Below are 56895 nucleotides of genomic sequence, written 5' to 3'. Positions count from 1 at the left end.
CAGCATCGGTTGGACCCTGCTGCACTTCCTGTGGGAAGGCTTGCTGCTCGGCTGCGCCACCGCCATCGCGCTTGCCTGCATGCGCCGCGCCAATCCCGAACACCGCTACACCGTGGCGTGCGCAGGTTTGCTGATGTGCTTCGCCTGGCCCGCGCTCGGGCTGTACGCCCGCTTGAGCGGCGGCAACCTCGGGCTGATCGACGCCCAATTCGCCGACGCGATGCTGGTCGCCGGCGACGGCGGCGCGCGCGGCGTGCAAAACTACCTGCAAAACAAGCTCGTGTGGATCGTCGGCTTCTGGGCCTGCTGCGCTTTGGCGCTGGCCGCGCGCATGGCGCTGGGGCTGCTGTGGGTGAGCCATGCCTCGCGCCAACAGCGCAGCGATCCGCATTGGCAGGCGCACCTGTCGGGCCTGGCACAACAATTCGGCGTCACCCGCACTGTGCGCCTGCGCATCGTCGACAATCTCGACAGCCCGGTCACCGCCGGTTGGTGGCGCCCTGTGGTGCTGGTGCCGGCCTCGCTGTTCTCGAGCATGCCGCCCGATCTGCTCGAAGCCCTGCTCGCCCACGAGATGGCGCATATCAAGCGGCTCGACTACCTGGTCAACCTGGGGCAGAACGTGGTCGAGATCTTGCTGTTCTTCCACCCGGCCGTCTGGTGGATCTCTGGACAAATCCGACTTGAACGTGAACACATTGCAGATGCAATCGCTGCAAGAGAACTAGGCGAACCGCGGCGTCTGGCTCTTGCTCTTTCCGAACTGGAGCGTTTCCAGTTCTCAACCCACCATCTGGCCCAAGCGGCCAACGGAGGAAACCTTATGTCCCGCATCAAACGATTGACCCGTCCCGACACCCAAGCGAGCAACTGGAAAGCCGCGATTCCCGTGCTCGTGCTCGGCTTTGCCGCCGCCGTCACGGCCGTCACCAGCGTCGCCGCGCCTTCGGCGGAGCACGCCACTGCCGGTGTCGTCAAGCCGCTGATAAATTTCGCCAGCTGCGACAAGCCTGTCTATCCTCCCGAGGCGCTCAAGGCCGGGCACGTCGGTAAAGTCGCCCTCGAGTTTCTGATATCGGCCGAGGGCAAGGTAGTCAGCGCCGAGGTTCTCCAGTCGAGCGGTCATAGCAATCTCGACAACGCGGCGCGGGACGGCATCATGAAGTGCACCTTCAAGGCCGGCACCCGTAACGGCGTGGCCGAAGAAATGTCTGCCAAGGTGCAGTACGTCTGGACCCAGAAGTAAGTCCAAAAAAAGAGCGCGGGGAGTGATTCCACACGCTCTTTTTCACGAAAAATTTTCTGTTTTTTTCACATTGGAACACCCAACGCAATGATCTCGGTGCCGGCCAGGTCTGGCCGCAAACGCCCTAACCGCCTCCATTAACCGCCCCGGATTGGTGAGGTTCTCGATGCCGATCAAAGCGCCTTCCCTTAGTGGTCCCTTAGTGGTCCCTGCTGCAAGGATGAACATCTTGCTGCGGCCCCGGCGGGCCGCAAATTGTTTATTTCAGCATCAGCGGCTTGCGGTAAGGCGCGACCGGAGGCTTCGGAAATTGGGCCGATGCATACGCTTTGCGGAAGCATGCCGCCTTGGCGTTTTCGACATCGGTGGTGCTGCTGATGACGCGGCCGGTGGCGTCGAGCAGCAAGATGATGGTGACCGGGTAGATCGACTTGCCGTGGCAATTGCCCTTCTCGTCGTATTTGTTCGCGTTATTGTGGCGCAGCGTTTCTTCTTCGTATTTGGTCGCCTTGGCGTTCGGGAACTGGGCGTTGAATTTCGCCATCTCCGTCACAAAGCCCGGATTCTTGGGCGATGGCGCTTCATAGGCAGCTTGGTCGGATGAACCCGGCGCGGTTTGGCAACCGGCGGCGAGCATGACGGCGCACAGGGCGCCAAGTTTGTAGAATGGAATTCGCAATTTAATCTCCGGTAGTCAAATCAGGCCTTTTCGCATCGGCGGAAGGGCGGTGCGATGTCAGTGTACCAATTAGTCCGCTCGGCAATATTTACATTGGTGCGCGGAAACCTTTATGTACATTTCAACACGCCTTCGCGCTTTGTCAAACATCGCTGCGACCATCCGTCGCGCGCAAACCGGCGGGCGCCAAGCGCATGTCGATTTCGTTCGGGCATAAAAAAAGCGCAGGGATCACTCCCCGCGCCCCTTCCGGCCGTCGCTGTCGCTCAGACGGCGGACACGTCCAATTCGGCGCCGGTGGCCTTGATGACCTCTTCCTTCGTCACGCCGGGCGCGAGCTCGACCAGTTGCAGGCCGGTCGGGGTGATGTCGATCACCCCCAGGTCGGTGATGATGCGGTCGACCACGCCCACGCCGGTCAGCGGCAGATCGCACTTTTTGAGGATCTTGTGCGAGGTGCTGCCGTCTTTGGCCGTGGCGACATGCTCCATGACCACGACCACGCGCTTGACGCCGGCCACGAGGTCCATCGCGCCGCCCATGCCCTTGACCATTTTGCCAGGGATCATCCAGTTGGCGAGGTCGCCGCGCTCGGACACCTGCATCGCGCCGAGGATCGCGAGGTTGATCTTGCCGCCGCGGATCATGCCGAACGAATCGGCCGAGCTGAAGTAGGCCGCGCCCGGCAGCGCCGTGACGGTCTGCTTGCCCGCGTTGATCAGGTCGGCGTCGACGGCGTCGTCGGTCGGGAACGGGCCGATGCCGAGCAGGCCGTTCTCGGACTGCAAAAACACTTCGATTTCGGTGGGGACGTAGTTGGCCACCAGCGTCGGCAGGCCGATGCCGAGGTTGACGTAGTACCCGTCTTGCAGTTCTTTCGCCGCGCGCGCGGCCATTTCATCACGATTCCATGCCATGTTATTTCTCCGGTGCTTAGTTGGAACGCACGGTGCGCTGTTCGATGCGCTTTTCCGGCGTTGGATTGACGACGATGCGGTGCACGAAAATGCTCGGGGTGTGCACGGCATCCGGATCGATCTCGCCCACTTCGACCAGTTTTTCGACTTCGACGATGGTGATTTTGCCGGCCATCGCCACGTTCGGATTGAAATTGCGGGCCGTCTTGCGGTACACCAGGTTGCCGGCGCGGTCGGCCATATAGGCCTTGACCAGCGAGACGTCGGCCGTCAGGCTACGTTCCATCACGTACTGCTCGCCGTCGAATTCGCGCAGCTCCTTGCCCTCGGCGACGATGGTGCCGACCCCGGTCCTGGTGAAAAACGCCGGAATGCCGGCGCCGCCGGCGCGCAGCTTTTCGGCCAGCGTGCCCTGCGGCGTGAATTCAAGTTCGAGTTCGCCGGCCAGGTATTGGCGCGCGAACTCCTTGTTTTCGCCGACGTACGACGAAATCATTTTTTTGATCTGGTGGGTCGTGAGCAGCTGGCCGAGTCCGAAATCGTCGACCCCGGCGTTGTTGGAGATGGCCGTCAGATTGGTCACGCCGCTGTCGCGCAGCGCCAGGATGAGCGCCTCGGGAATGCCGCACAGGCCGAAGCCGCCGACCGCGATGGTCTGGCCGTCTTTGACGATGCCGGCCAAGGCCGACGCCGCATCAGGATAAACTTTGTTCATACCGTCCCTTTTATAGTATTGAGCTACACGCTTGCGCTGTATGCCAGAGTGGGCGTTAAGCATAGAATACGAAGGCCCAAAGCACAATACCGTAGAAATACGCCCAGCCACCCCAACGCGAAGAGTTTAATGTGCATCAGACAGACCCGGCCTGCGCCATCGACTACGAGATGATTTTCCAGCACGCACCGGTCGGCATGTGCATTTCGGTCAACCGCGTCATCCAGGCCAGCAACGAGGCGCTGGCCTCGATTTTCGGCTATGCGCGCAGCGAGTTGACCGGCAAATCGTTCCAGGTGCTTTACCCGACCATGGACGAATTCCTGCGCACGGGCGACCGCATCATCCCGATCATGAATGCGCGCGGGCGCTATTCGGACGAGCGCATCATGCTGCGCGCCAGCGGCGAGCTGTTTTGGTGCCACGTGAGCGGGCGCGCGCTCGACCCCAAAGAGCCGCTCGGCGCCGGCGTTTGGACGTTCGAGGACGTGAGCGAAAAACGCCCCGTGACGGCGGAGCTGACCCCGCGCGAGCGCGAAATCGCCGCCTTTCTGGTCGAAGGCAAAACCAGCAAGATCATCGCGCGCGAAACCGGCCTGAGCCCGCGCACGGTCGAAATGCACCGCGCCAAACTGATGCGAAAATTCTCCGCGTCGACCTCGTCGGAGCTGGTGCACAAGCTCGTCGGTGTCGCCCGCTAGCGGCCTGCCGGGCTTAGGGAGTCGCTAGCAGCCTGTCGGACTTAAAGAATCGCAACAATGGCCAGAGATAACGCACCATGCAAATAAAAAACGACATCATCCGCATCATCGACGTCATCACCCTGTCCGACAATTGGTACGTGCTGAAAAAATACGTGTTCAACTTGCGACGCAAAAATGGCAGCGCCAAAACCGCGAGGCCTACGACCGCGGCAACGGCGCGACGATCCTGCTGTACAACGAGCAACAGCGCACCGTCGTGTTGGTCCGCCAGTTCCGTCTGCCCGCCTACGTCAACGGTTGCGAGGGCGGCTTGCTGATCGAAGCGGCGGCCGGCCTGCTCGACAACGCCTCGCCCGCCGAACGCATCCGCGAGGAGGTCGCCGAGGAAACCGGCTACCGCGTCGAGCACGTGACGAAGGTGTTCGAGTCGTATATGAGCCCCGGCTCGGTCACCGAGCGCCTGTATTTTTTCGTCGCGCAATACGAGCCCGGCAGCAAGGTGGGAAACGGCGGCGGCATCGAGGCCGAGGGCGAGCACATCGAGGTGCTCGAATTGCCCTTCGATCAGGCCTACGCGATGATCGCCAGCGGCGAGATCGTCGACGGCAAGACCATCATGCTGCTCCAGTATGCGGCGCTGAACATTTTCAAGGCGCGCTGAGAGGCTATGCAATTTTGACTAGCGAACCATCTTGCTAAACGAAATTGCATAGCTGGCCCGGGGCAGCAAGTATACTGCGTGCGTTTTACCGCCTTTTGAAAGCCACGACCATGAGCGCCCTGCCACCCTGCCCGACCTGCAATTCCGAATTCACCTACGAGGACGGCAGCAACTATGTGTGCCCGGAGTGCGCCCATGAATGGCCGATGGTGGCCGCGGCGGCCGCCGACGAGGGCGCGCGCATCTACCGCGATTCGGCCGGCAACGTGCTGCAGGACGGCGACACCGTCAGCGTGATCAAGGACCTGAAACTGAAGGGCAGCGGCGGCGTCGTCAAGATGGGCACCAAGGTCAAAAACATCCGCCTGGTCGACAGCGACCACGATATCGACTGCAAGATCGACGGCTTCGGCGCCATGAGCCTCAAGACCGAATTCGTAAAGAAGGTGTAAGCCGCGCCCGGCTAGAACGGCACCAGCGCCAACGACGGCACCCGCGCAAGCGGCTGCGCGCTGCACAGCGAGACCGACAATTCGGCGTGTTCAAGCGAGATGCACTGCGCGCTCGGCGCGTGCAGCTTGTACTGCGCCTCCTTGGCGCTCCATAACCGGTAAAAATCGTGCACGCGGTCCGCTTGCGGGCGCGCCGCGAGCCACGCGTTTTCGTGCGCGTCGAACGCCTGCGCGGCAAGCGCCGCCAAGTCGCGCGCCCCGTCGCGCATTTCGATGTCAAGCCCGAGCGCGGTGCCCGCGCTGACCGCGCAAGCGACCCACGGCCCGCTGTGCGAGAGGCTGAAACCGACCGCCTCGCAGTCCGCCATTGCAAGCTGCGGCGCCTGGCCGTGCCGTTCAAGCAGCGGCACCAAACTGGCTTCCATTCCCAACACGCGCCCCAGCATCCGGCGCAGCAGCACGCGGCCGATGAGGAACTGGCGCCGCCGCTCGCGCCGCACGAACCGCCCAAGCCGCGCCTGTTCGGAGTCGCTCAGCCACGACAGAAACGGGCCGAACGCGTCGTCCGGCACGTCCTTGCCATCGACCAGGCAGAGCGCGGCCTCATGCGGGGCGTTCATCTGCCGGCCAAAATCAACGGTGCTTTCTAAAGATCAGCGAGGTGTTGATGCCGCCGAAGGCGAAATTATTCGACATCACGTACTCGCATTCGATCTGCCGCCCCTCGCCCTTGATGAAATCGAGTTCGGCGCAGCGCGCGTCGACCCCGTCCAGGTTGACGGTCGGCGCGAACCAGCCCTCGCGCATCATCTCGATGCTGAACCACGCCTCGAGCGCGCCGCAGGCGCCCAGCGTGTGGCCCATGTAGCTTTTGCTCGAACTGATCGGCGTGGCGCCGCCGAACACCTGCGCGGTCGCGTGCGACTCGGCGATGTCGCCCTGCTCGGTCGCGGTGCCATGGCCGTTGATGTAGCCGATCTCGCCCGCTTTGACGCCGGCATCGGCCAGCGCCAGTTCCATCGCCACCTTCATGGTCGCCGGATTGGGCTGGGTCACGTGCAAGCCGTCGCTGTTGGTGCCAAAGCCGACCAACTCGGCGTAGATGGTGGCCCCGCGCGCGAGCGCGTGTTCGCGCTCCTCGAGGATCAACGCGCAAGCGCCCTCGCCGATCACCAGGCCGTCGCGCGTGGCGTCGTAAGGGCGCGGCGTGGTGCCCGGCGCGTCGTTGCGGGTGCTGGTGGCGAACAGGGTGTCGAACACGGCGGCCTCGGTCGGGCACAGCTCCTCGGCGCCGCCGGCCACCATCGCCAGCTGCCTGCCGTCCTTGATCGCCTCGTAGGCGTAGCCGATGCCCTGGCTGCCCGAGGTGCAGGCCGACGAGGTCGTGATCACGCGCCCGGTCAGGCCGAAGAACACGCCGATGTTGACGGGCGCCGTGTGCGCCATCATCTTGATGTAGGTGGCGGCGTTGATGCCGCGCGTGTTGAACTGCTCGAGCATGTGGCCAAAGCCGCAGATCGCGCTGGTGGTGCCGACCGAGGAGCCGAACGCCACGCCCATCTGCCCGCTCCTGATGAAAGGGTCGTCAAGAAGGCCGGCGTCGGCCAGCGCCGATTCGGTCGCGCGCGTGGCCATCAGGGCCACCCGGCCCATGCTGCGGGTCGACTTGCGGTTGTAGCGCTCGCCCAACTCGAACGGCGCCGCCGGCGCGGCCAGTTGGGTGTTGAGGCCCTCGTATGCGGCCCACGACTCCATGCGCACCACCGCGTTGCGGTATTCGCCCAGGCGCGCGCGGATCGCCGGCCAGTCGTTGCCGAGCGGGCTGATGCCGCCCATGCCGGTCACCACCACGCGCCGCGTCATGCCATGCCCCCGTTGACCGAAATGACCTGGCGCGTGATATAGGCGGCGTCGTCGCCGAGCAAAAAGCTCACCAGCGCGGCCACCTCGTCGGGCTTGCCGACGCGGCGCGCGGGAATCAGCTTGAGCGCCTCGTCGAGCGGCACGGCGCTCGTCATGTCGGTTTCGATCAGGCCCGGCGCGACGCAATTGACGGTGATCGCGCGCTTGGCCAGTTCGAGCGCGAGCGCCTTGGTCGCGCCGATGATGCCGGCCTTGGCCGCGCTGTAATTGACCTGGCCGCGGTTGCCGACCAGGCCCGACACCGAGGCCAGCGTGACGATGCGGCCGGCCTTGCGGCGCTGGACCATCGGCATCACGAGCGGGTTGAGCACGTTGAAGAAACCATCCATGTTGGTGTCCATGACGACGTCCCAGTCCTCGCCCGTCATCGCCGGAAAGGCGTTGTCGCGCGCCACGCCGGCATTGCACACCACGCCGTAATAGCAGCCGTGGGCGCCGATATCGGCCAGCAGCGCGGCGGCGGCGGCGGCACGCTCGCCGATGTCGAACTGCAGCACGCGCGCGGCGCGCCCCATGGCCTCGACCTCGCGCGCTACCGCCTCGGCCTCGGCGCGCCGGCTGCGGCAATGGACCACCACGTCGTAGCCGTCGCGCGCCAGCCGCAGCGCGATCGCCTTGCCGATGCCGCGCGACGCACCCGTCACCAGCACGCTCTTGTTCACTGCGTTCATTGCGCACCCCGTTGCAAATATTCGTTCAAATTCTTCGGCAGATACACCGTCACCGTGGCCGTCGCCACGACCTCGCCGTTGGCGGCGTCCTCGATCCGGCACTCGAACGCGCTCAGTCCGTTGTCTCCCTGCAGCGCGCGGTGCACAAACACGTGCAGCACGCTGCCCAGCGCGAAGGTGCCGCGGCCGCACACATAGCGGCGCGCGCCGAGCAAAAAGCCGACTTCGACCTCGGAGCCGAGCAGGTGGGCCTGGAAGCCCGAGTGCGCGGCGATCGCCTGCGCCATGTATTCGATCCCGATCCAGGAGCCGACCCCGGCGCCGTCGCAAAACAGGGTGTCGGCGCGGATCCCGACCTCGGCGCAAAGATCGTCGGCGCCGGCAGAGAGCACGCGGTCGAGCAGGATCATGGGGCCGTCGTGCGGCAGCAGTTCGGCGATGGTCGGCAGGTTCATCGTACCCTCCCGAGCACCAGCGCAGCGTTCGAGCCACCGAACGCGAACGAATTGCTCAGCGCGTAGCGCAGCGGCCGGCCCAAAGCGCGCCCGGGCGCCACGATGTCGAGCGCCGGCAGCGCCGGGTCGGCCACGCCGTCCCACAACTGCGGCGGCAGCGCGCCGTGCGGGTTATCGTCCTGCATCGCCAGCCAGCACAGGGCCGCCTCGAGCGCGGCCGCCGCGCCCAGCGCGTGGCCGGTGAACGGCTTGGTCGAACTGACCGCCACCTTCGGGCCGAACATGTCGGCCACCACGCGCGACTCCATCGCGTCGTTCTGCAGCGTGGCGGTGCCGTGCAGGTTGATGTAGTCGATCTCGCCGGCCCCGATGCCGGCCCGCGCCAGCGCCTGCGCGATCGCGATGCGCGCGCCGCCGCCGGCCGGATCGGGCGCCGACATGTGGTGGCCGTCGGACGACTCGCCCCAGCCGCACAGGGCCACGGCGGCCGGTTCGGCGCTCATCAAAAACAGCGCCGCGCCCTCGCCGATATTGATGCCGTTGCGGTTCGCGCTAAGCGGGTTGCAGCGGTCCGCGCTGACCGATTCGAGCGCGCCGAAGCCGGCCACGGTGAATGCGCACAGGGTGTCGACGCCGCCGGTGAGCACCGCGTCGCACAGGCCCATGCGGATCAGGCGGGCGGCGCTGGCCATCGCCTTGGCGCTCGACGAGCACGCGCTCGAATGCACGTAGGCCGGCCCGGCCACGCCCAGTTCGCGCGCCAGCATCGCCGCCGGCGAGCCCATCTCCTGCTGCGCGTAGTGGAAGTCGTCGGGCAAGGCGCCCTTGGCGCCGAGGGCGCGCAGCGCGTTCTCGGTGACGCTGATGCCCGAGGTGCTGGTGCCCACCACGACCCCGACCCGCGCCGCGCCGTAGCGCGCCACGGCCGCCTCGAGCGCCGGGCGGATCTGGTTGAGCGCGGCCAGCGCCAGCTGGTTGTTGCGGCTGCGCTGGCCGAGCGGCAGCGCTTCGCTGTCGGGCAGCGCGGTCTCGACCCGCCCGAGCGGCAACACGCGCCCGGGCGACCAGGCGTCGGTTGGCGCGACGCCGCTGTCGGCGTCGCGCAGCAGGCGGCGCTTGATCTCGGGGTGGGTCTCGCCCAGCGCGCAGACGATACCGCATTCGTTCAAAAACAATTTCATGGTCGTACTCACGGTGCCGACTCGATCGTCAGGCGGTATTTGTGGCGCAGGTTGTTGAGCACCACGGTCCCGTCCCAGCGCACCGGGCCGCTGTAGTCGATCGTGGCGACGACGGCATCGCCCAGGTATAGGGTGCGGCGCAGGCCAAGGTCCTCGACGCGCCAGCCGGGCGGCAGCGCCCGCGCGATCGCCATGGCCGGCCACAGCGTCAGTTGCACGTCCTCGAGCACGTCCTCGGCGCGCACCTGCGCCGGCAGCATCATGTGGCGCCACGTGGTCAACTTCTTGCCATCGTAGCCGAGGCGCAGCACGCGCTGGCCGAACGCGAGGCCGACCAGTTCGAGCCTTTCCGGATCGACCTCGAGCGCGGCGTCGAGTTCGTCGGTGCGCCCGCCCCGCTCGACCTTGAGGTGCTGCTGCACGCTGATCGTCGCGCCCAGCGCGGCCGGGGCCAGCCGCAGCCCGAGGCGCGCCGGCGGCGCCGGATCGAGGCCGGCGCAGCCGGCCAGCACGGCCGCCGCCAGCGCGCATGCGAGGCCGCGCATCAGCTGCATAACTGCTCCAGCGCGGCCAGGCGGCGCCCGGTCTCCTTGACGTAGGGGTTGCTCTCGTCCCAGGCGTAGCCGGCCAGGATGGCGGCGATCATGCCGTGGATCTCGGGCTGCTTGGCCTCGTGGAAGATGATCTTCTGGAAGCCGCCCGCGTACCACGACTCGACGAACGCGCGGAAGGTGTCGACCCCCTTGCGCAGCGGCGCGCCGTACTCGGCCTGCCAGTCGACCGCCTCGCCGGCGAACACGCGCCCGAGGCAGGCGCAAGCCATGCTGGCCGACTTGACGGCGATCGTCACGCCCGACGAGAACACCGGGTCGAGGAACTCGCCGGCGTTGCCGAGCAAGGCGTAGTTCTTGCCCCACAGCGAGGCCACGTTGGCCGAATAACCCACGATCTGGCGCGCCGGGGTGTCCCAAGCCGCGTTCCCGAGCAGCTTTTTGAGGCCGGCGTCCTCGCCCACGATCGCGGCCAGGCGCTCGGTCGGGGTGCCGGTGTATTGGTCGAGGAAGGCGGTCTCGGCGACCACCCCGAGCGAGCAGCGCCCGGCCGCGAACGGGATGGTCCAGAACCAGACGTCGCAATGGGCCGGATGGACCGTGATGCGGATCTTGTTGCGGTCGAAGCCCGGGTCCGTGATGCCGTCCTGGACGTGCGTGAAGATGGCGCCGCGCACCGGGAACTTGGACGGCGTCTCGAGATCGAGCAGGCGTGGCAGCACGCGCCCGAAGCCGCTCGCGTCGAGTATGAACTTGGCGTGCACCTGGTAGGCGCCGCCGTCGGGCGCCTTGACCGACACGCACGGCCGCTCGGGCGCGAGGTCGACGTGGGTGACCTCGTGGCGGTAGCGGATCTCGGCGCCGAAGCGCTCCGCCTCGTTGGCCAGCAGCTGGTCGAAATCGGCGCGCTGGACCTGGTAGGTGGTGCCCCAGCCCTTGCTGTGCTTTTTGCGGAAGTCGAAATCGGTGTACCGGCCGGCGCGCATGAAGGCGGCGCCGTTCTTGAACTGGAAGCCCGCCTCCACCACCGCCTGCAGCATGCCGGCCTCCTCCAGGTAGGCCATGCTTTGCGGCAGCAGGCTCTCGCCGATCGAAAAGCGCGGGAACTGCTCGCGCTCGATCACCAGCACCTGGCGCCCCTGCTGGCGCAACAGGGCGGCGGCGACGGCGCCGGACGGACCGGCGCCGATGATCAGCACCTCGACGTGTTCAGACTTGATTGCGGCTTGCATGGGCGCTTTCTTTGGAGGTTGCGAAACAAGGGACGAGGAGCCAGACCAGCGTCGTCCCGATTAACATGGTCATGCCGAACGCCCGCAGCGCGGGCGTGGCGCTTAGGCCGAGCAGGCCGAAGGCAAGGATGGTGTTGAAGGCCGACAGCCCGACCGCGAGCCACGCGGTGCCGTCGCGCCGGTCGGGCTGCTCCTGCATGAAGATCCCGTAGTCGACCCCGACCCCGAGCAGCAGCATCAGCCCCAGCACGTGGAACAGCTGCAGCGGCTGGCCGGCCAGGCCGAACGCGGCCAGCGTGGCGAGGCTGGCGAGCGCGGTCGGCGCCAGCACGCGCCAGGCGCGCCGCCGGTAGCGCGGATACAGCAGCAAAAACACCACCGCGTAGGCGGCCAGCGCGACCCAGCCCATTTGCGCGCGGTAGCGCCCCAGCACCGACGAAATCTCGCCCACCTTGTCGACCCACAGCACGCCGTCCTGTCCCTCGGCGGCGCCGCGCAGCGCGGGCAAGGCGGCGCGGGTGGTGCCGCGCAGCGCCACGATGCTGGCATTGACGCCCTCGACCCTGCCGAGCCACAGGTGGCGCCAGGGCGCGCCCTGCGCTGATGCGAGAAAGGCGTCGACCGCGGGCCGCTCCGAGCGCGCCAGCAGGTGCGCGCGGGTGCTGGCGACCCATTGCGGGTCCTCGTCGATCGCGCGCGCGAGCATGGCCAGCGGGCCGCCATCGGATAGCAGCTTGGCTTCGACCAGCGCGCGCCGCTCGGCCTGCGCCCTGGCCGACGGCACCCAGTTCGAGACCGACTGGTAGCCGCTGATCCCGCCCGCGGCGACCAGCGGGTCGAGCCGGCGCTTGAGCGCCTCCTCGCGCTGGAGAACCGTTTCGGCGTCCGCGCCGCGCACCAGGAAATACTGGACCGGCCCGGCCGCGTCGAGCAGCCTGGTGACCAGCATCTGGTCGCGCACGAGGTGCGGCGGCGGCGTTTGCAGCAGGCGGATGTCGTCGTTCACGCCCAGCCGCGCGATGCCGTAGACGGCCAGCAGCGCGAACACGCCCAGCGCGGCCAGCGTGACGCGGTTGGCGCGCAGCTGCGGCCAGCGCGCCAGCGTGCCGCCATAAGCTTGCGCGAACCTGCCGCCGCGCAGCGTGGCGCCGCCGACCAGCAGCGGGAACCAGCACACCACGGTCATCCACGCGAACACCAGCCCGACCGCCGAGAACACCGCCATGTGGCGCAGCCCCGCGAACGGGGTCAGCGCGAGCCCCATGTAGCCGATCACGGCAGCGGCCAGCGTCAGCGCCAGGCTTGGCAGGAGGCGCTTGATCAGCGCGCTGGACGACAGCGCGGGATCGGCGCCGAGGCGCTTGCACAGGAAGTAGATGCCATAGTCCTGCGCGACGCCGATCAAGCTGGCGCCGAACACCAGCGTGAGCAGGTGCACGCTGCCGAACAGCAGCCAGCACACAGACAGCGAGCCGAGGAAGCCGATCCCGATCGACAGCAGCACCAGCGCGATCGGGCGCACCGTGCCGAACGTGAGCCAGGTCAGCAGCACAATGCCGAGCACCGAGCCCACGCCGATGGTCGACATCTCGCGTTCGGCCTGGGCCGAGGCGGCAGCCGCGTGCAGCACCACGCCGGCGCTGGCGATCCGCACCCCGGGCACTGCCGCGCGCGCGGCGGCTTCGGCTTGGTCGAGCAGCGGCAGCACGGCGCGCTGCGCCGACATCGACAGCGCCGGCAGCCGGAGCGTGAGCGGCGCGAGCACGTACTGGCGCTCGGCGTCGGCCACGAACAGGTGGCCGTCGCGCGGGCGCACCGGGGTCTCCTTGGCGCGCTCGAGCACCCAGCCGCCGAACAGGCCGAACGGGTCGTCCTGGAACGCGCCCAGTTTCGGCCCGCCGAATGCGCTGTACAGTTTGGCCAGCGCGGTGTCGGTCCAGTATTGCGCCGGCTGCCCGCGCAGCAGCGCCTCCTGCTGCGCCGTCAGCAGCACCAACGCGTGCCGCTGGAACGGCACGAGCCAGTCGCTTTCGACGTTCGCGCCCAGCGCCACCGGCTCGACCAGGTCGGCGCGCGTGGCCAGCACCGCGTTGTAGGCGGCGGCGGCGCGCTTGGCGTCGTCCCAGTCGGGCGCGCCGAGCAGCACGATCACGCGCTGCTGCGCGGCGTCGACCATGTGGCCGAACGAGCGCTGCAGCACCGGGTCGCGCTCCTGCATCGGCAGCAGCGCCATGATGTCGGTGTCGGGGGCGATGCGTTTGCCCAGCCAAAGGTAGGCGTTGTGCCCGAGCACCAAGCACACGATCAGCGCCCACGCGAGCGCGAGCCCTTTGTGGCGTGTCAAAATAGCGCCGCCTCGTCGGCCGTGATGGCCGTGTCGCCGGTTTTGATCGCGGAGAACACGATGTCGGTGCTGTCGCCGCCGGCCTCCTTGATGTGGATGTTGTTGACGTGGGCTGCGCCGTCGAGCGAGATCGCGCCGACCGCCTTGGCCAGCGCCGGACTGCGCGCCTTGAGCGCGACCTTCCAGCCCTTGTCGATGCTGGCGTCGACCTCGAACAGGGCGTCGAGCTTGCCCAGGTCGCCCGACAGCAGCGAGAACAGCACGCTGTTGATCATGCGTACCGTCGGCTCCTGCCTGGCGTCGAGCCGCATCGCCACGCGCTGGCCCTGGAAGTGGACGATCTCGTCGCGCGTCAGGCGCAGCGTGTTGGGGAACGGCTTGACGGTGCGCCACATCACGCCCTTGCCGGCGACCACGCAGAAGCGCCCGTGCGAGAGCAACGGGCGCTTCATGCCGGCCAGCCGCTTGGTCTGGTCGAAGCGCCCGCACAGGGTGTCCGGCTCGGCCAGCATGGCTTCGATCCTGGCGACCGTCGACTGGGCCGGCGCCGGCGCTTGGGGATGGGCTTGAACCTGGGCGCAGGCGGCGGCCAGGATGATTGCGGTCAGTGGGCGTCTCATGCTGGTTCGATTCCTAACTTTTCAAACAGTACGGGGGGCGAGACGAAGCACATCTCGCCGCTTTTGATGTCGACCGCGACCTGCACCGAGGTGGCGCGGGTGAGGCGTTTGCCGGTGTCCGCATCCGAGATCAGGTAGGCGATCTTGAGGCGGTTCTCCCACTCGACGATCTCGGCGCGCAGCGTGAGGCGCTGGCCGAACACGGCCGAGCCGATGTAGCGCAGGCTGATGTCGATCACCGGCCACATGTAGCCCGAGTCCTTCATCTGCATGTAGTTGTAGCCGATCGAGTCGAGCAGCGCGCAGCGCGCCACCTCGAGGTACTTGACGTAGTTGCCGTGCCAGACGATCTGCATCGGGTCGAGGTCGTAGAACTCGACCCGCAGCTCGACCTCGCGGCTCCAGCGGCTGGCGCCCGCCTTAAGCCGCATACAGGCTCCAGGCCTGGCCACGGGTGCGTTCGAGCAGCAGCCGCAGTTCCGGTTCGAGCCGGCGGTCCTCGGTGACCGGCGCGACGTCCTCGCCGAGCGCCTCAAGCATGCGAAGCAGCGGCGCCGGCGGCGCCACGCCCGGAGTGGCGCGGCAGCGCAGCCACACGCCCTGGCGCACCGTGATCAAGAGCGCCGCGACCACCTGCTCGGTCAGTTCGAGCACGCGCAGGCAGTCGCGCGCGGCGATCGTGCCCATGCTCACCTTGTCCTGGTTGTGGCATTCGGTCGAGCGCGAGAACACCGAGGCCGGCATAGTCAGCTTGAGCGCCTCGGCGGTCCAGGCCGAGGCGCTGATCTGGAGCGCCTTGAGGCCGTGGTTGATCGCCGCGCGCGGGCCCTCGGCGCCCGACAGGTTGGCCGGCAGGCCGTGGTTGTAGCGGCTGTCGACCAGCAGCGCCATCTGGCGGTCGAGCAGGTCGGCCAGGTTGGCGACCGCGTTCTTCATCGAGTCCATCGCGAAGGCGATGTGGCCGCCGTAGAAATGGCCGCCGTGCAGCACGCGCTCGGCCTCGGCGTCGATGATCGGGTTGTCGTTGGCGCTGTTAAGTTCGTTCTCGATCGACTGCCGGAAGAACGGCAGCGCGTCGGCCAGCACCCCGATCACATGCGGCGCGCAGCGGATCGAATAGCGGTCCTGCAGCCGTTTACCATTGCGCTCGGCGGCGCCGGCCTCGAGGTCGGCGCGCAGCCAGCCGGCCACGCCCTGCATGCCCGCGTGCGGCTTGACCGCGAACAGGGTCTCGTCGAAATGGTGGGCGTTGCCGTCGAGCGCGAACGAGGCCATCGCGGTGATCCGCGTGCACAGCTTGGTCAGGTAGGCGGCGCGGTCGTAGGCCAGGCAGGCCAGCGCCGTCATGACGGCGGTGCCGTTCATGATCGCCAGCCCCTCCTTCGGGCGCAGCCGCAGGGGCGTGATGCCGGCATCAAGCAGCGCCTGCGCGGCCGGCACCTGCGCGCCGTCGCGCCAGACCTCGCGCTCGCCGCACAGCACCGCCGCCAGGTACGACAGCGGGGTCAGGTCGCCGCTGGCGCCGACCGAGCCCTCGCTCGGGATCAGCGGCAGCAGGCCGGCATCGAGCAGGCGCGCGATCTGCGCGAGCAATTCGACCGAGACCCCCGAAAACCCCTTCGACAGCGAGGCCAGGCGGGTGGCCATGACGGCGCGCGTCTGGGCCGGGCTCAGGTACTCGCCCAGGCCGCAGCCGTGGTAGGTGTACAGGTGGTGCGGCAGCTCGGCCACCAGTTCGGGCGGCACCGTCACGGTGCACGAGTCGCCGTAGCCGGTGGTGACGCCGTAGATGATGCCGTCCTCGCGCAGCAGGCGGTCGAGGAAGTCGGCGCCGCGCGCGATCGCGGCGCGGAACTGCGGGTCCTCCGACAGCACCGCGCGGGCGTCGCCGCGCGCGATGTCGACGATGTCCTCGATGGTGAGGCGGTTGCGGTCGAACAGGACCACGCGTTGGGTCGCTTGCGGTGGGGCGGAATTCATCGGGTCTTGTCCAGGTCGGATTGATGCCAGAAATCGAAAAAATTGAACCACTCGAGCGGCGCGCGCGCGCAGTGGTGTTCCAGCCGCGCGGCGTAGCGCGCGGCGAGCGCGCCGAGCGCCGCGGCGCGGCCCTTGCGCGGCAGCTCGACCGCCTCGCTAAGCAGCTCGAAATGGATCTCGTGGCCTCCTGCGCGGCGCATCGAGAACATCATGAACGCCGGGCACTGCAGCACGCCGGCGAGAATGTACGGGCCGACCGGGAACGGCGCCTCGCTGCCCAGAAAGGACGCGCCCGAGACCCGCGGGTTGGGTCCGGGCGGGACACGGTCGCCCGCGATGACGACGAATTCGCCGCGCCCGATGCGCTCGGCGAGCATCATCGCGGTGGCCGGCGTGACCTCGGTCACCTGCAGCAAATTGAGCTGGCTGCGCGGGTCGATCTGGCCCATCATCCGGTTGAAGGCGCGCGCGTGCTTGGTGTGCACCAGCACCGTCAGTTTCAGGCCCGGGCGCCGGCCCGAGAGCGCGCGGCACAGGTCCATATTCCCGTGGTGCGAGCACAACAGTACTGCGCCCTGCCCGGCGTCGATCATGCGCACCAGCGGTTCGACCCCGAAAAACGCGACCTCGTCGGCGCCCAGCAGCCCGCCCCAGGCCCGCATCTTGTCGAGGATGCTCTCGGCGAAGGCGCCGAAGTGGCGCAGCACGCCGAGCGCGCCCGACGGGGCCGGCGCCAGCTTGCCGACCCGCGCCAGGTAGTCGAGCGAGGCCGCGCGCGCGGCCGGCTTGGTCGCCACGTACCAGGCCAGCACCGGATACAGCACCAGCCGGAACGGCCAGCGCCCGAATATCCGGCAGATCCAGAACAGCGCGCGCATGCCCGACACGAAGCCGACCTCGTTGATCGCGCTCCAATGGGTGGCGGCGGCCGGCTTCAACGGCGCCGCCATTTGCGCGCCAGCAGCACTGGCAGGCGCAGCAGCATGCCGCACAACAGGGTCGCGTGCATGCGCGTGATGAGCACATTGTCGCGCCACATCCTGAAGTGCGACACGCCGTCGCTCGGGTAGCCGACCCGGGTCGGCACGTTGACCACCCGCAGCCCGTCCCAGTACAGGCGCACCAGCACGTCGGTGTCGAAATTCATGCGCAGCCCGAGTTTGCGGCGCGCCGCCAGCGCCATCACGGGCGCGATCGGATAGACCCGGAAGCCGCACATTGAGTCGCGGATGTCGAACGAGAGCGTGTTGATCCAGACCCAGACGTGGGTCAGGTAGCGCGCGTACAGGCGCAGCTTGGGCACCGACTCGTCGTACACCGGGCAGCCTACGATCAGCGCATGTGGTTGGGCGCGCGCCAGCGCCACGAAGGCCGGGATATCGTCGGTGCGGTGCTGGCCGTCGGCGTCGATCTGCAGCATGTGGGTGAAGCCGGCGCCGGCGGCGTGGCGCAAGCCGCTCAGCACCGCCCCGCCCTTGCCCTGGTTGCGCGCGAGGCGCACCAGCGTCACCCGCTCCGGCGCGGCCGCCGCCAGTTGGTCGAGCGCGTGCGCGCACGCCGCGTCGCTGCCGTCGTCGACCAGGATCAGCGGCAGGCCGTGGGCCAGCACCCGCGCCGCCACGGTCTTGATCGCGTGCTCGTGGTCGTACACGGGGATCACGATGCACGGGTTGAAGAGCGGCGCCGGCGCCGCGGGAGTGGTCACGGCGAGGCCTCCATCTGGCCGAACAGGATGCGCCCGCCCGAATGCTGGCCGGCATCCGAGAAATAGCGGAAATTGAGGCTGTCCCTGGCCGCGTCGTGGTTCAGTTCGAGCCAGACCGTGGTTTCGGGCCTGATCAAATGCTGGAATTTGAGCGCGTGCACCGCCCGGAACTGCGGCCCGAGCGCGAAATGCCGGCGCCCGTAAAAAATCGCCCAGTCGAGCTGCACCACGCCCGGCAGCACGGGCGCGGCCTCGAAGTGGCCTTCGAAATACACGAGTTGCGCCGGCGCGCTCAGTTCGAGCAGCACGCGCGCGTCCGCGCGCTCGAGCAGGCGCACCTGCGGCAGCCGCGGGCGCGCGTCGGACACGCCGCCCAGCAGCGCGAGCAGTTGCGCGTGGGTGGTCTTGCCCTGCGCGTTGAGCGGCAGCTGGTCGAGGTAGCGCCAACGGCGCGGCAGCGCGACCGCCTCGAGCGCGCCGGCCAGCAGCTGGCGCAGGCGCTGGTTCAGGGCCGCCTTGCCGCCGCCGGCGAGCAGCGCCGCGCCGGCCGCCGTCGGCACCACGAAGGCGGCCAGCGACTGGCGCGCGCCGGCCGCGGCGGGCGCCACGATCACGCGCGCCTCGCGCGCCAGGCCGGTGCCGGCGATGGCCGCCTCGACGGCGTCGAGCGAAACGCGTTTTTCTTCGATCTTGACGATGCGGTCGCTGCGCCCCCGCAGCAAGAAGCCCCCACCGCTCGCCTGCACCCGGTCGGCCAGCTGCAGCCAAGCGTCGCCGCCGGCGTGCGCGGAGCGCACCTCGAGTTCGCCCGAGGCGCCCACGCGCCAGGCCACGCCGGGCAGCGGCTCCCAGTTGTCGACCAGGCCCGGGCGGCGCTGGCACCAGGCCACGCCACCCGACTCGGAGCTGCCGTAGACCTCGAACGGCACCTGGCCGAGCAGCGCGCCGGCGCCGAACGCGGCCTCGGGCGCGAGCATGCCGCCCGACGAGAACACCGCGCGCAGACAGGCGGCCGCCGGCGCCCAGTCGAGATGGCCGGGCAGGCGCTTGAGGTGGGCCGGGCTGGCCACCAGCACGCACGGCGCGCGCCCCAGCGCGAGCGCCATCTGCTCCGGAAAATTGAGGCTGGCCGCGTGGATCGGGCGCGCGCAGGCGAGCGGCCACAAGACCTTGAACAGCAGGCCGTAGATGTGCTGGTGCGAGACCGTGGCCACGATCTCGGCCGCGCCCAGGCGCGCGCCGAAACACGCCTCGAGGGTTTCGATTTCGGATGTCAGCTGCGAGAAGCGCTTGGGTATCGCCTGCGCCTGGCCGCTGCTGCCCGAGGTGTGCACCACCAGCGCGGAAAAATCCGGCGCCGGCTCGCGCCACGGGCGCTCGCAAACGTCGGTGGCGGCCGGCGACCGCGGGGCCTGGGCCGGCGGGAACTGGCCGAAAAAGGCCTGCACCGACGCGCCCAGCGCGGCGCAACTGGCCGGCAGCGTGTCGGCGCCCAGCCAGACCGTCCTGCCGGCCTGCCAGCAGCCCAGCAGCGCGGCCGCGAATTCGACGCTGTCGTCGTGGAACAGCGCGATGTCGGCGGCGCCGCAGCGCTCGGCCAGCGCGCGCCAGGCGCCCACGCGGGCGCAAAATTGGACCATGCGGACCTCGCCGCCGGCGCGCCGCCCGACCAGCGCCGCGGGCGCGCGCGCTGCCAGCGCTGGAAAAAAATCACTCATGGTGGAGCCGCTTGAAACGCATCCGGAACAAATACTCGCTCCCGAACAAAAGAGCCATCAGCGCATACGCGATGACGCCCGTGTACAGCGACCAGGCCGCGTGCGAGGCCCACAGGGCCAGGCCCAGCGCGATGGCGCCGTTGACGGCGAAAAAACCGCACCAGAGCTGGGTGACGCGGCGCGTGTAGCCGAGCGCCGCCGGCGGCAGGTCCGGCTCGCGCAGGCGCGCGAGACGCTCGATCATCGACGGCGGCGCCACCAGGCTGTAGCCGAAGGCTGCCAGCAGGGCCGCGTTGACCAGCACCGGATAGAGCTTGAGCGGCAGCATGGCGTTGGCCCAGACCGCCCCGCCCGCCAGCGCCAGCGCGCCCAGCGCCGACCAGCGCGCCACGGCGCTGATACCAAGCGATGGCAGGCGCGAGGCCGCCGCCAGCAGCAGCAGCAAGGCCAGCGAGCGCGGCTCGACCCGTCCCTGTCCGAACCAGATGACGAGCGGGTAGAGCACGGTGAGGACGACCGCGAGCGCGGTCCACAGGGGGCTTTTTATGTCGATCGCTCCGGTCCCAGCGCGGCGACCACGTCGCCGATGGTGCGGATGGTCTTGAACACCTCGGGCTGCAAGCCCTTGCCGGTCATCTGCTTGAGCCGCACGGCCAGGTCGACCGCGTCGATGCTGTCGATGTCGAGATCGGCGTACAGGTTCGACTCGAGGCGCAGCGCGCCGCGCTCGAGCTCGAACATCTCGGCCAGCAGGTCGGCCACCAGCGTGAACCGTTGTTCGGCGTCCATCGTACTTGTTGCTAGCATGGCGGCTCCGTTACTTCTTGCGGGTGGCTTCGATCAGCGCCGACAGCGCGCGCACCGATGCGAAGTGGCGGCGCGTGTCGTCCGACTCGGCCGACAAGGTGATGCCATAGCGCTTTTGCAGCGCCACGCCGATTTCGAGGGCGTCGATCGAGTCGAGCCCGAGGCCGTCGACGAACAACGGCGCCTCGCTGTCGATGTCGGCGGCGCCGATGTCTTCGAGCTGCAGCACGTCGATGATGAGTTCTTTGACTTCTTGTTCAAGCATAGCGTTGGCTCTCTTTTGTGAAATACTCTTGGAGCTGCTGCGTCAAATGACGCGCAGCCATGACGTCCGACTGGCCCGCGCCGCGGAACTGGTGCGCGGCGATATCCTCGTGCACGTCGATGGTGAACATGACGCGCCGCGGCGGCACCCTCCACCAGCGCCCCTCCTTGCCCAGCGCGGGCGGCTCGCAGCGGATCACGGCCGGCGTGATCGGGCGCGCGCCGCGCACGGCGATGTTGGCCGCCCCGCGCAAAAACGCGAGCGCGCCGCCGGCCGGGGTGCGCGTGCCCTCCGGGAAAATGATCAGGTTGTTCCCGGCGCGCAGCGAGGCGATGCATGCCTCGACCAGTTGCGGACCCTGGTCGTTGTTGATGTAGCCGGCCGCGCGCAGCACCCGCCCCATGAAAAAATTCTGCCACAACGCGCCCTTGATGATGCAATCGGCGCGCTTGACGAAGGCCATCAGGAACACCGTGTCGATCAGCGTCGGGTGGTTGGCCAGGATCAGCATGCCCTCGCGCTCGAGCCGCTCGAAGCCGCTCAGGCGGTAGCGCAGCACGCCCAGCGCGCGCATGGTCGCGACAAACAAGCGGAACGTGTGCCGGATCACGGTGCGCGTGGTGGCGCTGCGGCGCTCGCGCCCGCGCACGCCGAGCGACAGCAGCGGCAGCACGACCAGGCCGAGCAGCATTCCGGCGAGCCCGAACAAGGCGAAGCTCAAACCGGTGGCGAACACGCGCCAGCCGCGCCCGGCCAGCTCAATCATCGCGCGTCCAGCGCCACGCCAGACGGCCGTCGCGCCGCTCGAGCCGGGGCGCGCCGCCCATGTAGAAGCGCAGCACCTCGAGCCCGCCCGGCATCGACGTCGGGTCCGGCGCGAAGCCGGGCGCGTCGTCGGCGCTCCAGTGCAGCGCCAGCGCGCCGGCGCCGGCCGGCACCATCAGCCAGGCCCACGCGTGGGGCTGCTCGGCGCAGTCCTCGAACGCGCTCAGCACCTCCGGCAGCGGACAGTCGTAGGCCACCAGCAGCACCATCGGGACGCCGTCGGCGAGCATGCCGCAGGCCTCGATCACGGCGTGTTCGACCGTGCAGGCGCCGGCCGCGAGGGCGACGTGGTTGGCCTGGTCGGCACGCGCGATCGAGAACAGGCCGGCGCTCGCATTGTGGACGGCGAGGCCGAAACCGGTCGGCGACAGGGGCATCTCGTCGGTCAGTTCGGTGAGCAGTTCGATGGCGCGCGCGGCCTCGCCGTGGCGCGAGCAAAACACGGTCGGCACGCCGCTGCGGCCGTCGAGGCAGTCGTAGGCGACTTCAAGGGCCATTTTTCCGAGGAAGCCGGCGCGCCTGCGCAGCATGGCGGGCATTTTGGCCAGCGCCGGCTGGGCAGTGCCCTCGATCTTGAACGGCGCCTGCGCCCACGCGCGCCAGGCCTCGGGCGTGCTCACGCCGGGCGACCAGGCCGCATGCCTTGCAACTGAAAACCTCACCCCATCCACACGCATTCCCTTGTTTCGATCGCCAAACGGCCCGCGCACCAATGCACGACTGCATTATAAGTGAAGGGAGCTGGCGTTCTGTAAAGGAATGCTTTTTACTTAGGATCGGTTTTGGTCCGGCACAACAGTTGTGGGAACGGCGGCTGGGGCGCCGCCATCCGGGGCCAGCAGGGCGCGCAGCGCCTCGGGCAGCGGGACCGATTTTTCGGCCGGAAAATTAACCCAGACCACCTTGGCGCCGCCGTGGGCGTGCAGCTGGCCGGGCGCGCCGGCGGCGTCGACGAGCCGGATTTCGTGGCTCATCTCGAAGCTCGAACGCCCGGCGGCGCCGACCAGGGTGCGCACCTCGATCTCGCCCGGATATTTGAGTTGCTTGAGAAACGAGCAATGGGCGTTGACGATGACGGGGCCGGTCCCGGCCGGATCGGGCGCGCAGGCGATCTGGTCGAACCACGAGATGCGGGCCTGCTCGATATAGCGGAAATAGACCGTGTTGTTGACATGGCCCATCGCGTCCATGTCGCCCCAGCGGATCGGCATGCGCATCGAATGGACCAGCTTGTGGACCCGCCCCGCCCCTTCGGCCGGCGTTTCGCTCACTGCGCGGTCATCCCGTCGTCGGCCGTGATGATGGCGCCGTTGATGAAATGGGTCTCCTCGGCCGCGAGCAGCAGCAGCAGGCCGTCGAGGTCTTCGGGCTTGCCGGCGCGCTTGCGCGGCAGCATGTCGATCAACTTGCGGCCCTGCTCGGTGAGGAAATAATCCTCGTTGATTTCGGTCGAAATATAGCCCGGGCAGATCGCGTTGACGTTGATGCCGTATTTGCCCCACTCGACCGCCATCGCCTTGGTCATCTGGATCACGCCGGCCTTGCTCATGCAGTAGACGCCGATCTGCGGCAGCACGCGCAAGCCCGCCACGGAGGCGATGTTGATGATGCGGTGTTGTTTTTTTGGGTCGCCCTTGGCGCGCGCGATCATGCGTTTCGCGGTCTGCTGGGCCACGAAAAAGGCGCCGCGCAGGTTGGTGTCCATCATGTAGGCGTAGTCTTCGGGGGTGACGTCGATCAGGCGCTGGGTCGTAGAGACGCCCGAATTATTGACCAGGATGTCGATCGGACCGGCCTCGGTTTCGGCGTGCGCGATGGCCGACTTGATGCTGGCGATATCGGTCACGTCGAGCGAGACGACGTGGGCGGCGCCGCCGTCGGCTTCGATCTCGGCGCGCAATTCCTTGAGCAGGTCGGTGCGGCGCGACGCCAGCACGACTTGGGCACCGGCGCCCGCGAGGGCCTTGGCGAAACGGGCGCCGAGTCCGCTCGAGGCGCCGGTGATGAGTGCGATTTTTCCTTCATAGTTGACTTCAATGCCCACGGTCGACTCCCTCTCTGGTACCAACGAAACCGCAATCATTACACAATTCGCCAGTATTAGACGGCGACATCTAATAATGCCCGTAAAATGTCGCCAAAGTTGCAAACACCGGCAAAAAGACGCACACTCGTGCTTAAATTTTCCACCATCCAAGATGAGACCATGACTGAGCCTACTAACTTACTCGAACAATACGGCCCGCGCGAGGCGATGGAATACGACGTCGTCGTCGTCGGCGGCGGCCCGGCCGGCCTGTCGGCGGCCATCAAACTGAAGCAACTGGCGGCCGAAAAAGGCCAGGAAGTGGCCGTTTGCGTGCTCGAAAAAGGCGGAGAGGTCGGCGCCCACATCTTGTCGGGCGCGGTGATGGACCCGCGCGCCCTCAACGAGTTGTTCCCGAACTGGAAGGAGCTCGGCGCCCCGCTCAACACCGAGGTGACGGAAGACCGCATTTTGTTCCTGACCGAAACCAAAGCGATCCAGACGCCGGCCTTCATGGTGCCGGCCTGCTTTGAAAACCACGGCAACTATGTCATCTCGCTGGGCAACGTCACGCGCTGGCTCGGCCAGCAGGCCGAGGCGCTGGGCGTCGAGATCTTCCCCGGCTTCCCGGCCGCCGAAATCCTGTACAACGACGACGGCTCGGTCAAGGGCGTCGCCACCGGCAACCTGGGCGTGAACCGCCACGGCCAGCCCGGCCCCGACTTCCAGCTCGGCATGGAATTGCACGCCAAGTACACCCTGTTCGCGGAGGGCTCGCGCGGCCACCTCGGCAAGCAATTGATCAGCAAGTACGACCTCGCCAAGGGCAAGGACCCGCAGTCGTACAGCATCGGCATCAAAGAGCTGTGGGAGATCGACCCGGCGAAACACAAGCCGGGGCTGGTCATCCACACCACCGGCTGGCCGCTCAAGTCGGACACCTACGGCGGCTCCTTCCTGTACCACCTCGAGAACAACCAGGTCGTGGTCGGCTATGTGATCGGCCTGTCGTACGCCAATCCCTACCTGTCGCCGTACGAGGAATTCCAGCGCTACAAGACGCATCCGGCGATCAGCACCTTCTTCGAAGGCGCCAAGCGCATCTCCTACGGCGCCCGTGCGATCACCGCCGGCGGCCTGCAGGCCTTGCCAAAACTGGTGTTCCCGGGCGGCGCGCTGATCGGTTGCGACGCCGGCTTCCTGAACATGAGCCGCATCAAGGGCAGCCACGCCGCGATCAAGACCGGCATGCTGGCCGCCGAAGCGGCGTTCACGGCGCTCGGCGAGCAGCGCCAGCACGACGAACTGGCGAGCTATCCGGTCGCGTTCGAAAATTCGTGGCTGCACGAGGAACTGCACGTGGCGCGCAACGTCAAGCCATGGCTGTCTAAGGGCCTGTACCTCGGCTCGATCATGACGGGCATCGACCAATTGATCCTGCGCGGCAAGGCGCCGTGGACCCTGCACCGCGACTACGGCGACCACCAATGCCTCAAGCCGGCCGCCAACTACCAGCCGATCGTCTATCCCAAGCCCGATGGCAAGCTCACGTTCGACAAGATGTCGTCGGTGTTCATCTCCAACACCAACCACGCCGAAGACCAGCCGGTCCACCTGACGCTCAAGAACGCGAGCATCCCGGTCGACGTCAACCTGGCCACCTACGCGGGACCGGAGGCGCGTTATTGCCCGGCCGGCGTGTACGAGTTCGTCAAGACGGACGAAGGCAAGGACCGCCTGCAGATCAATGCGCAAAACTGCGTGCATTGCAAAACCTGCGACATCAAGGATCCGACCCAGAACATCGTCTGGGTCACGCCGGAAGGCGGCGGCGGTCCGAACTATCCGAACATGTGATGAGCATGTAGGCGGCGCGCTATGGGGCCGCCGCAAAACAAAAGCCGTACCCATCGCCGGGTACGGCTTTTTTGTTTGCTGGCCGTGTTTGTTGCCTTGTTTCTAGCGCTTGCGGCCGCCGAAGCGGTGGCCCGCCACCAGCGTGGTGCTCGCGACCAGGCTGCTCAGTCCGATGACGAGTTGGATCAGCTTGTCGTCCGGCAGCACCCATGATTGCCCGGGCGGCGGCGGGCTCTGGGTGGCCGCGGCGATCAGGGGCGCCACCCATTGCGCGTCGGGATCGACATCGAGCATGATCGCGTCGCCATTGGTTTGCATGTAGATGTTGCCCCCTTCGGCCAGCGTGAAGCACACGCCGTAACCGGTTTCCTGCGGGCCGATGTGCTCCTGCAAACTGCGGTTGTGCTCGTCGATCCACAATTCGACATCTTGCACCGTCTCGAGCGCGGTCCATGGACAGGGACGGAAACGGGGCGCGGGTTCGGCCTCGGGTGCCTCGATGTGTGGCTGTTGGTTCATTCTTTCCTGTGCTTGGGGCAAGTGTGCGGCGACGCCGGTATGGTACGGCATTTCCGCGCGGACGTACATGTGAACCGGCGCGTTTGGGCGCTGTCAAAGTAACGTCACAAGGAGGCGCCATGAACCCGAAACCTGCGAAATATCGCATCAACCGGGCCGCGTACGCATCAGAATTTGACCAGTTCCTCGGCGACTATCTCGACGAACATCCCGAGGTGGAGGAGGATCAAAGGCGCGGCTGGTACATCTGGTGGGACCACCGGGTCGACCTCGACGAGCTCGACAAACAACGCCAGGATGCCGTGCCCGTCAAGCCGTACTACTACGAGTGAAATTTTCTTTGTTTTTATTGAGAAATTGTTATTGCGTTTTGGTAATTTTGCACTACGATGGAATTGCGAGGTTCGCTTATTGGTAAAGCCCAGCCGCGGCCGATGTTAGCCCAGTACTGATAACCAGGTTCGATCCCTGGACCCCGCACCAACTTCTCTGTTTCATTTGGCGTTAAAAACCCGCGCGCCGCGAGGCGTGGCGGGTTTTTTGTTGTTCTAAGCGCTTATCTGATCCCACGGCATCGACAAGCAGATAGGCAACGGGGACGCCATCGATGGGGTGGTGCGCGGTCGTCACAACCGGCCAGGGCCCGCTTCTGATAAGTGCCGCCATCGGACTGACGGCAGCAACAACCTTACTTGACAGCTTCGAACGCCGTCACGGTCAACGCGCCGTTGAGTTTCTCGACGCTGAATTTGACCTTGTCACCCGGCTTGACCTGGTCGAGCATGGCGGCATCCTTGACGCGGAAGACCATCGTCATCGGGGGCATGTTGAGGCTCGCCAGAGGCCCGTGCTTGATTGTGATCTTGCCGGCGTCCTTGTCGATTTTCTTGATTTCTCCATCGGCCATGGGTTCGGCGGCCGCCTTTTGTGTGATGCCGGCGCTTTCCTTGGCGGGGTTTGCGCCTTCGGCGGCAAACGACAGCATCGGGATCGCAGCGACGGTTGCGAGGGCCAGTAACAACTTGGATGGGTTTTTCATTTCAACTCCTTGAAAACGGTTTTGACCGCACGGCGCTGCGCCGGCACGGCACTCCATAATGCGCCACTGCCAATCAAGACGCAGCGGCACAAACTTCTACTTCACCACAAGCTTTTCCCTTCATGCCGCCCTCGATGAGGCCCGATTCGAGGCATGCAAAGTCGAGCGGGTGATCCTTTCAATGTCCGCTGTGGCCGTTTCCTTTGCGTACCTTCAGCACTTTTTCGCCAGGCTTGGGCGCGGACGCCGCAGCGCCCGGCGCCTTGACCGGATCGGGCATCGGCGCGTCGCCCGCCTTCCATTCGAACGCCACGGTTCCCGCCGGGTGCTTGTACCAGCCCGGGTCCTTGTAGTCGTTGCGCGCCAGTCCCTTGCGCACCTTCACCGTGGTGAACATGCCCCCCATCTCGATGCCGCCGAACGGCCCGGTCCCGGTCATCATCGGCAGTGTGTTCTCCGGAAGCGCCATCTCCATATCCCCCATCGAGCCGCCCTTGTCGCCCATGACCATGTAGTCCGGAATGAGTTTGTTAATTTTTTCGGCGACACCGCGATGATCAACGCCGATCAGGTTGGGTACGTCATGTCCCATCGCGTTCATCGTGTGGTGCGATTTGTGGCAGTGGAATGCCCAGTCACCCAGTTCCGTGGCATCGAACTCGATGGCACGCATCTGGCCCACCGCGATGTCGGTGGTCACTTCCGGCCAGCGCGAGGCGGGATTGGTCCAGCCGCCGTCAGTCCCGGTCACGACAAATTCATGTCCATGCAGGTGGATCGGGTGATTCGTCATCGTCAGATTGCCTACCCTGATGCGCACACGGTCGTTCAGGCCGCACACCATCGAATCAATCCCGGGGAACACGCGGCTGTTGAACGTCCACAGATTAAAATCGAGCATGGTCGCCGTCTTCGGCGTAGCGCTGCCGGGTTCGATATCGTAGGCATTAAGCAGAAAACAGAAATCGCGGTCGACCCGGTGCAGGCTCGGATCCTTCGGATGCGTCACCCAAAAGCCCATCATGCCCATGGCCATCTGGGTCATCTCGTCGGCGTGCGGGTGGTACATGAAGGTTCCCGGGCGTTTGGCCACGAACTCATAGACGAACGTCTTGCCCGGCTGTATGCCGGGCTGAGTAAGCCCTGTGACGCCATCCATGCCATTAGGCAGGCGCTGGCCGTGCCAGTGGATGCTCGTGTGCTCCGGCAGCTTGTTGGTGACGAACAGGCGCACCCGGTCGCCTTCGACCACCTCGATCGTCGGGCCGGGCGATTGCCCGTTATAGCCCCACAGGTGCGCCTTCATCCCGGGCGCCAGTTCACGCACCACGGGTTCGGCAACCAGGTGGAACTCCTTGACGCCATTATTCATCCGCCAAGGCAGCGTCCAGCCGTTCAGTGTCACGACCGGGTTGTATGGCCTTCCATTCGGCGGGGACAGGGGCGGCTGCGTCGACGCCTTGTCCATCGTGGGCGCCTCCGGCAGCGAGGCCGCCCCGGCCCGGCTGACCAGGCCCGCGCTGATGGCCAATGCGCCTGCGCCGCCAAAAAAATCTCTACGTGAAACCATGCGAATTTCCTTTGTGATCGTTCAGTGTGCGGCAGGCGCGGCCGCCGGGCCACTCTTGCGCCCCAGCGGCACGGCGCCGGCCGCGCGCCCCGTCTGCGCCATCTGCAAGGCCGACTCGGCCATCCAGAAGTCGCGCAGCGCTTCGATCGAGGCATTGACGCTGGCAACTTGTAGGCGCGAATCGGCGATCAGCTCGAACACGCTGATCAACATGCCGTTGTAACGCAGCAGTTGCTCCTCGGAGATCCGTTTTTGGATCGGGACGACCTCATCGCGATAGTGCTTCGCGATATCGTAGGTGCTGCGGTAGCCCGTATAGGCCTCGCGCACTTCCGAGCGCGCATTGACCGTTATTTCGGCGGTGCGATGAAGCGCCTGCATGTACATTGCCTCGGCGCGCGCCACCCGGGCGCCGCCCCAGTCAAACAGGGGGATCTGCAGCTCGATCTCGTAGCCTGTTTCCTTGGTGGGGCTTTCGGCGAGGCTGTTGCGCAAGTAGCTGACGTCGAGGACGTTGACGAAGCGTGTGGTCCGGGTCAGCCCGAGCGAATCGGCCAGGCCAGCCAGTTCGCGGCGGGCCATCAGGACGTCCAGGCGATTCTTCAATGCGTCCGCTTCGAGCTCACCAGGTTCTTTCGGCGTCTTTGGCAAATCGGGGAGCCTGTTGGGCAACGTGAACGCGGCGCGCTTTCCGCTCAGGCCCATCAGCCTGGTCAGGCGCTCGCGTTGCGATACGCGCTCTTGCATCGCCCGGGCCAACTGGACGACGACATCGGCGTAAAAGGCTTGCTCGCGCGCCAAGTGGAGTTTGCTCCAGTTGCCGGCGGCGACCATTCGCACGGCCAGTTCCGCGCTCGCCTCGGCGGCCAGTTTGACCTGTTCCATGTAGGTCGCGCTCTCCTGCGCGGCGACGGCCGAGAAATAGGCGCGCCGCGTGTTGTCGGCAACGCTCAGGGCCTCGCCAGCGGCGCGCAGTTGGGCCTGCTCGAACGAGCGTCTGGCTATCCGCTTGGCCACAGGCATCGTCAGCAGACCCATCACAGGTAGCATCAGCTGACGTTCGATCTCTACTTCGCCGCCACGCGACAGGCGTCCGAACGAAAAGAGCGGATTGCTCAGGCGCCCGGCCTGGACCAATTCCGCCTCGCTGATGCCCAATTCCGCATACTCAGCCTGCAAGCCTTTATTGTTGAGAAGGGCAATCGTGACGGCATCGTCAACCAGCAGCGGCCGCGCCAGCAGTGGTTCGATGGTCCGGTCGACCATGGCCGAATCCGCATCGGACTTCACCCATGCAACGTCCTTGCCAATGCGCTCTTTCGTCATCGACCGCACCGAACCGAACCCGCCCTCGCTCGAGAAGCTTGCGCACCCGCTCAGCAGTAGCAAGGAAACGCCAACTGCGATCGGGCGCAAAGACATCGAAAAAAATTGCATCGTCAGTCCTTATGGTTCATCTTGCTGTGGTCCATGGTGTGCGGGGGCAGCTCGGCCGGCTTCTTCGCTTGGTGCGGGGCGGCGGACGCGGACTTGGCCGGCTGCGCCTTTTGTTTGCTCAGCGATTTGTCGGGCGCAGCCATTTTTTCCGGGACGGGAGCCGGAGCAAGGCCAGTTGTGCCCATGTCGTGCTCGCCCGTATTGCCGGCGCCGCGCACCAAGTCGTTCGATGCGCGCCAGGGCATCACCTCGGGCTCGCGAAAGCTTATGTAGTCGGTGAAGGCCGACTGATAGAGCTGCGCCGCCCCTGCCGCCTTCTCGCCCGTTGCAGGCGGCGCGGCCGGCAGCTCCTGCGCAACGACGCTTAACCCCAGCGCTGCGGCGAGCGCAAACACGAAACATCGTTGAAAAACCATCCTGCCCTCCGAACTGTTATCGACGCGCCCAAGCATCGCACACATGCTGATGTGCGCGACGCAGTCGCGCCAGGATGCGCTAGATGCCCGAGTCGATTGTGCTGCCGTGGAAAACCGGGTGACCCGGCATGACCCTGGAACGGCAACAGTCTAACAAAAATTTGATGACAACATTCCGTCCACACCATTACAACTTTGTAATGCGCCCTTGTGTGCGATCCGCATTGCCCGCCCGCCGCTCACTTTGCGCCTACCCGGCCAAGAAGCGCAGGCAAAAACTTGTCGTGCCGTTCTCGGAGCTAACGGACGTGTCGCCGCCATGGGCCCGCAAGATCGAACCGGTAATTGCCAGGCCAAGTCCGGCGCCGTCGCTTTGGCGCCGCCTTGAAAAGTCGACGCGGTAGAAGCGCTCGAAAAGCCGCCGCAGGTGCTCGGGCGGAACAGTGTCGCCGGAATTTTCCACACACAAAACGACGTGGCTTGCCCCTGCCTCTTCGACGTGGACCGCGATTCGCCCGCCCGGGCAGGTGTGCCGAACCGCGTTCGAGAGCAGATTGCTGATGGCCCGCCGGACCATTAGCCTGTCGCCCAAGATTTGCCCCGCCCCGGACACCGCCATCTGCAAACCATTCTCCTCGGACAGCGCCTCATAAAACTCGAACACGCTCCTAACCTCATCGATCAGGTCGACTGGCTCGCGGGTCGGGATCACCAGCGCGTTGTCCGATTTTGCGAGAAAAAGCATGTCTCCGATGATCCGCGCCAGTCGCTCGAACTCTTCCGCATTCGAGGCCAGTATTTCGCCGTACTCGTGGGCCGTGCGCGCCTTTGAAAGCGTGACCTGGGTCTGGGTAAGTAGATTGCTCACAGGCGTGCGCAGTTCGTGCGCCAGATCCGATGAAAAATTTGAAAGGCGTTGAAATGACTCCTCGAGCCGCGCCAGCATGATGTTCAGCGTCTCTGCCAACTCGGCCAATTCGACTGGCACGGACGCGGCCGACAATCGCGCATCGAGCCTGCGCGCCGTGATGCCCTCGACCTCGCGCCGCATCGATCGCAGCGGCGCCAGCCCCCGTCTGGCCGCAATCCAACCCAGGAACCCGGTGAGGATCGCGGCGAGGACCACGACCATCGACAAAGTGGTCTTGAATGCGGCCATGAAGTGCTCATGCTCCGAGATGTCCGTGCCAACGGCGATCACGGCGTCGGGCGCCCCGCGGATGCCCGTACTTGCCAACTTGGAAATCCCCCGGTACGGGTGGCCGTCCGCCGTCCGCCAGACCAGCGTGCGTGGGTCCTTGCTGCGGACAGCGTGCGTCAGGCCTGTTGGAAAGCTGGCGCCATGCGTCGCAAACAGCGTCTCGCCGCCGGGGGTAACGACCAGCATGGCCAATCCATGGTGGCCGACAAGCGAATCGGCAAGCTGCAGCGGCAGCGTCGCCAAGTCCGTCTTGAAGCGCACCTTCTCGAGGGTATACTGGGCAAGTTCAAGCTTCCCGCTTAGCCCTTCCATGTCCTGTTCCTCGAAGTGCTTCTCGACCGAATTTGCGATCAAATAGCCCAATAACAGCAGCACCGTGGTCGATGCCGCCGCAAACAGCAATGTCAGTCGCAACGTCAGGGACATGCATGCCCTTATTCGCATGGGTCCACCTCAAGGACATAGCCCATGCCGCGGACTGTATGGATGAGCTTGGGCGTGAAACCCTCGTCCATTTTTCCACGCAGGCGCCGCACCGCGACTTCGATCACGTTGGTATCGCTGTCGAAATTCATGTCCCATACCTGGGAGGCGATAAGTGAACGGGGCAGCACTTCGCCCTGTCGTCGCAGCAACAATTCCAACAGCGCGAACTCCTTCACGGTCAGATCGATCCGTTTGCCCGCGCGCGTCACACGGCGGCGGATCAAGTCGAGTTCGAGGTCCGCCGCGCGCAAAAATTCGGACTCCTTGGCCTTGCTGCCGCGCCGCAATAGCGTGCGCACCCGCGCCAATAGTTCGGAGAAGGCGAAAGGCTTCACGAGGTAGTCATCGGCGCCCAACTCGAGGCCGCGCACGCGATCATCGACTTGGTCGCGCGCAGTCAGAAAGAGTACGGGCATATCCTTGCCTGATTTTCTTACGCCCCCCAGTACCGCCCATCCATCGATCCCGGGCAGCATCACATCGAGGATCATCAAATCATAGGCGTCCGTGAGCGCACGATGAAGACCTTCATTGCCATCGCGAACCAGGTCGACAACAAACCCCGCCTCGACCAAGCCCTGTTTAAGGTAGTCACCGGTCTTCGTCTCATCTTCAACAATCAGGATTTTCATTTGCGCTCTCGAGCATGGCAACCAGCGCCATTTTGCGCCGGACTGGGATTGTCACTCAAAAATAACGAAAATGTAATTTTACTGACAGCTTGCTGATAGTTTAGCGCGGGAAGTCATGCGTTGTGGGGCAATCTGCGATTCGCCAATGCCTGTCGAGCATCATATTGCCTGCCCAGTGGGTGCAATCGGCTCCACTTGCGCCCCCGTGGAATAGACGCCCGAGCCGTCGGCCTCGTTGCCTGGGAAGCTCGTCGAATAATCGCGGTTCCAATACGAATTTCTATGCAATATTGATTCCATAACGAGCATGGCGGTCGCGCCACGAATGCCTGCGACGGCCGTCGGCCAGGTGAAGATCGCGCACCCGAGCCGCCAAGTTAGGGAACTTAGATAGGAGCAGACATGTACCGCCGCCGGTGGTTGAACTGCCTGCGGGCGCCAATGTGCGCAGCGGCGCGCACTCGTCGAGGGCATCAATGACGCCGCCGACAGAAGAAGGGCCGCATCACACACAAGATGCTGGACCTGTCTGTGAGCGAGGGGGCAAGCAGTTGACAGGTGACGCCGGAGTCCGGTCATGCAAGCGCCGGGCGGGGTGCCGGACTTCCCGCTGGCGGTGGCAGGTGATTTGACCCCGAGGACAGGCGCAAATTCGTTCAGACCCGCGAGGCGCAAGTTTGTGGTGAGTTCTTTCCTGGCGCGGCATCTCGCCCCCATATCGTCCTGAACGACATGTTTGCTTGTTGCCAATTATTAATTTCGAACCATGGGCCAACAGCCGCCGGGCGTTGGGCCCGACGGCTTTCCCGCCTTTGAAATGGCATCTTCGCGGACGGGGAACTCAGGCGGTGCGCGGCTTGGTGGCCAGCTTGACGGCGAGATACAAGGAGTAGAGCGCGGCCAGGCCGACGAGGACGTACACCGCGCGCGCCGCCGGGGTCATGGTGCCCAGCAGGGTTGCGACGAGGTCGATGTTGTACAAGCCAACCAATCCCCAGTTAATGCCGCCGACGATCATCAGGACCATGGCGATCCAGTCGAGTGCCGACATGTTCGAGCCGTGACGGGTGCTCACGTTCGAGCGGCGTTCAGGCATATGCCTGCGTTCGTTCAATGGTGCGTTGATTGTTGCCATTTTAACCTCCTGTCGTCGTGGTGAATGGAAGGCCGCCACGCGTGGTGCAAACGCCTGGCGGCAAAGCCGGTTCACTGTATATGACAGTCGAACGAGGTATGAAGTTTAGTTCTGAGCCTCCAGGCAGGGTCGGGATGGGCGCGGTCAGCCCTTCCACACCCGGTTCAAGCCCGTGTCGGCATGGATCCAGCCGCCGCGCGGGCCTTTGCGGTAATAAAAGCCCACGCCGCCCTGGCGGAAGCTGCGCACCAGCCCGCCCAGCACTTCGGGGTTCAGGTTGGCGACGCGGATGTCGGCGGCCTTGCCCAGCACATGCAGCGACTGGCGCGCGGCCGGCACGCCCTCCTCGATCAGGCGTTTGTTCGAGGCCGCCGTGCGGTAGCCCGAAAGAATTTCGAGCGGCTGCTCGATGCCGTAGCGCTCGAGGAAGGCCTGGGTGCCCCACAAGGTCTCGAACAACTTCGGGTCGATCGGCGCGACCGATTTGCCGTTCACGTCGCGCAGCAGGTGGCACAACTCCTGGTAGGCCGCGTCGATGATCTCGCCGTCTTTCCAGTACAGCAGCTTGGCTTTTTCGCCGCTGGCGGGCCGCACCACGGTGATGGTGCGCGGCTTGAGCCAGAATTCGAGGTCGAGGGCCTGGGCGTCGAAGATGTCGGGCGGCGGCTCGAGCTCGCGCGCCAGCGCGCCCTGCTGTTGCATCTGCGCCCGCGCGACGACGGTTTTCCTCGGCGCGGCCGCCACCTTGGCGGCGGCCGCGGCCTTTGCGGGCGCGCCGCTGGCGGCCGTGCGCGCAGGCGCGGCCGACGAAGCGCAGCCGATCAGCGGCACCGACATCAGGCCCAGGGAGCTCAGATACAAGCCGCGTTGGATAAAAGCTCTGCGTGAAGCCATCAGTTAACACTCATTTCAATGTGGTCCATCGGTTCGGCGCCTATTGCCCGCCGCAGCCGCAATAGCGCTTGCGGGCCTGCTCGTCGGTCGGTGCGGCGTCGGGGGTGAGTTTTTTCCAGAAGAAGTCGCACTCGACGCCGTAGCAAGAGCGTTCCTTGCCGGCGTCGAGGTAGCCGTGGCGCAGGTAAAACGCGCGGGCGCTGGCGGTGCTGTGCAGACGCAACACGCTGATGTCCCAGCGGCGCGCCTGGGCTTCGACCTCGGCCAGCAGGGCCTTGCCCGCGCCGCTGTGCAAGACGGCGGGCAGCACGTAGCACAGTGATAATTTTCCGGCCTGGGTCAACAGGGCGACACCGACAATTTCACCGTCGCGCTCGGCGACCAGGGTGTAGTTGCTCGGAGACGCTATCCAGCTGGCCACGTTTTGCGCGGTCTTGTTGCCGAGCCATGCGTCGAGGATCTGGGGCGCGTTCTTGTGGTCCTGCACACAACATTGCTCGATGGAGGTGCGCAAGACCGCGCACGCGGCTGGCGCGTCCTCCGGCGAAGCAATTCGAATTTCAGTACCCATGTGCAGCTCACAAAAAACAATTTATAGCGATTGAAACGCCCTTCGCCGTCGGGCGCGCCCCGACTATACACCGAAGCCGTTGCGCCCGCTCGCGGCCAGGCGCGTGCCGCCCGCGCCCGCCAAACAAGGTGGCCATTTTCGCCGCGGATTGTAGACCATGCTTGAGCATTCCGACAACATTCACCGACAAGCCTTCCCTTTACTCCTTATGCCTTGCGGCTCAAACGTGCTCTGCTTTACTGCCGAAAATGGTAGGATAAGGCAAGCTTGTTTTTCTTGCAGCCTGGCTAGTGACGCAACATTCCGCCGTTCCGCTTACTTAATGAAACAATTAAACCGGCCGTGCGGCATAGACAGGCCAAGCCCATGATGCTATCTTTCGCCCATGTAATTGCCTCATGGCTATACATCCCATGCTCCGCGCAGTGCCCCAGATCCCGGCACCCGACATTGAACCGCAGTTCCTAATTCCCCACGGGTCATGATCAAGAAAATAACGTTCGGTCTATTCATCGCCATCGCGAGCTCCGCCGCTCCGGCAGTGCCATTCGGATCCCAGTCCGTCCTCGTCATCGAGGACGGCACCGGCAAAATTTTGCTTGAAAAGAACGCCGACGCCGTCGTGCCGATCGCGTCGCTGACCAAACTGATGACGGCGATGGTCGTGCTCGACGCCAAGCAAGACATGGCCGAGCCGATCCACATCAACCAAGTCGATGTCGATGTGCTCAAGCACAGCTCCTCGCGCGTGCCGGTCGGCGCCTCGATTAGCCGCGGTGATATGTTGCAACTCGCGCTGATGTCGTCGGATAACCGCGCCGCCGCCGCGCTCGGACGCACCTTCCGTGGCGGCCACGCCGGTTTCAAGGCGGCGGTCAAGAAGAAGATTGCAGCGCTTGGCATGACGCATACCGTGATCGAGGAGCCAACAGGCTTGTCGCCACGCAACACATCGAACGCCTCCGACATGATCAAGATGGCGGTGGCCGCGTCCAAGTACCCGGAAATCGAGCGCATCACGACCGATTCCAAGGACATCATCAATATCAACGGCCGGGACGTGGTCTACCGCAACACCAACCGCCTCGTCGGCGCCAAGGGCTGGGATATCGGTCTATCCAAGACCGGTTTCACCAACGAAGCCGGGCGTTGCCTGATCATGCGGATCAAGGCCGCGGGCAAGAACGCGACCTTGGTCTTGCTCAACGCCAAAGCAACGTCGGCGCGCGCCTTCGACGCCCTGAGCATCCGCCGCTTCATAACTGGCGGCAAAGCACCCGCCATCAAGGCCTCCGTGCGCCGCACCAAGCAGTCGCGCCGCACCCAGGCGCGGCAGCGCCGCAGCCGCTAAGCCGAGGATCGGGCGCGCTTTATCGGCTCGCCAAATTGGAAGCGAGTCCGGTCTAGTTTTTCCCGAGCAGGTAGGCCGCATACCCGACCACCTCGCGCGGCGTCGAATACAGGTCGCGCATCTCGACATACTTCGCGTGCGCGGTGCCGGTGACCAGCACCCCGTTGTTCTCCAGCGCCAGTTGCGTGCGCGGCACATGGAAGTACTGCGTGGCGACGTACGCCGAGGTCAATCGGTTGGCGCGCATGTACGCCGCGGCGTTGCGGCCGGTGGCCGCCGTGTTCACGCCCAGATTGTCCTGAATGATCGCCTGCCGCGGCACGCCATGCCTGACCAAGTAGGCCGACATCGACACCGCCTCGTCGAACCCCAGCCTGCCGATCCCTCCACTGACGAACACGCGCGGCGCGCGGCCCTCTCGGTACAAGGCGAGCGCGGCATCGAGCCGCGCGGCCAGGCGCGGGCTGGGCGTGCCGTCCGGCGCGATGGCATTGCCCGGCACCACGATCAGGTCGGCCTGGCCCTGGCGGTCGTTCAGGCCGGCGAACGCCAGCGCGGCCGTGGCGAGCGCGAAGCCGCCAAGCGGCAGCAGCACCGCCAGCTTCAGTTTGCGCCCCAGCGTTGGCCGCTTAATCGCGCAACTCGCACATGATTGCGAGCAGGTTCTGGTCAGGGTCGCGGAAGAAACCCATCCATAGCGCGTGGTCGGGCATTTTGGCCACCAGATGCGGCTCCGACTCGAAGACGACGCCGCGCGACTTCAAGGCGGCGCCGGCTGCGGCGATATCGGCCACCTTGTAGTAGATGACCGAGCTGTGATTGCCCATCTGCGTCTTGGCGCCCACATCGAGCATCAGGCGCACGCCGCCGCAATCGAAAAAGCCCAGGCTCGGCGGCGCCTTGAACAAAAAGCGCATGCCCAGCACGTCGCGGTAGAAGGCGACCGCGCGCTCGATGTCGGCCACCGGCACCGCGATCTGCCCGATCAGATTGAGGCCGAAGTCGGTTGTCGTCTCGTTCATTGCGTCCCCGCTTTTGTGGTTGATGTTGTGGTTGATTGCTTGTTGTGGTTGATGGTCCATCTCGTCATCTCGCGATCATCTCGCGCAGGCCGCTGGCGCGCCGCGTGCTGCAGGCGATCGCCTCGCCCAGGGCGGCGCTGCCCGGTGAGACCAGCGTGAACACCGTGCTGGCCCGGGTGATGCCGGTGTAAATAAGTTCGCGCGCGATCGGCGCGGCGCGGTCGGGCGGCAGCACCAGCACCGTGTGGCGGAACTCGGACCCCTGCGATTTGTGCACCGTCATCGCGAACGCGGTCTCCACGTGGCGCAGGCGCGTGGCCAGCACGCTGCGCACCTTGTCCCCCTCGAGGAAGTACACGCGCAGCGAACCGGCGCGCGCCGGATCGGCCAGCGTGAGCCCGATGTCGCCGTTGAACACGCCGCTGCCGTAGTCGTTTCGGGTGACCATGACGGGCCGCCCAACATACCATTCGCTGCGCCGTTTGATCAGCCCCTCGGCCTCGAGCCGCGCTTCGATCGCCGCGTTCAGGCCGACCACACCCCACTCGCCGTCGCGCACCGCGCACAGCACGCGGAACGCCTCGAAGCTGTGCAGCACCTTGCGCACCCACGCCTCGTGCTCGTCTTGTTCACCGTGCGCGCCGTCGCGCACCAGCGCCAGGTAGTCCCGGTAGCCGCCGCCGACGCCGGCGCGCCCGTCCAATGCCAGCTGCACCACGTGCTTTTGCTGCGCGTGCTCGATCCAGTGGACCGCGCTGTCGCCGGCGCGCAGGCTGGCCTCGGCCGCGGCCACATCGCCGGCGTTGACGGCGAGCGCGAGCTGGCCGATCGGCCCGCCGAAGCGGCGGCTGTGGCGCAGCATCACGGTCTGCTGCGCGAGCGCTCCGGCCGCGCCCAGGTACTGGTCGGGGATGGTCTCGGCGCTGGCCGCCTGCGCATACGCCAGCGTGGCGGCCGAGTAGCCGCCGGCCTGGGCGTCGCGGCACAGGTCGCCCAGCACCGCGCCCGCCTCCACCGACGCCAGCTGGTCCTTGTCGCCCAACAGGATCAAGGTGGCCGTCGGCGGCAGGGCGTCGAGCAGCGCGGCCATCATCTCGAGGTGCACCATCGACGCCTCGTCGACGATGAGCACATCGACGTCGAGCGGATTGCCCTGGTTGTGGGCGAAGGCGCGTGTGCCGGGCCGCGCGCCCAACAGGCTGTGCAGGGTGCGCGCCGCGCCCACGCGGGCGTTAAGTTCGCGCAGCGGCAGCGCGTCGCCGACCTTTTCGGCCAGCTCGCCGAGCGCCTTGTCGATCGACTGCTTGAGCCGCGCGGCGGCCTTGCCGGTCGGCGCGGCGAGCGCGATGCGCTGGCCGTTGGCGTCGGGCGCGACCGCGAACAGCAGGGCCAGCAGGCGCGCCACGGTATAGGTCTTGCCGGTGCCCGGCCCGCCCGTGATGATCGCGACCGAACCGCGCAGCGCCACCGCGCAGGCCAGCTTTTGCCAGTCGGGCGACTCGGCCCGCCGCTCGGAGGCGAACAGGATGTCGATCCAGCGGCGCACCCTGGGCACGTCGACCTCGCGCAGCGCCAGAGCGCGCGCGCGGATGCTGTGGGCGACCACGGTCTCGTCGCGCCAGTAGCGGCGCAGGTAGAGCCGCCCGCCGTCGAGCACGAGCGGCTGGTCGAAATCGAGTTCGCCGACCTGCCACACCTGCTCGCACGCGCCCAGTTGCGCGCTCCAGCCCCTGGCTTGTTTGGGCAGCGGCGCCACCGCGCCGGCCAGCGCATGCCACTGCTCCTTCGTCCAGCCGAGCATGGCGCACGGGTCGTCGGCCAGTTCGTCGAGCATCAGGCAGCTGTGGCCGCGCCCTTCGAGTTCGGACAGCACCACGCAGGCGAGCATCAGCGCCGGCGAGGCCGTGCCCAGCGAGGCGACGAAGCGCGCGAACACGCCGCTCAAGCGGCGCAGTTCGCCCGCCTCGGTCAGCGTCCCGACCTCGCTCCACAGGCCCTCGAGTTGTTCGTCAATCGTCATCGGTGCCGCCTTGCGCCGGTGCGCCCTTGTTCAAGAGCCGGTCGAGCCCGTCGAGCAGCGCCAGGTCCGGGTCCAGCACATAGCAGCCGTGCGTCTGGGTGTTGGCTATGCCGCGCAGGAACAGGAAGATCGCGCCGCCGAGCTGCCGCGCCGGGTCGTAGTCGGCGCCCAGCCGGCTCGCCAGCAGCCGGTGCAGGGCCAGCATGTAGATCGCGCCCTGGATGTCGTAGCGGTGCGCCGCCATGCCCGCGGCCATCGCGGCCTGGCTGTAGGCGGCGTCGCCGGGGCCCAGCGAATTCGATTTGTAGTCGAGCACCCAGTAGCGCCCCGCGTGTTCGAACACCAGGTCGGCGAAGCCTTTGAGCATGCCGTGCAACTGGCGCTCGGGCAGCGCCGGGCGCGCCGTCTTGCCCAGCAGGCGGGCCGCGCACAGCCGGTCGAGGTCCGCCGTTTTGAGGTGCTCGCTCGGGAACCAGAATTCCATCTCGGGCAGTGCGATGTCGATCTGCGCCAGCGCCGCGCCCAACGGCGGCAGCGCCGTTTGCGCGACCGCGGCCAGCCAGGCGATGGTGTCGTCCTGCCGGTTGGCCCAGCCGGCGCGCTCGCAGCGCTGGGCCAGCCGCGGCGCGAAGTTGTCGTCGCCGACCAGCGCAAAACCCTCCTGTCCCATCCATTCGAGCTGCTCGTGCAAAAAATTGCCGGGCATCGCGCCGCGCGGGAAGCGGTGCCACGGGGCGTCGTCGGTGCGCGCGGCGCTTTGCCGCGGCGCCTCCTCGAACAGCGTTTCATCCTGCGCCCGCATGGGCGCGGCGCTGGTCTGGCGCGTGAGCGAGGTGAACGAGCCGACGCTCCAGTCGCGTTCGAACCTGCCGCGGAACTGGGCCGCCTCGACCAATGGCAGCCGCTGCTCGGCGCGCGAGAGCGCCGTGATGGCCTGCGGCGCGCCGAGCGATTCGAGCGCGATCGCCTCGCACGGGCCGCGCAGTTGCTCCCAGCGCGCCGGCATGTCGGGCAGCGCGATCGGGCTGCCGCCGGTCAGCAGGTAGCCCAGCGCAGAATCGTGCAGCTTGTTCTCGCCGCCCTTTTTTACGCCCAGCGCGGCCACGCCGAGCCACAAGAAGTGGCGCGCGCGCGTCAGCGCCACGTACAGCAGGCGCAAATCCTCCTCGATGCGGGCGCGTTCGACCGCGCCGAGCGCCTCGTCCGACAGCGTCAGGTCGATCCGGCGCCGCTCGTCCTTGTCGGTGAAGTCGAAGAAGCTGCGCTTGCGCCGGTCGGTCTGGCGCGCGGTGACCGCGAACGGCAGGTACACCAGCGGGTACTCGAGCCCCTTCGATTTGTGCACCGTGACGACCTTGACCAGTTCGGCGTCGCTTTCGAGGCGCAGCACCCGCTCGTCGCCGCCCCCGCCCTCGCCCGCGACCTGCTCGGCCAGCCAGCGGATCAGGGCCTGCTCGCCGTCGAGCTGGCCGCTGGCCGACTGCAGCAACTCGGCCAGGTGCAGCAGGTTGGTCAGCTTGCGCTCGCCGCCGGCCTCGCCCAGCAGGGCCGAGGGCAGGCCCAGTTCGTGCACGAAGCGGCGTAGCATCGCCAGCACGCCCTGGCGCTGCCAGACCAGGTGCAGCGCCTTGAGCTGTTCGACGCGCGCCTCCCAGGCCAGCTCGTCGCTCGACAGGCGCGCCAGTTCGGCCAGCGACAGGCGCGCCGTGGCCGTCGCAAAAGCCGCCCGCGCCAGGCCGCCGTCGAGCGGATTGGCGACCGCGCTGAGCCAGCGCAGCGCGTCGGCCGCCTCCTCGCTCTCGAGCACCGAGTCCTTGTCGGACAAATACACGCTGTTGACCTTGCGCCGGGCCAGCGCGCGCCGGACCGCGCCCGCCTCGCGCCGGTCGCGCACCAGGATGGCGATATCGGCCGGCATCAGGCGGGTGAATGTGTCGCCTTCGCGGAAGCCCGCCTCCGGGTCGTTGAGCAGGCCGACGATGTGTTCGGCGCAGTGGTGGGCGAAGAACTCGCGGTAGTCGTCGGCCTTGAAGTCGTCGCGGTCGGAACCGCAGATCGACAGCGCCGCGCACGGTCCGCCCACGCCGACCAGTTCCTGCTTGCGGCCCTGGGCGCCGACGGCCTCGAACGGCAGCGGATTGTCCGCGCCCTTGCGGAAGCGGAAGGCGCCGGCCGAAAAGCCGGGGCGGTCGCCCTCGCCCTCGGCATGCAGGAACAACTGGTTGACCGCCGCCACCAGCGCCGCCGTCGAGCGGTAGTTGGTGCCGAGCTGGTAGTGGCGCCCCTCGGTGGCGCGGCGCGCGGCCAGGTAGCTGCGGATGTCGGCGCCACGGAAGCCGTAGATCGACTGTTTGGGGTCGCCGATCAGGAACAGGCCCTGCCCGCGCGCGTTGTCGGCCACCCGGTACAGCAGGTCGAAGATGCGGTACTGGTCGCGCGAGGTGTCTTGGAATTCGTCGACCATCGCGATCGGGAACTGCGCGGTGATGGTGTTGCGCAGCGCCTCGCCGTTGGGGCCCTCGAGCGCGCCCTTGAGCCGCTCGAGCATGTCGGCGAAGCCGAACTGGCCGCTGCGCGTTTTGAGCTCGGCCATGCGGCGCGCGATGTTGACCGCCGCGTGCCGCACCATCGCGTGCGCCACCAGGTCGAGCCCGGCCAGCGCCTCGAACAAGGCCGTCGTGTGCGCGAAGCAGTCCGGCACCTCGGCCGAAAAACCCTTGTTGAAGGCCGCCTCCATGCCGGCGATGGTGAGCCGCTCCCACGCCTTTTCGCCGATGTCGGGCATCACCTGGGCCGGATCCCCGGCCCACTCGCGCAGCGCGTCGAGCCATCTGGCGACGGTTTCGGGTTTGAGCTTGACGCCGCTGAAGCATTTGGGCGTGGCCGCGCGCTGGTCGTTGATCCAGGCCGCCATGGCGCCGGCACGCTCGGCCCAGCCGGCCTTGATGCGCTTGAGCGCGGCCAGTTGCGCGCGCTCGACGCGCACGATCAGCGCCGGGACCGATTCGTCGGGGACCTCGCCGAGCGCGTCGACGCGCCCGACCAGCTCGCGCACCGATTGCTTGAGCGCGCCGACGTCGGCCCAGCAATCGAGCAGCGAACCGAGCGCGGCCAAGTTGAGCGGGTACACGTTCTGGCGCCAGTAGTCGTGCGCGGCGTCCTCGAACAGCGCGCGCTCGTCGCCGAGCAGCTCCTCGTCGAACAGGCTGCCGCTGTCGAAGGCGTGCTCGCGCAGCATGCGCTGGCACCACGCGTCGATCGTGAAAATGGCCGCCTCGTCCATCGTCTCGGCCGCCATCACCAGCCGGTGCGCGGCCTGTTCGCGCTCCTGGCCGCCCGCGTACGAGGCGGCCAGCGCGGCCAGGTACGGGTCGTTCAGTTCGAGCTCGCCGCGAAAGTACGCGGCCGCCTGCACCAGGCGCTCGCGCACCCGGTTCGACAGCTCGCGCGTGGCCGCGCGGGTGAACGTCATGACCAATATTTCGGACGGCAGCAGCGCCCGCGCATAGCCGTCGTCGCCGCCATGCCCGAGCACCAGCCGCAGGTACAGGGCGGCGATGGTCCAGGTCTTACCGGTGCCTGCGCTGGCCTCGATCAGGCGCGAGCCGTGCAAGGGGAAGGTCAAGGCCTCGAGCAACTGGCTCATGCGTCCCCCTCCTCGGCGTCCGCTTGCGCCTCGAGCGCGCTCGCCCGCACGTGCTCGCCGAGCCAGCGCACCAGCGGCCCGTAAAGCTCGTCGGCGGTGGTCTCCCAGCCGCCGCCGGCGGCCAGCGCGGCGAAGTCGGGCCACAGGCGCGCCAGGCACAGGTCGTCGACCTCGCCCGACATGTCGAAGCCGCCGTCGTAGACGGCGCGCGGGTCGCCCCCCTGCAGCTGCGCGAGCGCCGTCTTGCAGGCGGTCGGCAGCGGGCTGTCGAGGTTGGCGCGCCACAGCCGGACCAGGTCGGCCAGGGTCTGGCGCGCCGCCGCCGGCTCGAGCGGCGCCATGGTCACGACGGCGTCGCGCGCGACCAGGAACCCGGTCACCTCGTGGCCGATCGCGGCGGCGGCGAGCTGGCGCAGCCACGGGCCGATCAGTTTGTCGCCGCGCGGCCTGCCTTTTTTATCGAGCGCCTTGGCCGAGCTTTGCATCAGCCACACGGTCTGGCCGCCGCTGGTGCGCAGCTTGTCGATCCAGTCCTCGAGCAGCACGCCGTCGAAGGCGAGGCTGACGGCCAGCTTGGGGGCGGCCGCGTCGAAGCGCGCGCCCAGTTCGAGCCACGCGCTGCGCACCGGGACCAGGCCTTTGACCAGCTCCCTTTGCAGCTGCTCGCCGACCAGGCCGATCGGCAGCACGCCTTCGCGCCCGAGCCGCTCGGCGCGCAGGCCGAGCGCGGCCGGCACCTCGTCGACCGCCTCGGGCCGGCCGGCGTCGTCGAGCAGGCTGTCCTCCAAAAAATAGCGCTCGAGCGCGTCGAGCGCGAACGGCTCCTCGTCCTCGCCCACCTGGGCGGCGTCGGCGAACGAGACGCCGAGGCGGCGGCGGAAGAAATAGCGCGCCGGCTGACGCAGGAAATTGAGCAGTTCGGCCAGCTTGAGGCGGTGCCCCGGCTCGAGTTCGAACGGCGCCGGCGCCTCGCCCTCCCGGCCGGCGTCGTCGGCGTGGGCGGCGCGCCATTCGCGCGCGTAGGTAAGCAGGCCGCCCTGCTCGAAGTAGCGGCGGCTGAACGGCTGGAGCGCGTGTTCGGTCGTCAGCGCCGCGAGCTCGAGATCCCAGCCGGCGGCCAGGTAGTCGCGCAACTGCGACACCAGCACCGAGGCCGGCTGCTCGCTGTTGTCGCGCACGTTGCGCCCGACCCAGCTCACATAGAGCTTGTCGCGCGCGGCCAGCACCGCCTCGAGCATCAGGTAGCGGTCGTCGTCGCGGCGCGAGCGGTCGCCCGGGCGCGTCATGCGCGGCAGCGCGAGCAGGTCGAAATCGGCCTTGGGGGCGCGCCGCGGAAAGTCGCCGTCGTTCATGCCGAGCAGGCACACCACGCGGAACGGCACCGCGCGCATCGGCATCAGGGTGCAAAACGTGACCCCGCCCGAGACGAACTGGTGGTTCAGGGTCGGTTCGTCGAGCGCGCCGAGCCAGGCCTCGCGCAGCACCGCCAGCGGCACCGCCTCGTCGAATTCGGCGCCCTCGCATTTTTCGAGCCAGCCTTGCAGGGCCTCGCCCAGCTGGGCCAAGGTCAGGCGGTCGCCCTCTTCGCCGGCGTCGAAGAACGCGGCCAGCAGGGCGCGCGCCTGTTCGCCCCACTGCGCCGGGGTGTGCGCCAGCGCCAGCCGCGCGCGCCACGCGAGCAGGGTTTCGAGCAGTTGCGCCAGCGAGCCGGCCAGCGCCGCGTCGAGCCCGCCGACCTCAGCGTACGGTTCGATGCCGCCGTAGTTGGCGCCTGCGCCGGCCGCGTAGCCGAGCAGCATGCGGCGCACCCCGAAGATCCAGGCGTTCTGCTCGCCCGCCGAGCCCAGTCCGAGGCCGTCGCGGTGGGCGCGGTCGAGCCCCCAGCGCACGCCGGAGCCCTCGATCCATTGGCCCAGCGTGGGCAGGTCGTCGGGGCCGAGCCCGAAGCGGGCCGCCAGCGCCGGCACGTCGAGCAGGTCGCGCACCTCGCTCTGGCGGCAGCGCTGGCCGGGCAGGCGCAGCAGCCACTCGAGCGCGACCAGCAGCGGATTGACGCTGCGGTCCTTGACGTCGCCGATCTCGAACGGGATGAAGCGCGCGTCGTTGCGCTTGTGCTGGTCGAACACCGCGTGGATCGCGGCCGAAAAGGTGTCGATGTCGGGCACCATGACGACCACGTCGCGCGGGCGCAGGCCGGTGGCGGCGGTCGCGCCGAACCACGACAGCAACTGGTCGTGCAGCACCTCGACCTCGCGCTGGGCGCTGTGGGCGACGTGGAACTCGATCGAGCGGTCGCGCGCGTCGGGCGCGGGGAATGCGTGTTCGGTCAAGGGCAGCAGGTCGCGCACGGCGCCCTGCACCTGCGCCAGCAGGGTTTCGCCCTCGTCTTCGCTGAACAGGTCGACCCGCACGTTGGGAAATTTGCTGGCGGTGTCGGTGTCGAATTCGTCGAGCATGCGCACGAAGTCGCGGCCCTGGCGGCCCCAGCTCGCCAGCAGCGGGTGGCTGTGCGCGTGCATCGCCTCGGGCGCAATGGCCGACAAGTCGCCTGCCGGGCCCTGGGCCTGGCGCTTGCGCGCGGCCCGCAGCAGCTCGCGCCCATCGATGATGTCGCCCCAGTAGAAGCGGCACGGGTTGGGCACCGCCAGCAGCACCTGGGTGTGGCGCGCGAGCGTGGCCACGGCCTGCAGGCTCTGGTACGGCAACGCCGAGATGCCGAACAGGACCACGCGCCGCGGCAGCCTGCCCAGCGGCGCGGCGCCCTGTTCGCCGGCGGCCACGAACAGGTCGTGGACGGTGGCGCGGCCCGAGCCGCGCTGGGCCTCGGGCAGGCTGGCCGTGACGGCGCGCCAGAGCTGCGCCTGCCAGCGCTGTTCGGGCGCCAGCGCGCTCACGTCGCCGCGCGCGTCGCGCAGCTGGTCGCGCCCGGCGGCCCAGTCGGAGAGCCAGTCGGCGCGGTACACCTGGTATTGGTCGAACAGGTCGGCCAGGCGCTCGGCCAGCTGCAGGCGCCGCTCCGGGTCGCCGTCGCCCAAAAAGTGCTGAAGCGGCTTGAACACCGGGTCGGCCAGCAGGGCCGGCAGCAGGCGCATCAGGCGCCAGGTCAGCGGGCCCTTGTCGAACGGCGAGCGCTTGGGCACCCGCTCGCGCCCGAGCATGCCGCGATAGGCTTCCCACAGAAAACGCGCCGGCAGCGCGATGCGGGTCGCCGCGCACACGCCCATTTCCTCGGCCAGCGCGATCTTGAGCCATTCGGCCACGCCGTTCGACTGCACCAGGATGGTCTCCTGCTCGAGCGGACCGAGCGGATTGGCGCGCAGCCAGCCGAACAAGGCGGCGCGCAATTGCTCCATCTGGTTGCCATGCAAAATGAGAAGACCGGGCTGGACGGGAGAAGGCATGCGGTTCCGATTGGTTGAGCCGGTAGCATACTAGCTTTGCGGCCCAGTCGGTAGGGGCGCCATGCGACAGCGCGCCTGCCAGGTGCCTGGCGTCCACTGGGAATTGCAAAAGGAGGCTTCAAGCGGCGTCGGTTTGGTCCGTCAGCTGCAAACGCGGTCCCGCTTGAACGGGGGGGCCAGAGGGGCGCGCGCCCCCCTTTTTTTCGCTCAATACGCCGTCATGCCACGGAAATCGATGCCGTCCCCGCCGACAATTCTGCCTGCGCCCGTAGCGGTGTCGATCGATATGAATTTACCGTCGGAAGTCACCCCATAGAGGCTATTGTCGTAGAACGCCATCCCGCAGAGCGAATTGAATCCGACACCGGCGCCAAAGGGTTGCGCCTGTCCCGTACCGAGATCGACTTTCATCAGGGACACGGAGGCTTGGCCGCTGCCGGGATCATAACCGGTCAGCGCGCCGAACAGGTTGTCGTCGGCGTCGAAGGCCATGCCGAAGCTGGGAATGTTAACACCGCCAGCGGGATTGGGCCCCAACACGCCGATCAGCGTGGCCGCCCCCGTTCCCGTATCGATCAGGTAGAGACCGGTCGCGCCGCCCGCTGGGGTGGCAATGCAGTACATCTTGCCATTGGAGGCGATTGCCAGCTTGGCCCCTTTGGTCTCGATTCCCAGGCTGCCCACGGCATCACACGCGCCAGTTTTTAGATCGATCGCCAGCAGTTGATCGGCCGTCATGCCGTAGAGTGATTCCCCGTAGGACGCAATGTCGACCAAATCGACATCGACAGTGGCCAACCGCGACGCAGTCCCGGCGGCGCTGTCGATGGCGTATATCTCGCTGCTTATTCCATTTCCACCGATGGCGTAAAGCCCCTTCTTCGAACGCATGAAAATCGGTGCGCCCAGCGTCACAACCCAGGTGTCGACCACCGTATTGTTATAGAGCTGGGTCTGCATCAGAGGGCCAATGCCGAAGCGGTCGCTGAACGGGATGGAATAAACCTGATTGCCGGTGGCGTCGAAGATCTGCTGCGCATACGGGTTATAAAATGGATGCAACGGCTGCAATACGGACGGCGATGGAACCTTGCTTGAGTTCCACCAGGCCACGCTCGGCACATCCTTGTAGAGCTGCCCGTCGTAGGAGGCGTAGGATCCGGCGCCCCCCTCGTAGGTGGCGTCGCTGCCCGGGAAACCGCCCAGCAGGCCGGTGGTGATTTCGCCGATCGCCAGGCTTTGCGTGATGCCGTACGCGGTGCCGGGTCCGCCTCCGGTTGGGGAGTCGACGAACAGGCCGGCCGCCGCCATGTCCGTGGCCAGTTGCGCCCAAACACTGTTGAAGGTGGTGGAGCCCTTACCGGACCCCAGAGGGTCGGCTTGCCCGTAGATGGTGTTGTTGAAAATCGCATCGGACGTGTTGGCGCCGATTGTCGGCGAGATCGTCATCACGGCGCCGGTGTAGCTGGTCCCGGTGGTGGCCTGCTCGCCAAATTTGATGACCGTGGTCGTGATCGTGCCCGTGAGCGTGATGGTGTTGTCGGCCGCAACGGTCGCGCTGAAATCGAAGGCATAGTCGTAGTTGATGTTTCCGGCCGCCGGCGTCTGCTGCGTGTTGAAGGCATTGCTATTCTGGACGGTCGTGCTCTGATCCGCCTTGTGCAGGGAGGCGAGATAGGCGTCGAACGTGGGATACGGATTGGCGCCCGCGCCGTAGGATGAGGGGCCGATGTAGCGCAAGATATTCCCGCTCAAGACGGGCGTGGCCAGGGCGCTTTCGGAAGTCAATTTTTTGAACGCGTCCGCGAGCCGTTTGGTGCCCGTGGCGGTCCCCTTGTAATAGCCGCGGGTCTGGAGCAAGGTTCCCGAACTGCCGCCGTGGTAGCTTTGAATGCAGATCGGGGCCGCGAAATAGTTAATGTTGGTGAGATTGCCCTGCCCGTTGGTCGCGCCCGCGACGTAGTCGATTTCGAAAGGCTGGTAGGCTTTCGAGTAATTCGCGCCGCCGCTGCCGATATAACTCGGCTGCGCATTTCCCGACAGGTCGCCGCTCATCACGAAACCATTGAACGCCTGGGTGGCCGCGTAGGAAACGAACACGACCGGTCCCTCGGCGTTGGCGATGCTCAAGCCACCGGCACCGAGGGTCGCCAAATCGATAGACTCGGTCATCATGTCGCCCGCGTTGGCCCGTCCGACCGACTGGCCGCCGTACGTGGCGATCAGGCTCTGGCTGGGGTCCTGGAATGTGATGAACACCTGTTCGTCCGGAAGGCCGGTGTTATTGATGAATAACATGCTCAATTGCGGATCGGCCACCGCGGCGGTGGTCTTGGAATCGGACATTTCTACTCCTTCTGAAATTTTCCACGCAAAATGAGGCTAACCTCGCGCCGGTGCCGCCATTTTTGGTCCAGGCTGTTCGCGGGCCGGATGCGAGACGCCTCGCTCGATGTTGTCCTCGCACCCGATGGCGGCGACGCGGGACTTCACTGCCAAGTCTACGCCGCAGCTGATTGTTTCACCACAATAATTTCCAGTTCACAAAATTATTTCTTCAGCCACCCTGGCCGCGTGCTCAACATGAAGGGGCGCGCGGCCAGCACCGCCTCGAGCATATGGTAGCGGTCGTCGACGCGGCGGGAGCGGTAGCCCGGGCACCAGGCGCGGCAGCGCGGGCAGGTCGAAAATCGGCTTGGGGAGCACGAGGTGGAAAGTCGCCATTGTTCATGCCGAGCAGGCGCACCACACGTGACGGCACCGCGCGCATTGGCACCAGCGGGCAAAACGTCACCCCGCCCGAGACGAACATGTGGGCAAAACAATCCATTCGGATGTTTTATCGGAGGGGGCGAAGCCACTCCGCAGGACCGATCAACCGGCCGCGGGCACCGTCAACTCGAGCGCGATGTGCGCGCGCAGCCGCTCGAGCAGCGGATACATCTGGTCGATGATCGCCTGCGCCTGCTCGAGCGTGCCGCCGGCGCGCAGTTGTTCGAGCTCGAAGCTCACCTGGCCGAAGCTGGCGGCGCCGACCGCGCGCGCCGACGACTTGGTGCGGTGCCCCAGTTCGGCCAGCCGGACCAGGTCGCCGCGCGCGTGCGCCTCGCTGATCTCGGCCAGGCCGTCGCGCGCCGAGTCGAGGAACATGAACGCGTACTTGCGCATCTTGTCGGGGTCGCGCCCGAAGGTGGCGGCCAGCGCCTCCATGTCGAGCAGTCCGGCGTCGGACGACACCAGCGGCGCGGCGCCGGTCTTGGTGGGCGCTTCGTCACCGGCGCCAACGGCGCGGCGCCGGCCATTGCGCGCGGGGCGCTTGCGCAGCCAGCGCGCGATGACCTCGAACAACACCTGCGGCGCGATCGGCTTGGACACGAATTCGTCCATGCCGGCGGCCAGGCAGCGGGCCCGGTCGGCCATGCCGGCGTTGGCCGTCATGGCGATCACGAGCGAATCGCGCAGGCGCGGGTCGGCGCGGATCGCGGCGGTGGCCTCGAAGCCGTCCATGACCGGCATCTGCACGTCCATCAGCACGCAGTCGAAGCGCTCCTTGAGCATCATGTCGATCGCCTCCTTGCCGTTGTTGGCGACGACGACCGTGGCGTGCAACTCCTCGAGCAGCTCTTGGCCCACCTGCTGGCTGAAGATGTTGTCCTCGACGAGCAGGATGTAAGCGCCGGCGATCTCCTCGAGCACGCCCTGCGGCACCTCGTCCGGCCCGGCCGGAAGGAAATTGACGCATTTGCCCAGCCGCGCGGTGAACCAGAACGTGCTGCCGCGCCCCGGCGCGCTCTCGACCCCGACGCAGCCGCCCATCAGTTCGGCGAGCTGCTTGCTGATCACCAGGCCCAGCCCGGTGCCGCCGTATTTGCGGGTGGTTGACGGGTCGGCCTGGTGGAACGACTTGAACAACTCGCCCACCTCGGCCGCGCTCATGCCGATGCCGCAGTCCCGAACGTCGAAGCGCACCATGGTCTCGCCGCCGGCCTCGGTTAGGGGCCGCGCGCCGATCACGATGGCGCCGTCCTCGGAGAACTTGATGGCGTTGCTGACGAAGTTGAGCAGCACCTGCTCGAGCCGCAGCGGGTCGCCGCGGAACTGGTGCGCGAGGTCGTCCGCCATTTGGAACTCGAGCGTGAGCCGGCGCGCGGCGGCCGCCTCGCCGAGCTGGTTGGCGATGTTTTGCATCAGCGTGCGCGGGTCGAAGTCGAGCACCTCGAGTTCGAGTTTTCCGGCCTCGATCTTGGAAAAATCGAGGATGTCGTTGATGATGCCGAGCAGGTGCTGGCTCGAGTGCGAGATTTTTTCGAGATAGTCGCGCTGCTTCGGGTTGGTGGCCGACTTGAGCGCCAGGTGCGACATGCCGATGATGCTGTTCATCGGGGTGCGGATCTCGTGGCTCATGTTCGACAAAAAATTGCTCTTGGCCAGGTTGGCGGCGTCGGCCCTGGCCCTGAGCGCGTGCAGCTCGGTGACGTCGGTGGACAGGCCGATCACGGCCGCCACCTCGCCGTCCTGCATGACCGGCACCTTGACGTTCCACAACTGGCGCGGCGCGCAGCCGGGCAGCGCGAATTCGCTCTGGGCCGCCGAGCGCTGGCCGGAATCGAAGATCCGCAGGTCCTCGCGCCAGTACGCGTCGGCCAGATCGTCGGGCAGCACCTCGCGGTCGAATTTGCCGATGACCTGGTCGGCGCGCAGCCCCATTCCCGCTGCGCTCTTGGCGTTGATGTAGGTGTAGCGGCGCTCGCGGTCCTTCATGTAGACGTGGGCGTCGAGGCTGTCGAGCACCGAATCGAGCAGCGCGCGCTGCGCCATGGCGCCGCGGCGCGACCAGTAAAGGGTGAAGAAGAACGCGTACAGGAGCATCGTCCCGGCCATGCCCGCCACCAGCGAGGCGACCGGGAACGCGCGGTCGAAGGTGGTGTACAACTCGCTTTTTTTGACCCTGAACCGGGCCTTCCAGCGGCTGCCGTTGAAGTCGACCGGCAACACCGTTTCGAGGTAGGCGGCCCGCCCGGCGACCGCCGGCGGCGCGCCGGCGCCATCGCTGAACAGCAGGCGGTCGGCGGCGCCGATGGCGAGCGGCGCGTTGCCGCCGCCGCCGGCGCCGTCCTCGTACACCGCCAGGCGCACCTGGCGCAGCGCCATCTCGTCGATCGCGCCCTGCACCAGCGCCGGCATCGATATGACGACGCCGACCGAGCCGGCATAGGTGCTGCGGCGCGCCGCCAGCCCGCGCGGCACGGAGCCGCCGTGGTAGATCGGCAGTTGCATGTTCAGGTCCACATGGGTGTGCGGGAGCGGGTTCTGCAGCGGCGCGCCGGCGGCGTGCGGGCGCCCGTTGTCGCGCGCGTGCGCGAGCGCGCGCGCGGCGACCGGATCGGCGCCGATGTCGGTGCCCAGCGCGTCCCTGAGCACCTCGAGCGGCTCGATGAAGGTCAGGATCGTGTAGGCGGGACGGTGCCCGGGCGGGCGCAGCGCGAACCCGGGCTGGCCGGCCGGATCGACGCTGCGGTCGGCGCGCGCCTGCGCGACGAATCCGGCCAGTTCGGCCTCGGGCACGTGCGCGGCGTAGGTGAGCACCTCGATCGCGGGGAAGTTGACATCGATGTCGAGGCCGTCGACGTAGCGGTGGAACTGCAAGCGCGTGACGGGCGCGTCGGAGGTGTGGAAAAGCGCGACCACGCCGCGGATGACGTCGGTGTACGATTTGACGCGCGCCGTCAGGCTGTACTGGGCGCTGCGCGCCACGCCGCCGAGGCGTTCGCGCGCGTCCGCCTCGACCGTGCGCGCGGCGGCCATGTGGGCGAGCGCGCCGACGACCAGCGACAAGGCGACGCCGGCGCCCCATAGCAGCAAGCGCGACCTGCTCGCGCCCTTGGCTGCGCTGCTGATGTTGCTGATCACTTGCTCCATGTGCTCGCTTCCGTGGCTGGCGTCGCGCTGTCCCTGTTGGAAGTCTCCGGCCGCTTCTTTTAGTTGCACAGTACTATCAAATGGAATGCCGGCGCGCACGATCGCCGCGGCGCCCTTTTATCATATTTACAACTCAAGAATCCACACGCTTCGTGAAAACGATACCAGACTCGCGGCGGCGGCATGCTGTTCCATCGATATATATTTTGTTGCAAGCCACACCGGGTGGCGCGCCCATCGTTCCACCTCCTTGAAAAGTCGCGCCGCTGTACATGATGATCCGCGAGCCCGGCGGCGGCCCGCGCTTTCGAGGCGCGCCTGGCTTCCCGAGCGCGGCGCGTTGTTGTAAATTGTTAACGTATGTGGTTTTTGTTCATGCGAATGATCGACGGCTACGACGCGCTCGTTATGCGGACCGCATAAATAATCATGCAAATCGGGTAGGGTGAGAACTATTAGATTTGCTAGGTATGCCCGCCGCCGGACAGGCGGATAATGAAATACATTTGTGTTTACAGGGATGCGCCATGGGTGAGGAATACAAGGACGGAAACGACAACGACAACGACAACGACAACGACGGCGAGCCGGCGGCCGGGCGCGCCGACCACGCGGACCATCCGGGCACGCGCAATTTGGTGATCCGGGACCTGCGGCAGATCCGGGTCAACCGGCGCGAGAGCCAGGCCACCTTCTGGGCCCGCTTCGGCGTCACGCAGTCAAGCGGCAGCCGTTTCGAGACCGGCCTGGAAGTGCCTCCGGCCGTCGCGATCCTGGTCAGGCTGTATATTTCGGGCCGGCTCAGCGACCGGGATCTTGTGGCGTGAGGATGCCAAGGCTGATCGCCTTGACCAGCGCCTGCTGGCGCGTGTTGACATTGAATTTCTGACGCACGTTGGCGAGATGGAAGTTCACGGTCGCCTCGGCGCAGCGCGTGATCTTCGATATCTCCCACGACGACTTGCCGACCATCACCCAGTTGAGCACCTCGAGCTCGCGCCTGGTCAGGCGCGGCGCGCCCTCGCCGGGCGGGCGCGCGCCGATGAACGCGAGCGAGGACTGGAAGGCGTAGTCGCGGATCAGCGCCAGGGCGGGCATGAACTCGCCCGCCGCCCTCCTGAACACCGCCCCCGGAAGATGGTCCGAGGCGAAGCTGACCACCCCGAACTCGCCGTCCGGGCCGTGGATCGGGAATGTGATGCCCGAGCGGATGCCATAGCCGCAGGCCTCCTCGTAGAGCGCGCGCTGGTCCGGCGCGCCGAAGGTTTCGGGCTCCCACACGATCGGCAGGGCGCTGCCGAGGCAGTGGCCGACGGTCGGATCGACATAGGCCAGCTTGCCGGCGTCGTAGGTGTCGCGCCACTCGGACGGGTAATTGCTTTGCAGGAAGGCCGACTCGAGCTTGGCGTGCCTGGACCCCACCACCCCGTACAGCACCTGTTCGAAACCTTGCGAGCGGGCCAGCCCGAACAGGGCCGCGCGCCAACCTTGCTCGTCTTTGCAGTCGAGCAGTTTGAGCAGTTGCGCGAGATCGACCATGGCACCCTTCCAAAATATCGCCGAACAGCATAACGCGTATTGGGATCCGCCACCCGATTTTGTTGGAAAAACTTAATTTGTAGCCGATTTTTCCAGAAAATGCGCGTTTTCTCCCTGCCATGACTCTCCGCTTTCCCGGGCCAATGGGGCGCCCCGCGGCCGCGCGCCCCGCGGCGTGAATCGTGCGTCATAGAAATTTCCCGCTTGATAAACTCGGAAGGTTTTTTGTGCCATTTCTGCCAAGAATTGTTAAACTGGCCCCGCGCCGACCAGTTCAAGGCGTTCGCAACAAGACAGGCCGGCCGGCAACCGGCCGGAGAGAAGGTCGCTTCCGGCGTGCAGATTTCGACAACCGCAACACGGATCATCCCGGCGCCCACCCCAAAATTACAATCAACACCGTTTTGCAGGATAACCGAGGACTACGTCAATGAACAACATGACCGAAATGACCGAAGAGCTCGACGCGAAACTGCTCCTTGCCACCCTGATGGCCCTCAAAAAAGGGGACTTCACGGCGCGCATGCCCTCGGATTGGACCGGGGTCTCCGGCAAGATCGCCGACACCCTCAACGAGATCATCGAGACCAAGGAACAGATGGTGCAGGCGGTCACCGACGTGAGCCGCGTGGTCGGCCGCGAGGGCCGCCTCACGCAGCGCGCCTCGGTGCCCAATGTGGTGGGCGGCTGGGCCACCATCATCAGCTCGGTCAACACCCTGATCGACGACCTGGTGCGCCCGACCACGGAGATGGCGCGCGTCATCGGCGCGGTGGCCAAGGGCGACCTGTCGCAGACCATGGCGCTCGAGGTCGACGGCCATCCGCTCAAGGGCCAGTACCTGCGCGCGGCGACCACCGCCAACACCATGGTCGAACAGCTGTCGTCGTTCTCGTCGGAGGTAACGCGCGTGGCGCGCGAGGTCGGCACCGAGGGCAAACTGGGCGGCCAGGCGCAGGTGAAAGGCGTGGCCGGCACCTGGAAGGACTTGACCGACTCGGTCAACTCGATGGCGGGCAACCTGACCTCGCAGGTGCGCAACATCGCCGAGGTCACCACCGCGGTGGCCAACGGCGACTTGTCGAAAAAGATCACTGTCGACGTGCGCGGCGAGATTTTGCAGCTCAAGGACACCATCAACGTCATGGTGGACCAATTGCGCTCGTTCGCATCCGAGGTCACGCGCGTGGCGCGCGAGGTCGGCACCGAGGGCAAACTCGGCGGACAGGCCTATGTGCCGGGCGTCGGCGGCACCTGGAAGGACTTGACCGACAACGTCAACTTCATGGCCTCGAACCTGACCGGCCAGGTGCGCAACATCGCCGCCGTGACGACCGCGGTGGCCAACGGCGACTTGTCCAAAAAAATCACGGTCGACGTCAAGGGCGAGATCCTCGAACTCAAAAACACGATCAACGTCATGGTCGACCAGTTGTCCTCGTTCGCCTCGGAGGTCACGCGCGTGGCGCGCGAGGTCGGCACCGAGGGAAAACTGGGCGGACAGGCGCAAGTGAAAGGCGTGGCCGGCACCTGGAAGGACTTGACCGACTCGGTCAATTCGATGGCGGGCAACCTCACCGGCCAGGTGCGCAACATCGCCGACGTGACCACCGCGGTGGCCAATGGCGACTTGTCCAAAAAAATCACGGTCGACGTCAAGGGCGAGATCCTCGAGCTTAAAAACACCATCAACGTGATGGTCGACCAATTGAACTCGTTCGCCTCCGAGGTCACGCGCGTGGCGCGCGAGGTCGGCACCGAGGGCAAACTCGGCGGCCAGGCCAACGTGCCCGGCGTGGCCGGCACCTGGAAGGACCTCACCGACGGCGTCAACTCGATGGCGGGCAACCTGACCGGCCAGGTGCGCAACATCGCCGACGTGACCACCGCGGTGGCCAATGGCGACTTGTCCAAAAAAATCACGGTCGACGTCAAGGGCGAGATCCTCGAGCTTAAAAACACCATCAACGTGATGGTCGACCAATTGAACTCGTTCGCCTCCGAGGTCACGCGCGTGGCGCGCGAGGTCGGCACCGAGGGCAAACTCGGCGGCCAGGCCAACGTGCCCGGCGTGGCCGGCACCTGGAAGGACCTCACCGACGGCGTCAACTCGATGGCGGGCAACCTGACCGGCCAGGTGCGCAACATCGCCGACGTGACCACCGCGGTGGCCAACGGCGACCTGTCCAAAAAAATCACGGTCGACGTCAAGGGCGAGATCCTCGAGCTTAAAAACACGATCAACGTGATGGTCGACCAGTTGTCCTCGTTCGCCTCGGAGGTCACGCGGGTGGCGCGCGAGGTCGGCACCGAGGGCAAACTCGGCGGCCAGGCGTATGTGCCGGGGGTCGGCGGCACCTGGAAGGACTTGACCGACAACGTCAACTTCATGGCGTCCAACCTGACCGGCCAGGTGCGCAACATCGCCGCCGTGACGACCGCTGTGGCGCGCGGCGACCTGTCCAAGAAGATCACGGTCGACGTCAAGGGCGAGATCCTCGAACTGAAAGACACCATCAACGTCATGGTCGACCAGTTGTCGTCGTTCGCCTCGGAGGTGACC

At 66.5% G+C, this 56895-nt stretch carries 50 protein-coding genes, 1 tRNA gene and 3 pseudogenes (1 of these 54 only partly in view); 11 read left to right on the top strand and 43 right to left on the bottom strand.

The features are described from left to right. Both C7C56_RS30825 and C7C56_RS30820 read left to right on the top strand, forming a co-directional pair. A pseudogene (locus C7C56_RS30825) lies at positions 1 to 718 on the top strand (M56 family metallopeptidase); its annotated part reaches 29 nt to the left of the window's first position; the annotation flags it as partial. Between the two features lie 105 nt (positions 719 to 823). Continuing rightward, positions 824 to 1246 carry an energy transducer TonB gene (locus tag C7C56_RS30820; protein ID WP_370660244.1) on the top strand — a complete coding sequence of 141 codons (423 nt, stop codon included), beginning with the start codon at positions 824 to 826 and terminating at the stop codon, positions 1244 to 1246. Positions 1247 to 1505: 259 nt separating this feature from the next. Here C7C56_RS30820 and C7C56_RS24355 read toward each other — a convergent pair whose 3' ends face one another. From C7C56_RS24355 to C7C56_RS24345, 3 genes are all read right to left on the bottom strand, one after another. Beyond that, positions 1506 to 1925: a hypothetical protein gene (locus C7C56_RS24355; RefSeq protein ID WP_106759937.1), complete on the bottom strand. Its 420-nt coding sequence runs from the start codon at positions 1923 to 1925 to the stop codon at positions 1506 to 1508. Positions 1926 to 2191: 266 nt separating this feature from the next. Continuing rightward, positions 2192 to 2842: a 3-oxoacid CoA-transferase subunit B gene (locus C7C56_RS24350; RefSeq protein WP_106759936.1), complete on the bottom strand. Its 651-nt coding sequence runs from the start codon at positions 2840 to 2842 to the stop codon at positions 2192 to 2194. 16 nt (positions 2843 to 2858) lie between these two features. Next, a complete protein-coding gene (locus C7C56_RS24345; protein WP_106759935.1) occupies positions 2859 to 3557 on the bottom strand; it encodes a CoA transferase subunit A in 699 nt (232 codons plus the stop codon). Between the two features lie 170 nt (positions 3558 to 3727). On the opposite strand from C7C56_RS24345, the gene C7C56_RS24340 reads away from it, so the two are divergent. From C7C56_RS24340 to C7C56_RS24330, 3 genes and pseudogenes are all read left to right on the top strand, one after another. Further along, positions 3728 to 4258 carry a LuxR C-terminal-related transcriptional regulator gene (locus C7C56_RS24340; protein WP_106759983.1) on the top strand — a complete coding sequence of 177 codons (531 nt, stop codon included), beginning with the start codon at positions 3728 to 3730 and terminating at the stop codon, positions 4256 to 4258. Between the two features lie 77 nt (positions 4259 to 4335). Further along, a pseudogene (locus C7C56_RS24335) lies at positions 4336 to 4922 on the top strand (NUDIX domain-containing protein). 110 nt (positions 4923 to 5032) lie between these two features. Continuing rightward, on the top strand, positions 5033 to 5374 hold the full coding sequence (locus C7C56_RS24330; protein ID WP_106759934.1) for a zinc ribbon domain-containing protein YjdM: 342 nt from the start codon (positions 5033 to 5035) through the stop codon (positions 5372 to 5374). 11 nt (positions 5375 to 5385) lie between these two features. Here C7C56_RS24330 and C7C56_RS24325 read toward each other — a convergent pair whose 3' ends face one another. The 21 genes from C7C56_RS24325 to C7C56_RS24225 all read right to left on the bottom strand — a co-directional run bounded on the left by C7C56_RS24325 (position 5386) and on the right by C7C56_RS24225 (position 23734). Continuing rightward, on the bottom strand, positions 5386 to 5994 hold the full coding sequence (locus C7C56_RS24325; protein WP_106759933.1) for a 4'-phosphopantetheinyl transferase family protein: 609 nt from the start codon (positions 5992 to 5994) through the stop codon (positions 5386 to 5388). Positions 5995 to 6007: 13 nt separating this feature from the next. After that, positions 6008 to 7237: a beta-ketoacyl-ACP synthase gene (locus C7C56_RS24320; RefSeq protein WP_106759932.1), complete on the bottom strand. Its 1230-nt coding sequence runs from the start codon at positions 7235 to 7237 to the stop codon at positions 6008 to 6010. Further along, positions 7234 to 7968 carry a 3-oxoacyl-ACP reductase FabG gene (gene fabG, locus C7C56_RS24315; RefSeq protein WP_106759931.1) on the bottom strand — a complete coding sequence of 245 codons (735 nt, stop codon included), beginning with the start codon at positions 7966 to 7968 and terminating at the stop codon, positions 7234 to 7236. The genes C7C56_RS24320 and fabG overlap by 4 nt, the downstream gene beginning before the upstream one ends. After that, complete coding sequence (locus tag C7C56_RS24310) at positions 7965 to 8423, bottom strand: hotdog family protein (protein WP_106759930.1); 459 nt, start codon at positions 8421 to 8423, stop codon at positions 7965 to 7967. The genes fabG and C7C56_RS24310 overlap by 4 nt, the downstream gene beginning before the upstream one ends. Continuing rightward, positions 8420 to 9604, bottom strand: coding sequence for a beta-ketoacyl-ACP synthase (locus C7C56_RS24305; protein WP_106759929.1), 1185 nt, complete (start codon positions 9602 to 9604; stop codon positions 8420 to 8422). The genes C7C56_RS24310 and C7C56_RS24305 overlap by 4 nt, the downstream gene beginning before the upstream one ends. An 8-nt stretch (positions 9605 to 9612) precedes the next feature. After that, the gene (locus C7C56_RS24300; protein ID WP_106759982.1) at positions 9613 to 10149 is read right to left on the bottom strand and encodes a DUF3261 domain-containing protein; all 537 of its coding nucleotides are present in this window, start codon (positions 10147 to 10149) and stop codon (positions 9613 to 9615) included. Then, on the bottom strand, positions 10149 to 11375 hold the full coding sequence (locus C7C56_RS24295; protein WP_106759981.1) for an NAD(P)/FAD-dependent oxidoreductase: 1227 nt from the start codon (positions 11373 to 11375) through the stop codon (positions 10149 to 10151). Before C7C56_RS24295 ends, C7C56_RS24300 begins: the two co-directional genes overlap by 1 nt. Next, entirely contained in the window at positions 11365 to 13731 is a 2367-nt protein-coding gene (locus C7C56_RS30875) for an MMPL family transporter (protein WP_106759928.1), read from the bottom strand. The genes C7C56_RS24295 and C7C56_RS30875 overlap by 11 nt, the downstream gene beginning before the upstream one ends. Continuing rightward, positions 13728 to 14351: a LolA family protein gene (locus C7C56_RS24285; protein ID WP_106759927.1), complete on the bottom strand. Its 624-nt coding sequence runs from the start codon at positions 14349 to 14351 to the stop codon at positions 13728 to 13730. The genes C7C56_RS30875 and C7C56_RS24285 overlap by 4 nt, the downstream gene beginning before the upstream one ends. Further along, positions 14348 to 14782, bottom strand: coding sequence for an acyl-CoA thioesterase (locus C7C56_RS24280; protein WP_106759926.1), 435 nt, complete (start codon positions 14780 to 14782; stop codon positions 14348 to 14350). The genes C7C56_RS24285 and C7C56_RS24280 overlap by 4 nt, the downstream gene beginning before the upstream one ends. Further along, entirely contained in the window at positions 14772 to 16331 is a 1560-nt protein-coding gene (locus C7C56_RS24275; protein WP_106759925.1) for an HAL/PAL/TAL family ammonia-lyase, read from the bottom strand. The genes C7C56_RS24280 and C7C56_RS24275 overlap by 11 nt, the downstream gene beginning before the upstream one ends. Beyond that, the gene (locus C7C56_RS24270; RefSeq protein ID WP_106759924.1) at positions 16328 to 17281 is read right to left on the bottom strand and encodes a lysophospholipid acyltransferase family protein; all 954 of its coding nucleotides are present in this window, start codon (positions 17279 to 17281) and stop codon (positions 16328 to 16330) included. Before C7C56_RS24270 ends, C7C56_RS24275 begins: the two co-directional genes overlap by 4 nt. Next, positions 17266 to 18036: a glycosyltransferase family 2 protein gene (locus tag C7C56_RS24265; protein ID WP_229458969.1), complete on the bottom strand. Its 771-nt coding sequence runs from the start codon at positions 18034 to 18036 to the stop codon at positions 17266 to 17268. The genes C7C56_RS24270 and C7C56_RS24265 overlap by 16 nt, the downstream gene beginning before the upstream one ends. Continuing rightward, positions 18033 to 19754, bottom strand: a complete 1722-nt coding sequence (locus C7C56_RS24260; RefSeq protein WP_106759923.1) for an ApeI family dehydratase — start codon at positions 19752 to 19754, stop codon at positions 18033 to 18035. The genes C7C56_RS24265 and C7C56_RS24260 overlap by 4 nt, the downstream gene beginning before the upstream one ends. Continuing rightward, positions 19747 to 20301 carry a COG4648 family protein gene (locus C7C56_RS24255; protein ID WP_370660243.1) on the bottom strand — a complete coding sequence of 185 codons (555 nt, stop codon included), beginning with the start codon at positions 20299 to 20301 and terminating at the stop codon, positions 19747 to 19749. The genes C7C56_RS24260 and C7C56_RS24255 overlap by 8 nt, the downstream gene beginning before the upstream one ends. Then, entirely contained in the window at positions 20298 to 20561 is a 264-nt protein-coding gene (locus C7C56_RS24250) for an acyl carrier protein (RefSeq protein WP_181373335.1), read from the bottom strand. Before C7C56_RS24250 ends, C7C56_RS24255 begins: the two co-directional genes overlap by 4 nt. A 10-nt stretch (positions 20562 to 20571) precedes the next feature. Then, complete coding sequence (locus tag C7C56_RS24245; RefSeq protein ID WP_106759920.1) at positions 20572 to 20826, bottom strand: phosphopantetheine-binding protein; 255 nt, start codon at positions 20824 to 20826, stop codon at positions 20572 to 20574. After that, positions 20819 to 21592, bottom strand: coding sequence for a lysophospholipid acyltransferase family protein (locus C7C56_RS24240; protein ID WP_106759919.1), 774 nt, complete (start codon positions 21590 to 21592; stop codon positions 20819 to 20821). Before C7C56_RS24240 ends, C7C56_RS24245 begins: the two co-directional genes overlap by 8 nt. Continuing rightward, positions 21585 to 22313: a beta-ketoacyl synthase chain length factor gene (locus C7C56_RS24235; RefSeq protein ID WP_229458967.1), complete on the bottom strand. Its 729-nt coding sequence runs from the start codon at positions 22311 to 22313 to the stop codon at positions 21585 to 21587. The genes C7C56_RS24240 and C7C56_RS24235 overlap by 8 nt, the downstream gene beginning before the upstream one ends. A 108-nt stretch (positions 22314 to 22421) precedes the next feature. Continuing rightward, positions 22422 to 22868 (bottom strand): acyl-CoA thioesterase, encoded by a 447-nt coding sequence (locus tag C7C56_RS24230; protein ID WP_370660242.1) that lies wholly within the window; start codon positions 22866 to 22868, stop codon positions 22422 to 22424. Between the two features lie 50 nt (positions 22869 to 22918). Beyond that, positions 22919 to 23734: an SDR family oxidoreductase gene (locus tag C7C56_RS24225; protein WP_370660241.1), complete on the bottom strand. Its 816-nt coding sequence runs from the start codon at positions 23732 to 23734 to the stop codon at positions 22919 to 22921. Positions 23735 to 23857: 123 nt separating this feature from the next. Between C7C56_RS24225 and C7C56_RS24220 the strand changes: the two genes are divergently transcribed. Next, positions 23858 to 25534, top strand: a complete 1677-nt coding sequence (locus tag C7C56_RS24220; RefSeq protein WP_181373334.1) for an electron transfer flavoprotein-ubiquinone oxidoreductase — start codon at positions 23858 to 23860, stop codon at positions 25532 to 25534. Between the two features lie 102 nt (positions 25535 to 25636). On the opposite strand, the gene C7C56_RS24215 is transcribed toward C7C56_RS24220, so the two are convergent. Further along, the gene (locus C7C56_RS24215; protein ID WP_106759915.1) at positions 25637 to 26053 is read right to left on the bottom strand and encodes a hypothetical protein; all 417 of its coding nucleotides are present in this window, start codon (positions 26051 to 26053) and stop codon (positions 25637 to 25639) included. A 119-nt stretch (positions 26054 to 26172) separates the two neighbouring features. Here C7C56_RS24215 and C7C56_RS24210 point away from each other — a divergent pair, with 119 nt between their 5' ends. Further along, positions 26173 to 26385, top strand: a complete 213-nt coding sequence (locus C7C56_RS24210) for a DUF3460 family protein (RefSeq protein ID WP_106759914.1) — start codon at positions 26173 to 26175, stop codon at positions 26383 to 26385. Between the two features lie 65 nt (positions 26386 to 26450). Continuing rightward, a tRNA-OTHER gene (locus C7C56_RS29125) sits at positions 26451 to 26536 on the top strand. 205 nt (positions 26537 to 26741) lie between these two features. On the opposite strand, the gene C7C56_RS24205 is transcribed toward C7C56_RS29125, so the two are convergent. The 9 genes from C7C56_RS24205 to C7C56_RS24165 form a co-directional block, all read right to left on the bottom strand. Further along, positions 26742 to 27182 carry a copper-binding protein gene (locus tag C7C56_RS24205; RefSeq protein WP_307719078.1) on the bottom strand — a complete coding sequence of 147 codons (441 nt, stop codon included), beginning with the start codon at positions 27180 to 27182 and terminating at the stop codon, positions 26742 to 26744. An 88-nt stretch (positions 27183 to 27270) separates the two neighbouring features. Beyond that, complete coding sequence (locus C7C56_RS24200; RefSeq protein WP_106759912.1) at positions 27271 to 28662, bottom strand: multicopper oxidase family protein; 1392 nt, start codon at positions 28660 to 28662, stop codon at positions 27271 to 27273. A gap of 21 nt (positions 28663 to 28683) precedes the next feature. Next, positions 28684 to 30051 carry a TolC family protein gene (locus tag C7C56_RS24195; protein ID WP_229458966.1) on the bottom strand — a complete coding sequence of 456 codons (1368 nt, stop codon included), beginning with the start codon at positions 30049 to 30051 and terminating at the stop codon, positions 28684 to 28686. Positions 30052 to 30101: 50 nt separating this feature from the next. Further along, positions 30102 to 30494 carry a hypothetical protein gene (locus C7C56_RS24190; protein WP_146204628.1) on the bottom strand — a complete coding sequence of 131 codons (393 nt, stop codon included), beginning with the start codon at positions 30492 to 30494 and terminating at the stop codon, positions 30102 to 30104. A 271-nt stretch (positions 30495 to 30765) separates the two neighbouring features. Beyond that, positions 30766 to 32142, bottom strand: coding sequence for a heavy metal sensor histidine kinase (locus C7C56_RS24185; protein WP_219933222.1), 1377 nt, complete (start codon positions 32140 to 32142; stop codon positions 30766 to 30768). Between the two features lie 8 nt (positions 32143 to 32150). Then, positions 32151 to 32834, bottom strand: a complete 684-nt coding sequence (locus C7C56_RS24180; protein ID WP_106759908.1) for a heavy metal response regulator transcription factor — start codon at positions 32832 to 32834, stop codon at positions 32151 to 32153. An 841-nt stretch (positions 32835 to 33675) separates the two neighbouring features. Next, a complete protein-coding gene (locus C7C56_RS24175) occupies positions 33676 to 33969 on the bottom strand; it encodes a DUF378 domain-containing protein (RefSeq protein ID WP_106759907.1) in 294 nt (97 codons plus the stop codon). 144 nt (positions 33970 to 34113) lie between these two features. Further along, the gene (locus C7C56_RS24170; protein ID WP_370660240.1) at positions 34114 to 34863 is read right to left on the bottom strand and encodes a YcbK family protein; all 750 of its coding nucleotides are present in this window, start codon (positions 34861 to 34863) and stop codon (positions 34114 to 34116) included. A 40-nt stretch (positions 34864 to 34903) separates the two neighbouring features. Beyond that, complete coding sequence (locus C7C56_RS24165) at positions 34904 to 35434, bottom strand: GNAT family N-acetyltransferase (protein ID WP_106759906.1); 531 nt, start codon at positions 35432 to 35434, stop codon at positions 34904 to 34906. Between the two features lie 541 nt (positions 35435 to 35975). Between C7C56_RS24165 and C7C56_RS24160 the strand changes: the two genes are divergently transcribed. Then, complete coding sequence (locus tag C7C56_RS24160; protein ID WP_370660239.1) at positions 35976 to 36785, top strand: serine hydrolase; 810 nt, start codon at positions 35976 to 35978, stop codon at positions 36783 to 36785. Positions 36786 to 36837: 52 nt separating this feature from the next. On the opposite strand, the gene C7C56_RS24155 is transcribed toward C7C56_RS24160, so the two are convergent. From C7C56_RS24155 to C7C56_RS24120, 8 genes and pseudogenes are all read right to left on the bottom strand, one after another. Next, the gene (locus tag C7C56_RS24155) at positions 36838 to 37380 is read right to left on the bottom strand and encodes a YdcF family protein (protein ID WP_229458965.1); all 543 of its coding nucleotides are present in this window, start codon (positions 37378 to 37380) and stop codon (positions 36838 to 36840) included. Positions 37381 to 37414: 34 nt separating this feature from the next. Next, the gene (locus C7C56_RS24150) at positions 37415 to 37807 is read right to left on the bottom strand and encodes a VOC family protein (protein ID WP_106759977.1); all 393 of its coding nucleotides are present in this window, start codon (positions 37805 to 37807) and stop codon (positions 37415 to 37417) included. A gap of 64 nt (positions 37808 to 37871) precedes the next feature. Beyond that, a complete protein-coding gene (recD, locus tag C7C56_RS24145) occupies positions 37872 to 39827 on the bottom strand; it encodes an exodeoxyribonuclease V subunit alpha (RefSeq protein WP_106759903.1) in 1956 nt (651 codons plus the stop codon). Beyond that, positions 39817 to 43473: an exodeoxyribonuclease V subunit beta gene (recB, locus tag C7C56_RS24140; protein WP_106759902.1), complete on the bottom strand. Its 3657-nt coding sequence runs from the start codon at positions 43471 to 43473 to the stop codon at positions 39817 to 39819. The genes recD and recB overlap by 11 nt, the downstream gene beginning before the upstream one ends. Next, the gene (gene recC, locus C7C56_RS24135; RefSeq protein WP_106759901.1) at positions 43470 to 46874 is read right to left on the bottom strand and encodes an exodeoxyribonuclease V subunit gamma; all 3405 of its coding nucleotides are present in this window, start codon (positions 46872 to 46874) and stop codon (positions 43470 to 43472) included. The genes recB and recC overlap by 4 nt, the downstream gene beginning before the upstream one ends. Before the next feature lie 207 nt (positions 46875 to 47081). Continuing rightward, positions 47082 to 49220, bottom strand: a complete 2139-nt coding sequence (locus C7C56_RS24130; protein WP_106759900.1) for a hypothetical protein — start codon at positions 49218 to 49220, stop codon at positions 47082 to 47084. Between the two features lie 245 nt (positions 49221 to 49465). Next, positions 49466 to 49689: pseudogene (locus C7C56_RS30815) on the bottom strand (hypothetical protein); the annotation flags it as partial. A gap of 59 nt (positions 49690 to 49748) precedes the next feature. Then, on the bottom strand, positions 49749 to 52793 hold the full coding sequence (locus C7C56_RS24120; protein ID WP_106759976.1) for a CHASE domain-containing hybrid sensor histidine kinase/response regulator family protein: 3045 nt from the start codon (positions 52791 to 52793) through the stop codon (positions 49749 to 49751). Positions 52794 to 53320: 527 nt separating this feature from the next. Here C7C56_RS24120 and C7C56_RS30120 point away from each other — a divergent pair. Continuing rightward, on the top strand, positions 53321 to 53620 hold the full coding sequence (locus C7C56_RS30120; RefSeq protein ID WP_229458964.1) for a helix-turn-helix domain-containing protein: 300 nt from the start codon (positions 53321 to 53323) through the stop codon (positions 53618 to 53620). On the opposite strand, the gene C7C56_RS24110 is transcribed toward C7C56_RS30120, so the two are convergent. Beyond that, positions 53595 to 54332, bottom strand: coding sequence for a helix-turn-helix transcriptional regulator (locus tag C7C56_RS24110; protein ID WP_106759899.1), 738 nt, complete (start codon positions 54330 to 54332; stop codon positions 53595 to 53597). The two genes, C7C56_RS30120 and C7C56_RS24110, sit on opposite strands and share 26 nt — an antisense overlap. Positions 54333 to 54762: 430 nt before the next feature. Between C7C56_RS24110 and C7C56_RS24105 the strand changes: the two genes are divergently transcribed. After that, a partial coding sequence (locus tag C7C56_RS24105; protein ID WP_181373333.1) for a HAMP domain-containing protein occupies positions 54763 to 56895 on the top strand: 2133 nt, incomplete at its 3' end.

The organism is Massilia glaciei (assembly GCF_003011895.2).
GTDB classification, from domain to species: Bacteria; Pseudomonadota; Gammaproteobacteria; order Burkholderiales; family Burkholderiaceae_D; genus Telluria_A; species Telluria_A glaciei.
Note: the sequence above shows the minus strand (reverse complement) of the source record. Positions and strands in the feature narration are given on the sequence as shown.

Bases quoted from the DNA above. Each gene is read 5' to 3' on its own strand.
- C7C56_RS24350 (WP_106759936.1), bottom strand. From the start codon at position 2,842: ATGGCATGGAATCGTGATGAAATGGCCGCGCGCGCGGCGAAAGAACTG.
- C7C56_RS24130 (WP_106759900.1), bottom strand. From the start codon at position 49,220: ATGTCCGATTCCAAGACCACCGCCGCGGTGGCCGATCCGCAATTGAGC.
- C7C56_RS24165 (WP_106759906.1), bottom strand. From the start codon at position 35,434: ATGGGTACTGAAATTCGAATTGCTTCGCCGGAGGACGCGCCAGCCGCG.
- C7C56_RS24175 (WP_106759907.1), bottom strand. From the start codon at position 33,969: ATGGCAACAATCAACGCACCATTGAACGAACGCAGGCATATGCCTGAA.
- C7C56_RS24180 (WP_106759908.1), bottom strand. From the start codon at position 32,834: ATGAAAATCCTGATTGTTGAAGATGAGACGAAGACCGGTGACTACCTT.
- C7C56_RS24340 (WP_106759983.1), top strand. From the start codon at position 3,728: ATGATTTTCCAGCACGCACCGGTCGGCATGTGCATTTCGGTCAACCGC.
- C7C56_RS24270 (WP_106759924.1), bottom strand. From the start codon at position 17,281: ATGGCGGCGCCGTTGAAGCCGGCCGCCGCCACCCATTGGAGCGCGATC.
- C7C56_RS24170 (WP_370660240.1), bottom strand. From the start codon at position 34,863: ATGGCTTCACGCAGAGCTTTTATCCAACGCGGCTTGTATCTGAGCTCC.
- C7C56_RS24215 (WP_106759915.1), bottom strand. From the start codon at position 26,053: ATGAACCAACAGCCACACATCGAGGCACCCGAGGCCGAACCCGCGCCC.
- C7C56_RS24210 (WP_106759914.1), top strand. From the start codon at position 26,173: ATGAACCCGAAACCTGCGAAATATCGCATCAACCGGGCCGCGTACGCA.
- C7C56_RS24240 (WP_106759919.1), bottom strand. From the start codon at position 21,592: ATGATTGAGCTGGCCGGGCGCGGCTGGCGCGTGTTCGCCACCGGTTTG.
- recB (WP_106759902.1), bottom strand. From the start codon at position 43,473: ATGAGCCAGTTGCTCGAGGCCTTGACCTTCCCCTTGCACGGCTCGCGC.
- C7C56_RS30820 (WP_370660244.1), top strand. From the start codon at position 824: ATGTCCCGCATCAAACGATTGACCCGTCCCGACACCCAAGCGAGCAAC.
- C7C56_RS24250 (WP_181373335.1), bottom strand. From the start codon at position 20,561: ATGCTAGCAACAAGTACGATGGACGCCGAACAACGGTTCACGCTGGTG.
- C7C56_RS24220 (WP_181373334.1), top strand. From the start codon at position 23,858: ATGACTGAGCCTACTAACTTACTCGAACAATACGGCCCGCGCGAGGCG.
- C7C56_RS24320 (WP_106759932.1), bottom strand. From the start codon at position 7,237: ATGACGCGGCGCGTGGTGGTGACCGGCATGGGCGGCATCAGCCCGCTC.
- C7C56_RS24230 (WP_370660242.1), bottom strand. From the start codon at position 22,868: ATGCGCATGCCGATCCGCTGGGGCGACATGGACGCGATGGGCCATGTC.
- C7C56_RS30120 (WP_229458964.1), top strand. From the start codon at position 53,321: ATGGGTGAGGAATACAAGGACGGAAACGACAACGACAACGACAACGAC.
- C7C56_RS24150 (WP_106759977.1), bottom strand. From the start codon at position 37,807: ATGAACGAGACGACAACCGACTTCGGCCTCAATCTGATCGGGCAGATC.
- C7C56_RS24345 (WP_106759935.1), bottom strand. From the start codon at position 3,557: ATGAACAAAGTTTATCCTGATGCGGCGTCGGCCTTGGCCGGCATCGTC.
- C7C56_RS24330 (WP_106759934.1), top strand. From the start codon at position 5,033: ATGAGCGCCCTGCCACCCTGCCCGACCTGCAATTCCGAATTCACCTAC.
- C7C56_RS24285 (WP_106759927.1), bottom strand. From the start codon at position 14,351: ATGAGACGCCCACTGACCGCAATCATCCTGGCCGCCGCCTGCGCCCAG.
- recD (WP_106759903.1), bottom strand. From the start codon at position 39,827: ATGACGATTGACGAACAACTCGAGGGCCTGTGGAGCGAGGTCGGGACG.
- C7C56_RS24120 (WP_106759976.1), bottom strand. From the start codon at position 52,793: ATGGAGCAAGTGATCAGCAACATCAGCAGCGCAGCCAAGGGCGCGAGC.
- C7C56_RS24275 (WP_106759925.1), bottom strand. From the start codon at position 16,331: ATGAATTCCGCCCCACCGCAAGCGACCCAACGCGTGGTCCTGTTCGAC.
- C7C56_RS24280 (WP_106759926.1), bottom strand. From the start codon at position 14,782: ATGCGGCTTAAGGCGGGCGCCAGCCGCTGGAGCCGCGAGGTCGAGCTG.
- C7C56_RS24245 (WP_106759920.1), bottom strand. From the start codon at position 20,826: ATGCTTGAACAAGAAGTCAAAGAACTCATCATCGACGTGCTGCAGCTC.
- C7C56_RS24200 (WP_106759912.1), bottom strand. From the start codon at position 28,662: ATGGTTTCACGTAGAGATTTTTTTGGCGGCGCAGGCGCATTGGCCATC.
- C7C56_RS24260 (WP_106759923.1), bottom strand. From the start codon at position 19,754: ATGAGTGATTTTTTTCCAGCGCTGGCAGCGCGCGCGCCCGCGGCGCTG.
- fabG (WP_106759931.1), bottom strand. From the start codon at position 7,968: ATGAACGCAGTGAACAAGAGCGTGCTGGTGACGGGTGCGTCGCGCGGC.
- recC (WP_106759901.1), bottom strand. From the start codon at position 46,874: ATGCCTTCTCCCGTCCAGCCCGGTCTTCTCATTTTGCATGGCAACCAG.
- C7C56_RS24310 (WP_106759930.1), bottom strand. From the start codon at position 8,423: ATGAACCTGCCGACCATCGCCGAACTGCTGCCGCACGACGGCCCCATG.
- C7C56_RS24325 (WP_106759933.1), bottom strand. From the start codon at position 5,994: ATGAACGCCCCGCATGAGGCCGCGCTCTGCCTGGTCGATGGCAAGGAC.
- C7C56_RS24300 (WP_106759982.1), bottom strand. From the start codon at position 10,149: ATGCGCGGCCTCGCATGCGCGCTGGCGGCGGCCGTGCTGGCCGGCTGC.
- C7C56_RS24305 (WP_106759929.1), bottom strand. From the start codon at position 9,604: ATGAAATTGTTTTTGAACGAATGCGGTATCGTCTGCGCGCTGGGCGAG.
- C7C56_RS24185 (WP_219933222.1), bottom strand. From the start codon at position 32,142: ATGTCCCTGACGTTGCGACTGACATTGCTGTTTGCGGCGGCATCGACC.
- C7C56_RS24110 (WP_106759899.1), bottom strand. From the start codon at position 54,332: ATGGTCGATCTCGCGCAACTGCTCAAACTGCTCGACTGCAAAGACGAG.
- C7C56_RS24225 (WP_370660241.1), bottom strand. From the start codon at position 23,734: ATGATTGCGGTTTCGTTGGTACCAGAGAGGGAGTCGACCGTGGGCATT.